The 49931-nt window shown below is 30.1% G+C and carries 46 protein-coding genes and 2 other annotated features (1 of these 48 only partly in view); of the genes, 8 read left to right on the top strand and 38 right to left on the bottom strand.

Annotated features, from left to right (window positions below):
* Nucleotides 1-290: 290 nt before the first annotated feature.
* The 8 genes from KQI38_RS18200 to KQI38_RS18165 form a co-directional block, all read right to left on the bottom strand.
* Entirely contained in the window at nucleotides 291-1340 is a 1050-nt protein-coding gene (locus KQI38_RS18200; RefSeq protein ID WP_216561937.1) for a CPBP family intramembrane glutamic endopeptidase, read from the bottom strand.
* A 154-nt stretch (nucleotides 1341-1494) separates the two neighbouring features.
* Nucleotides 1495-2847, bottom strand: a complete 1353-nt coding sequence (locus KQI38_RS18195) for an FtsW/RodA/SpoVE family cell cycle protein (RefSeq protein WP_216561935.1) — start codon at nucleotides 2845-2847, stop codon at nucleotides 1495-1497.
* Nucleotides 2834-3181 (bottom strand): PadR family transcriptional regulator, encoded by a 348-nt coding sequence (locus KQI38_RS18190; RefSeq protein WP_216561932.1) that lies wholly within the window; start codon nucleotides 3179-3181, stop codon nucleotides 2834-2836. Before KQI38_RS18190 ends, KQI38_RS18195 begins: the two co-directional genes overlap by 14 nt.
* 186 nt (nucleotides 3182-3367) lie before the next feature.
* Nucleotides 3368-3649 (bottom strand): hypothetical protein, encoded by a 282-nt coding sequence (locus KQI38_RS18185; RefSeq protein WP_216561930.1) that lies wholly within the window; start codon nucleotides 3647-3649, stop codon nucleotides 3368-3370.
* A gap of 222 nt (nucleotides 3650-3871) precedes the next feature.
* On the bottom strand, nucleotides 3872-4744 hold the full coding sequence (locus KQI38_RS18180) for a MerR family transcriptional regulator (RefSeq protein ID WP_216561928.1): 873 nt from the start codon (nucleotides 4742-4744) through the stop codon (nucleotides 3872-3874).
* A 96-nt stretch (nucleotides 4745-4840) separates the two neighbouring features.
* Nucleotides 4841-5428, bottom strand: coding sequence for a YdcF family protein (locus KQI38_RS18175; protein WP_216561925.1), 588 nt, complete (start codon nucleotides 5426-5428; stop codon nucleotides 4841-4843).
* 389 nt (nucleotides 5429-5817) lie between these two features.
* A complete protein-coding gene (locus KQI38_RS18170; protein ID WP_216561923.1) occupies nucleotides 5818-8295 on the bottom strand; it encodes an ATP-binding cassette domain-containing protein in 2478 nt (825 codons plus the stop codon).
* Nucleotides 8296-8436: 141 nt separating this feature from the next.
* Nucleotides 8437-8622: an alpha/beta-type small acid-soluble spore protein gene (locus KQI38_RS18165; protein WP_216561921.1), complete on the bottom strand. Its 186-nt coding sequence runs from the start codon at nucleotides 8620-8622 to the stop codon at nucleotides 8437-8439.
* A gap of 169 nt (nucleotides 8623-8791) precedes the next feature.
* On the opposite strand from KQI38_RS18165, the gene KQI38_RS18160 reads away from it, so the two are divergent.
* Nucleotides 8792-9514, top strand: a complete 723-nt coding sequence (locus tag KQI38_RS18160) for a DUF434 domain-containing protein (protein ID WP_216561919.1) — start codon at nucleotides 8792-8794, stop codon at nucleotides 9512-9514.
* 136 nt (nucleotides 9515-9650) lie between these two features.
* Here the strand turns inward: KQI38_RS18160 and KQI38_RS18155 are convergent, their stop codons facing one another.
* From KQI38_RS18155 to gloA, 5 genes are all read right to left on the bottom strand, one after another.
* Entirely contained in the window at nucleotides 9651-9923 is a 273-nt protein-coding gene (locus KQI38_RS18155; RefSeq protein ID WP_216561917.1) for a putative signal transducing protein, read from the bottom strand.
* Nucleotides 9924-10276: 353 nt separating this feature from the next.
* Nucleotides 10277-11944 carry a glycoside hydrolase family 10-like protein gene (locus tag KQI38_RS18150; RefSeq protein WP_216561915.1) on the bottom strand — a complete coding sequence of 556 codons (1668 nt, stop codon included), beginning with the start codon at nucleotides 11942-11944 and terminating at the stop codon, nucleotides 10277-10279.
* Between the two features lie 168 nt (nucleotides 11945-12112).
* The gene (locus KQI38_RS18145; RefSeq protein WP_216561913.1) at nucleotides 12113-12541 is read right to left on the bottom strand and encodes a universal stress protein; all 429 of its coding nucleotides are present in this window, start codon (nucleotides 12539-12541) and stop codon (nucleotides 12113-12115) included.
* A 132-nt stretch (nucleotides 12542-12673) separates the two neighbouring features.
* Nucleotides 12674-15019, bottom strand: coding sequence for a bifunctional diguanylate cyclase/phosphodiesterase (locus KQI38_RS18140; protein ID WP_216561911.1), 2346 nt, complete (start codon nucleotides 15017-15019; stop codon nucleotides 12674-12676).
* A 152-nt stretch (nucleotides 15020-15171) separates the two neighbouring features.
* A complete protein-coding gene (gene gloA, locus KQI38_RS18135) occupies nucleotides 15172-15555 on the bottom strand; it encodes a lactoylglutathione lyase (RefSeq protein WP_216561909.1) in 384 nt (127 codons plus the stop codon).
* Between the two features lie 140 nt (nucleotides 15556-15695).
* Between gloA and KQI38_RS18130 the strand changes: the two genes are divergently transcribed.
* Nucleotides 15696-15938 (top strand): DUF2249 domain-containing protein, encoded by a 243-nt coding sequence (locus KQI38_RS18130; protein ID WP_094904346.1) that lies wholly within the window; start codon nucleotides 15696-15698, stop codon nucleotides 15936-15938.
* A gap of 29 nt (nucleotides 15939-15967) precedes the next feature.
* Here the strand turns inward: KQI38_RS18130 and KQI38_RS18125 are convergent, their stop codons facing one another.
* Nucleotides 15968-16537, bottom strand: a complete 570-nt coding sequence (locus KQI38_RS18125; protein WP_216561907.1) for a hypothetical protein — start codon at nucleotides 16535-16537, stop codon at nucleotides 15968-15970.
* Between the two features lie 163 nt (nucleotides 16538-16700).
* On the opposite strand from KQI38_RS18125, the gene mnmH reads away from it, so the two are divergent.
* Nucleotides 16701-17744, top strand: coding sequence for a tRNA 2-selenouridine(34) synthase MnmH (mnmH, locus tag KQI38_RS18120; protein ID WP_216561905.1), 1044 nt, complete (start codon nucleotides 16701-16703; stop codon nucleotides 17742-17744).
* Nucleotides 17745-17785: 41 nt separating this feature from the next.
* On the opposite strand, the gene KQI38_RS18115 is transcribed toward mnmH, so the two are convergent.
* From KQI38_RS18115 to cysK, 5 genes are all read right to left on the bottom strand, one after another.
* The gene (locus KQI38_RS18115) at nucleotides 17786-18142 is read right to left on the bottom strand and encodes a hypothetical protein (RefSeq protein ID WP_216561903.1); all 357 of its coding nucleotides are present in this window, start codon (nucleotides 18140-18142) and stop codon (nucleotides 17786-17788) included.
* A 153-nt stretch (nucleotides 18143-18295) separates the two neighbouring features.
* The gene (locus KQI38_RS18110; protein ID WP_216561901.1) at nucleotides 18296-19060 is read right to left on the bottom strand and encodes a TMEM164-related integral membrane acyltransferase; all 765 of its coding nucleotides are present in this window, start codon (nucleotides 19058-19060) and stop codon (nucleotides 18296-18298) included.
* Between the two features lie 9 nt (nucleotides 19061-19069).
* Nucleotides 19070-20062: a tryptophan--tRNA ligase gene (trpS, locus tag KQI38_RS18105; protein ID WP_216561899.1), complete on the bottom strand. Its 993-nt coding sequence runs from the start codon at nucleotides 20060-20062 to the stop codon at nucleotides 19070-19072.
* A gap of 302 nt (nucleotides 20063-20364) precedes the next feature.
* Nucleotides 20365-20570: a binding site (T-box leader), on the bottom strand.
* A gap of 59 nt (nucleotides 20571-20629) precedes the next feature.
* Nucleotides 20630-21172, bottom strand: coding sequence for a serine O-acetyltransferase EpsC (epsC, locus tag KQI38_RS18100; protein WP_246565918.1), 543 nt, complete (start codon nucleotides 21170-21172; stop codon nucleotides 20630-20632).
* Between the two features lie 4 nt (nucleotides 21173-21176).
* Nucleotides 21177-22094: a cysteine synthase A gene (cysK, locus tag KQI38_RS18095; protein WP_216561897.1), complete on the bottom strand. Its 918-nt coding sequence runs from the start codon at nucleotides 22092-22094 to the stop codon at nucleotides 21177-21179.
* A gap of 195 nt (nucleotides 22095-22289) precedes the next feature.
* Nucleotides 22290-22523 (bottom strand) — a binding site (T-box leader).
* 117 nt (nucleotides 22524-22640) lie between these two features.
* Between cysK and KQI38_RS18090 the strand changes: the two genes are divergently transcribed.
* Nucleotides 22641-23342 (top strand): response regulator transcription factor, encoded by a 702-nt coding sequence (locus tag KQI38_RS18090; protein WP_216561895.1) that lies wholly within the window; start codon nucleotides 22641-22643, stop codon nucleotides 23340-23342.
* 35 nt (nucleotides 23343-23377) lie between these two features.
* Here the strand turns inward: KQI38_RS18090 and KQI38_RS22475 are convergent, their stop codons facing one another.
* Nucleotides 23378-23461, bottom strand: coding sequence for an LDCC motif putative metal-binding protein (locus KQI38_RS22475; protein ID WP_276515607.1), 84 nt, complete (start codon nucleotides 23459-23461; stop codon nucleotides 23378-23380).
* Nucleotides 23462-23503: 42 nt separating this feature from the next.
* Complete coding sequence (locus KQI38_RS18085) at nucleotides 23504-23863, bottom strand: DUF2680 domain-containing protein (protein WP_216561892.1); 360 nt, start codon at nucleotides 23861-23863, stop codon at nucleotides 23504-23506.
* Between the two features lie 193 nt (nucleotides 23864-24056).
* Between KQI38_RS18085 and KQI38_RS18080 the strand changes: the two genes are divergently transcribed.
* Nucleotides 24057-25430, top strand: a complete 1374-nt coding sequence (locus KQI38_RS18080; RefSeq protein ID WP_216561890.1) for a sensor histidine kinase — start codon at nucleotides 24057-24059, stop codon at nucleotides 25428-25430.
* On the opposite strand, the gene KQI38_RS18075 is transcribed toward KQI38_RS18080, so the two are convergent.
* The 7 genes from KQI38_RS18075 to KQI38_RS18045 form a co-directional block, all read right to left on the bottom strand.
* Nucleotides 25427-26542 (bottom strand): GerAB/ArcD/ProY family transporter, encoded by a 1116-nt coding sequence (locus KQI38_RS18075; protein WP_216561888.1) that lies wholly within the window; start codon nucleotides 26540-26542, stop codon nucleotides 25427-25429. The two genes, KQI38_RS18080 and KQI38_RS18075, sit on opposite strands and share 4 nt — an antisense overlap.
* 5 nt (nucleotides 26543-26547) lie before the next feature.
* Nucleotides 26548-27822 carry a Ger(x)C family spore germination protein gene (locus KQI38_RS18070; protein ID WP_216561886.1) on the bottom strand — a complete coding sequence of 425 codons (1275 nt, stop codon included), beginning with the start codon at nucleotides 27820-27822 and terminating at the stop codon, nucleotides 26548-26550.
* Nucleotides 27797-29242 (bottom strand): spore germination protein, encoded by a 1446-nt coding sequence (locus KQI38_RS18065; RefSeq protein ID WP_216561884.1) that lies wholly within the window; start codon nucleotides 29240-29242, stop codon nucleotides 27797-27799. Before KQI38_RS18065 ends, KQI38_RS18070 begins: the two co-directional genes overlap by 26 nt.
* Before the next feature lie 131 nt (nucleotides 29243-29373).
* On the bottom strand, nucleotides 29374-30660 hold the full coding sequence (locus tag KQI38_RS18060) for an amidohydrolase (RefSeq protein ID WP_216561882.1): 1287 nt from the start codon (nucleotides 30658-30660) through the stop codon (nucleotides 29374-29376).
* A 20-nt stretch (nucleotides 30661-30680) separates the two neighbouring features.
* Nucleotides 30681-31208, bottom strand: a complete 528-nt coding sequence (locus tag KQI38_RS18055; RefSeq protein ID WP_216561880.1) for an ECF transporter S component — start codon at nucleotides 31206-31208, stop codon at nucleotides 30681-30683.
* 66 nt (nucleotides 31209-31274) lie between these two features.
* Nucleotides 31275-31703 (bottom strand): DUF1893 domain-containing protein, encoded by a 429-nt coding sequence (locus KQI38_RS18050; protein WP_216561878.1) that lies wholly within the window; start codon nucleotides 31701-31703, stop codon nucleotides 31275-31277.
* Nucleotides 31704-31723: 20 nt separating this feature from the next.
* Nucleotides 31724-33091: an MATE family efflux transporter gene (locus KQI38_RS18045; protein ID WP_216561876.1), complete on the bottom strand. Its 1368-nt coding sequence runs from the start codon at nucleotides 33089-33091 to the stop codon at nucleotides 31724-31726.
* 200 nt (nucleotides 33092-33291) lie between these two features.
* Here KQI38_RS18045 and KQI38_RS18040 point away from each other — a divergent pair, with 200 nt between their 5' ends.
* Both KQI38_RS18040 and rpsD read left to right on the top strand, forming a co-directional pair.
* A complete protein-coding gene (locus KQI38_RS18040) occupies nucleotides 33292-33711 on the top strand; it encodes an acyl-CoA thioesterase (RefSeq protein WP_216561874.1) in 420 nt (139 codons plus the stop codon).
* A gap of 115 nt (nucleotides 33712-33826) precedes the next feature.
* Complete coding sequence (rpsD, locus tag KQI38_RS18035) at nucleotides 33827-34426, top strand: 30S ribosomal protein S4 (RefSeq protein ID WP_216561872.1); 600 nt, start codon at nucleotides 33827-33829, stop codon at nucleotides 34424-34426.
* A 37-nt stretch (nucleotides 34427-34463) separates the two neighbouring features.
* Here rpsD and KQI38_RS18030 read toward each other — a convergent pair whose 3' ends face one another.
* The 6 genes from KQI38_RS18030 to uvrB form a co-directional block, all read right to left on the bottom strand.
* On the bottom strand, nucleotides 34464-36137 hold the full coding sequence (locus KQI38_RS18030) for a putative ABC transporter permease subunit (RefSeq protein ID WP_216561870.1): 1674 nt from the start codon (nucleotides 36135-36137) through the stop codon (nucleotides 34464-34466).
* Nucleotides 36134-36856 carry an ABC transporter ATP-binding protein gene (locus KQI38_RS18025; RefSeq protein WP_094899154.1) on the bottom strand — a complete coding sequence of 241 codons (723 nt, stop codon included), beginning with the start codon at nucleotides 36854-36856 and terminating at the stop codon, nucleotides 36134-36136. The genes KQI38_RS18030 and KQI38_RS18025 overlap by 4 nt, the downstream gene beginning before the upstream one ends.
* Nucleotides 36857-37135: 279 nt before the next feature.
* A complete protein-coding gene (locus KQI38_RS18020) occupies nucleotides 37136-37285 on the bottom strand; it encodes a hypothetical protein (RefSeq protein ID WP_216561868.1) in 150 nt (49 codons plus the stop codon).
* Between the two features lie 4 nt (nucleotides 37286-37289).
* Nucleotides 37290-38603 (bottom strand): tetratricopeptide repeat protein, encoded by a 1314-nt coding sequence (locus KQI38_RS18015; protein ID WP_338114487.1) that lies wholly within the window; start codon nucleotides 38601-38603, stop codon nucleotides 37290-37292.
* A gap of 317 nt (nucleotides 38604-38920) precedes the next feature.
* Entirely contained in the window at nucleotides 38921-41746 is a 2826-nt protein-coding gene (gene uvrA, locus KQI38_RS18010; protein ID WP_216561864.1) for an excinuclease ABC subunit UvrA, read from the bottom strand.
* Between the two features lie 11 nt (nucleotides 41747-41757).
* Nucleotides 41758-43722, bottom strand: coding sequence for an excinuclease ABC subunit UvrB (uvrB, locus tag KQI38_RS18005; protein ID WP_216561862.1), 1965 nt, complete (start codon nucleotides 43720-43722; stop codon nucleotides 41758-41760).
* A gap of 174 nt (nucleotides 43723-43896) precedes the next feature.
* Here uvrB and KQI38_RS18000 point away from each other — a divergent pair, with 174 nt between their 5' ends.
* Nucleotides 43897-45474 carry a hypothetical protein gene (locus KQI38_RS18000; protein WP_216561860.1) on the top strand — a complete coding sequence of 526 codons (1578 nt, stop codon included), beginning with the start codon at nucleotides 43897-43899 and terminating at the stop codon, nucleotides 45472-45474.
* Here the strand turns inward: KQI38_RS18000 and KQI38_RS17995 are convergent.
* The 4 genes from KQI38_RS17995 to KQI38_RS17980 all read right to left on the bottom strand — a co-directional run.
* Entirely contained in the window at nucleotides 45471-46523 is a 1053-nt protein-coding gene (locus tag KQI38_RS17995) for a PDZ domain-containing protein (protein ID WP_216561858.1), read from the bottom strand. The two genes, KQI38_RS18000 and KQI38_RS17995, sit on opposite strands and share 4 nt — an antisense overlap.
* Nucleotides 46524-46546: 23 nt before the next feature.
* Nucleotides 46547-47770 (bottom strand): S41 family peptidase, encoded by a 1224-nt coding sequence (locus KQI38_RS17990; protein ID WP_216561856.1) that lies wholly within the window; start codon nucleotides 47768-47770, stop codon nucleotides 46547-46549.
* Nucleotides 47771-47960: 190 nt separating this feature from the next.
* A complete protein-coding gene (locus KQI38_RS17985) occupies nucleotides 47961-49004 on the bottom strand; it encodes a zinc-dependent alcohol dehydrogenase (RefSeq protein ID WP_094899142.1) in 1044 nt (347 codons plus the stop codon).
* Nucleotides 49005-49187: 183 nt separating this feature from the next.
* Nucleotides 49188-49931 carry the 3' portion of a murein hydrolase activator EnvC family protein gene (locus KQI38_RS17980; RefSeq protein WP_216561854.1) on the bottom strand. 390 nt of this gene lie beyond the right edge of the window, so 744 of the gene's 1134 nt are visible here — the last part of the coding sequence; its start codon lies beyond the right edge, outside the window; it ends in the stop codon at nucleotides 49188-49190.

The raw sequence follows: 49931 nt of genomic DNA, 5'->3' as shown, positions 1-49931 counted from the left end.
CCTTTCCAGCTAAATATTCTTGTACAACTTTCATCTTAAATTCATAACTATATTTTGCCATTTAAAAACCGACCTCCCATCAGTTAGATTCTTAGGTCTAACTTTTGGGGGTCGGTTCAAACCACTTATTTCCAAGTGCCTATCTATAGGTACCATTTAACTTTACCATATGCTGAACTTAATAGAAATCTCAATCACTTTGTTATTCTTTATTGACTAAATTTAAAAGATAAAATTTCATCTTTATTAAAAATGCACACAAAATCATTTACCTAATTTTTTCAAGTTAGTCATCTCTCTATGTCTTTTTCAGTAACTTCAATCTCTTCTCCAGTATATTCTACTGCTTCCACCATATCTATATCTGATTTTCTATACTCTTTAGCTAGTAAGAATGGCATATATAGTATTGAAAAGAACAATAGATTTATGAAGACTGACTTCCATGTAAATACTAAATTAGTTCCAGTGCCTCCATATAGTATCCCACCAAGACCATTATTAATAAAATGTATCATTGATATAGTCCATATGTTTTCAGTCTTCATATATACATATCCAAGGAAAACCGAGTAACCAATACAAATTATTAATTGATTTATTACAGAATGAAGAGGTGTTTCTGGACTATAATAAAACATATTTACTGGCAAATGCCAAATCCCCCAAATTAGACCTAAAACTATAACTCCCTTTCTCTTTCCTATTCGTTCTTGAAGAGCTGGTTGCAAAAAATATCTCCACCCGTATTCTTCTCCCAAAAATGAAATAAAACTAAATGCAAATAAAAGAGGCATTAGTAACAAAACACTCCATTTTTTCAGACTCTTAAATGGTTCTATAAAGCTATGGACTTCTCCAGCTAATATTGAAGAAATAAATATAGCAGTTAAATATAGAGCAACGAATAATAAAATATATATGATTGATGACTTTACATTCTTTTTAAACTTTAATCCAAATTTCTCTATTTTCTCCTTGCTATCGCTGTTATATGCAATAATTAGAGAAAAGCTACCTAACATAATCCAAATTTCTAAATGAATATCTGGATTTTGATGAAATACAAATACTTCTACTAGAAGATAAATAATTAAAGTAATAGTAATAAATAAATATGTCTTAAAAAAATTCTTAGGTAATTCATTTCGCCATTTTTTATTTAATAATAAAGCAGCCATGACACCAATAGCAGGATAATTCATCTGCACCAAAGGGAAAGAATCTACTGAATATGTAGGATATGCCAACCTCATAGCAATCCCCATTATCACCGTTAATCCAAAAGTAATCCCCAAAAACAAAATAAGATCTCGATTTGAAACATTATATTTTCCCAATTTATCACCCCTATAAATTTATTTTAGAAAATTATTTCTATATTGTGCCTTATACCCCAATTGATATTATATTATCAAGTAATACAGTAAACTTATCCAATCACAGCAAATTGTAATTATATTATAAATAGTTTATAGGAGTGATAAACTTTATTTATCTTCTATTAAAATCAATAATTATTTTTCCATCTATAAACTGAAAAATCTTATTTTTATTAGAACCTATATCTAACTTATTATCATTTTTATATAAGATGCCAGATTTATATACTGAGAGCATAATGCCTATTAAAAACATATTTATTATTGTGCCAATCCCACCATAAGAAATTAAAGGCAGTGTTAGTGGTGCAATTAATTGGAAACCTAGATTATTTGCAACGTATATTAAAACCTGCATAGTAAAATTTATTATAACGGAAAACGACACCAATCCTCCTAATACTCCTTTTTGAGTTAAGCTAAATCTAAGAGAGCGAATAATAAAAGCTAAGATAATAAGCATTATTATTATAAAAGATATCCAACCTATTTTACCGATTAGATGGATTAATAAATAGTCCGTATCTATATATTCCAGTTCAATTAAGTTACTTGTATCAATTCCATATCTATTATTTCCTATAAACTGCGCATTTTCGATTATCTTTTTTACTATATTTTTCATATATCCTCCTACCGTAGGATCAAATGCACCTTTTAGTCTATCTAATTGATAACCATTCATGGATACTAATATAACTATGGATAAAATGACTGTTAATATGCAAACAAGTAATAAGGCATTAATCTTTTTTACATTAAACCAACCTTTTATTATTGCAAATATAATCAATATGAAACAGGTTATGAAATATAATGCTAGACTTGATAATCCTGCCTTAAAACAAATAATCCCTGGTATAATGCAATATACTCCACTTAAGATTATTCCCCAATAACCCTTACTCCTCATAGTATATAATATTCCCGCAAGAGCTGTTGGAAACAACAACATAATAAACTTAACATAGAAATTCTGTCCCCGAATTGTAGGACCTAAAATCACAATTCCTATAGTTGTTATAATTAGCCCAAAATATATCGTCTTAGGATATTTACCTATAATACTGAAATCTAGGAAATATGCAATAGTCATAAAAGCTATACCTATCAAAGTATATACTATACCATTAATTAATTTCCATGACATCTGATAGTCATATGTAATAAAAGCTCTAATCACTATACCTAGAAGGAGCATTACACTAGTCAATATAATTATTCCCCACTCTGGCTTTGGTCTGTAAACGCCATCTAATCCTGTACCTATAGTAACAGGATCCCCCATTTCTAATATTGCCTTAGCAGTTGCTGTTTCATCATCTAATCCATCGTCTAAAAAAGCGTTTTTTTGATCAATAATGTGATTCTCTATTTCCTCTGAAATAATTCCATGAGCCTTTTTCCACCTTATTTGCTCACAAACTGTTTCTAAATATTCTTTGATTTTATTAGATTGTTCCAAAACTAGCACCTCCTTGTAAGACTTTGTTAATAGCTGAAGCATATGTCTTCCATTCATCTTTCTTTTCTTCAAGCATCTTTCTACCCTTCTTGGTGATGTTATAATATTTTCTTATTCTTCCACTATCCGCCTTTTCATCATATGAATTCACCATACCCTCTAGCTCCAAACTATGAAGTAATGGATAAAGTGTACCTGCCTTTAATGAAAATGTATTATCGGATTTCCTAGCTAATTCATCAATCATTAAATAGCCATACATGTCCTTTTCTTCAAGGAGCTTTAATATTAACATTGTTGTGCTCCCAGTAATTAGATTCTTATTAATAGCCATATCTTCCCTTCCTTTCCATATATAGATAATCTATATATAGTATATATAGGTTATCTATATATGTCAATAAAGAAAAAAGACCTTGAAACTGCTATTATAGCTTCTTAGTCCTTTCTCTATTACAAATATCATATTCCATTTCATTTCTCATTGTCTAATTCCTAAATTCACAATAAATTACTCTTATTAATTCTCATTTTTACTTTCATCATATATCTCTAGTATTCGATCATAATCTAAACTATCATCTTTTAATTTATAATTTTCTGTTTTACCATCCAGACAATATACACCATTTTTATCTACACCATATGATGCAATAGGCTCCCCTTCCTTTAGAAAAACAATATTAATCATTGATCTAATATCCATCTCTGTATCTGTAGGCTCAAGGGAAAGATTATTATAAGCATCTTGCAATTCTTCTAGTGTCTCTTCATCTGTACCGAACATTGCATAACTACTCACTCCATAATAAATAGACACACATCATCTGCAACAATATCAGTAGTGTGAACGGCTTTTGAACCGCAACTTGATACTATCATTGATATAATAATTAATAGTAACAATAATATCTTTTTCATAATATCCATCCCTATCTTTTAAAATTATATATTCACAAGCTAGCCTTTTCATATTTTAGTTTAATAATATGGCAAAAAGTGAGAAGTTTCCCTAAATCCTAATTTACCATTTCTCTATATCCGGAATCTTCTGGATTAATTTATCGTTGGCTTCTAGCATCTTTTCATAATATTTATCATATGCTGGACTTAATTTTCGCATTGCTGGAATAAATATATCATAGTATCCACTCGTTTCTCCAAACTTACGAAATAAATTCATTTGCTGAGCCATCATAGAATCTTGATACTCCTCTGATTTCTTAAACTCTGCATATTCAACTATACTATCTTTGTTGGTTTTCCAGTATGTTTCAAAGTCATCATATACAGCTTGCATATTTTGATTAAGTTTTTCCAGCACCTCATCTTCTATATCAAGATTAGCTTTATCTAATATAGGTTGGAGCTCTTCGGGTATTTGTATTGATTCAATATTGTCTAAGAAATCAACTATTATACCATACATTCTATTTTGTTCCTCTGTCTTTATAGGTTCATTGAGAAATTGCCCAAAATGAATACTAATATAACGACCATAATATCCAGGGAAAGCTATCATCAATTTTTCTTTTATTGTAGTTTGTTGCTCTAGTAAATTAATCCTATCTTGAACCTTATACATATCTTCCTCACGAATTAATTCCTCAATTAATTCTATTCGAGCTAGTTTTGCCTTTGCTTGAATTTGCTTTTCTTGCTTTATCATTATTAGAACAGATTTCTTATCCTTACTTTCAATTACTTCTCTAATGTCATCTGTACCTATATCAAGCCTTCTTAGCAAAGCAATCATCTTCAATTGTTCAAGGTTATCATCTGTAAATTCCCTATATCCATTTTCTTTTATTATTGGAGAAATCAATCCCTTGTTCTGATAATATTCAATTGCTTTCTTAGTTAATCCTGTTTGTTTGCAAACTTCATTAATTTGCATTATTACCACCTCCTAATTTAAGCTTAATGTATTCCCCAAGGTGGTAGTCAAGTACTTAAGCTAAAATAATTTTCTTATCCTAATTACTCATAAATTTTACATTTTATCTAAGAAAAAAGATTTTATTACAGCAAAATATTCTCTAATATAAGATTTGAAGATAATTATGGGCGGTGTTTTGGCAGGCAATCCATAAGGAATTAATCCTAATCTCTTTGCTAATAATTTTGACCTGAAAATATGATACTTATTAGATGCAATTAAAATCTTTATATTTTCTTTATCATCTACTTCCCTTATCTTATCTAAACTTAACCTCAGATTTTCAAAAGTAGATGTAGATTTATCTTCGATAATTATCCTGCTTTTTTCAATACCATTATCTACTAAGTACTTCTCCATAGCATGGGCTTCTGCAATATCTTCATTTAAACCTTGTCCACCTGATACCACTACTTTTACCTCTTTATTCTCAAGTAAATATACTTTAGCTATCTTAAGTCTTTCTAATAAGGCTGGAGAAGGTATATCTCCATAAAGTCTTGCTCCTAGTACGATAACATAATCCACTTTTTCCGTTGATATTCTTTTTCCCTCAATAATAATTAGACTTTCTAATACTAGAAAAGATATTAGAACTATTGTAATAAAAACAACCATTATTTTAAGCATTATTTTTTTCATAACTTTCTCCTATTTTACAACTTTTTTATCTTAATAAAATTTTATAATGGATATATATAAAACTTTATTTTATTATAAGTATTATATCATTAATAATGGTTTATTCCATCTATAGTTCTCTTTCAATTTTAATAATATGTAAAAGGTGATTAAAAGGAATACAAAATTTTAATAACTAGAAAATAAGATAAAAAAAGCATCTATCTATGCTCAAAGGTTTTGGCAATCTGCTTAAAACTCATTTAGATCATAGCAAGTTCTAAAATGAAAAAGATAAGAAGTAGAATTTTCCTATTCGTTACAAAAAATAAATTAAGTGAACCGTCAATATAATAGTCCACCTAATTTTACAGTATAAGTATATTTTGAAATAAATCCTTTACAAATCTTTATAAAAATTTCCCAGTTATAGAGTTTTGATTTATTATAATGTCATCGGGAGTCCCTATAGCAACTACCTTACCCCCATTAATTCCACCCTCTGGTCCAAGGTCTATTATCCAATCGGAAGCTCTTATAACTTGTTGATTATGCTCTACTACAATTATTGTACTTCCTGAATCTACAATTCGATTAAGAAGTACAAGAAAGTTTTCTACATCAATTGGATGAAGTCCACTTGTAGGTTCATCAATTAAATATAGGTTATTTTTCCCTTCACTATTAATTAACTCTTTAGCTAGCTTCAATCGCTGTCCTTCACCACCAGATAGAGTAGTCAAACTTTGACCAAGTTCCAGATATCCTAATCCTACATCTTTAAGTAATTTTAAAATCTTAATAACCTTAGGATACTTATTAAATATATAAATTCCATCTTCAACAGACATTTTTAAAACATCTTTTATATTATATCCATTATATTTTATAGATAAGACCACATCATTGAATTGATTTCCATTACAAACTGGGCAAGTAACTTCTAAGTCTTCAAAAAATAACATATTACTTGTAACATATCCAAGTCCTTCACAGTTCTCACAACGCCCACCTTTAGTATTAAATGAAAAATCTTTAATAGTTAGACCTCTATCTTTAGCATCCTTTAATCCACCAAAGATTTTCCTTATTTCAGAGTAAACCCCAGAGTAAGTTGCTAAATTGGAGCGCTTCATTTTAGTTAGAAAAGACTGTTCCACTGTTATAATCTGATCAAATAATTCAGTGCCTATTACTTTATTATGATTTGTCTGATTTCTTATATTTGATTTTGATAGTACTTCAAATACCAAGGATGATTTTCCAGAACCTGAAACTCCAGTAACACTAGTTAAGCAACCAACAGGAAAACTAACATTAATATTTTTCAAATTATAGAGATTGGCATTTTTTACTTCTATAGTATCTCCCGTTCCTTTTCGAAACTTTTTAGGATTTTGTATTTTCCTCTTTAAATAAGAGCCCGTTATAGACATATTCTGTTTTTTAAGTTCTTCTAAGGTTCCCTTTCCAATGATTTCACCACCATGTTTACCAGAACCAGGTCCCATATCTATAATATAGTCAGCTTCTCTTATTACATCTATATCGTGTTCAATAACTATAACTGTATTTCCCAGATCTCTTAATTCTTTAAGTATATTTATAATTCCAGCAGTATCTTTTGGATGAAGACCAATTGTTGGTTCATCCATTATATATACGATTCCCGTTAGATTAGAATCTAATGTTGCAGCTAATCTTATTCTTTGGGCTTCCCCACCGGACAAAGTCATAGTTTGTCTATCTAGTGAAAGATAATCTAGTCCCACATTAGCAATCCTTCGAATTTTAGTTTTCAAATCTAATAGATAAGACTCTATCATAAGTTTATTTGTACCCTTAGCATAATCCTCAATCTTTAGTAGCCATTGATATAGTTCCTCTAATGATAAAGAAACTAACTCTGGAAGATGTGTATCTAGTACAGTTACACTACGACTTAACTTATTAAGTCGTTCCCCCATACACTCGTGACAGATATCAGAACGAAAATATTCGTCTAGTTTTTTTGATTCACCACCTTTTTCTGATAGCCTCCTCCAAAGAACAGGAAATATACCTTCAAATCTCCCTTCTGCTACAGTTTTGGGAGGAATAATATCTGGAAAGTTTTTCTTTACTTCATCACTTTCAACTCCATAAAAAAGTATTAACTTTTGACCTTCTTTAAAATCATTAACTGGAGTATGCGGCTCAGCTGGAACACCATAATACTTGAATGCATTATATAATACAGAAATTTGATAATCCTTATATCTTTGTTCCCAAAAATCAATTGCCCCAGCTTCCAATGACAAATGTTCATGAATTACGTTTTCCTTACTTACCTTTAAGACCTTTCCTAATCCTTGGCATGTTTTACAAGCACCTTCTCTAGTGTTATAAGAAAAATGTGTTCTTGTAAGTTTCTCCATCTTATGATTACAATGATTGCAGTACATATAAACTTTGAAATTACTTTCAAACTTCTCAACCTCTTCTTTACATTCAGAAGAGATTATTTCTTTATTACAATTTGGACAAATTCTTTTGCTTAACTTTTCATAAATCATTCTAAGACCTGTATAGATATTAGTAACCGTCCCCACCGATGAACGTGGGTTCTTATTATATTCATTTTGTGTAATTCTAATGGCAGGTGATAAATTATGAACGAAATCAACTTTAGGCTTATTAATTCCCTGATATCCTATAGCCTCTAAATACTGTCTTTGACATTCTTGATAAATAGTATCAATAGCTAGAGTAGATTTTCCAGAGCCTGATAAACCAGTAAAAACAACTATTCTATTTCTAGGTATCTTAAGTGAAATATCCTTTAAATTACCTTCTTTAGCTCCTTTAATAATGATGCTATCCACTTCACCATTATGTAATTCATTCATATTATATTTTCCTCCTGATTGCAATATTTTCTCCTAACTATATTAACACTTCTTTATTTTTAACGCTACATAAAAGTTCCTTGGACAAAAGATGTTAAAATAAAATAAATAGACCATATGTCTATCTATGGTCTATATTTCTTACTCTATTTTCTTATTATCTATAAGTTCCTCTTCTCCCATTTTTATTAATTCTCGTACTATCAAACCAGTATGTTTTGATGCCAGATTTCTAGGATCATCTACTCCAAATTCATTTGCAATCTCCATTTTAAATTTTTCTAAAGCCTCTCTAGCTTCAGGAACAATTAATTTATTTTTTGACATTAAATTCATCTCCTATTAATTGAATTATCACTATATATAGTATTTGTAAGAACCGATAAATTATCCCCGTATAAATTATTCTAATATCTTTTTTATTAATCTCTTTCCAATAAGGAAATAATATATAAGGAAATCAAATATTTAACCTTAAACTTTAGGAGGAGTGACATTGTCTGTAAAAATAGTAAAAAGAGGATTCGATCCTAACGATCATAAATGGTTTTCAGAGCAATCTTTAATAAAACTTAGTATTGCACAAGAAGAGATTGAATGGTTGTTAGATAGAAATTATAAATTGTCTTCAATATTAGAATTTGTTGGAGGACATTATCAGCTTTCTGCAAGACAAAGAATTGCACTAAAGAGAGCAACTTCAACTCAATTACAATATAAAAAAAGAAAATCAACTATGCTTCCATTGGAAATAGCTAAAAACGGGTGTATGCATATAGATGGATTCAATTTAATTATAACTCTTGAGGTAGCATTATCAGGAAGCCCACTTATACTTGGAAACGACGGTGTTATAAGAGATTTAGCAGGTTTAAGGGGTACTTATAAACCTATAGATAAAACTGACATAGCATTACAACTTATTGGAAATAAATTAAATCAGCTTGAAGTTCCTGAGGTAATTTTTTTCCTAGACGCACCAGTTTCTAATTCTGGCGTATTAAAAAGTAAAATTACTAATCTTGAAGATACATGGAAAATACCATTAAAGGTAGAACTAGTATCAAATCCCGATATTATACTTTCTAAAATGGAAAGAGTGGTAACTTCAGATTCTATAATACTTGATGAATGCAAAAGTTGGTTTAATTTATCTAGAAAAATTATTGAAGAAAATATAAATAATCCTTGGATTATAAGCTTTAAGAATATGCACTAATCTTCTTAATGTATTTTTAGATTTTTACCTTGCTTATATTTCTTCAATAATTTCACAAGCCTATTTTTTCCATCCTTTAAAAACCATATAAAAATCTATATGGCTTTTAAATAAGTTTATTTTTAGTAGTTGAATTTTACTCTTCTAGGCCAAACTGCTCTAAAATAGCCTTTGCTTTTTCAAATGCTGATTTTTCTACTAATATATCAACCCTTTCATTAGATGTACCACTAATTATTCTCATATAGCCGCCAATTCCATGCTCCTTTACTATATACGGAATCTTATGTTCATCCAATATACCTTTTACCATGTTAAATTCATATTCATTATTAATACTCTTTAATAGAACTAGTTCAAAGTCATCTGATTTATTTCTCTTTTGAATTTTATTTTTTCTTTTAAACATAAGACTTTCCCCCTGTTCAATTTAGCTTAATAAAGCTTCATTTTATTCCCTAATTTAATTATACCCAATAAGTTTCTTTATATCTAATGATTTATCTTATTTAAAAGTATTATTATATCTTTTAAAACTTCTTACCTAGTATAATTTCATTAAGCTCATTTGTTCTATCTCCATCTATCTGAAATTCCTGAGATAGGTTGATTGTCAAATCTCTAAAGAGGGTACTAATATAGAAGGTATACACTAATCAACAAGGGAATCACTTATTAAAGAAGCGATTCCCTTGTCCTATTTATATATTAAAATTAAATTAGATCTTTCCTTATTACTTATTTCTTTATATTTTTAATGGTTTAATCCTGCTCACGAGGTCTACTCTCATTATCTAAAGCTGTTATTGCATATTTATATTTTATAGATAAATCAACATTTTTGTCTATAAAGACAAAAGCATTATAATTATCTCTATCTACTTTTCTAACAATACTTTTCCCTTCATTACTTCCATCTTCAATTGCTCCTCGATATACTAAATAAGATATAGCATCATTTGTTGGGGAATCTTCCCAAATCAATATATTTCCATAGTTAGTTCCTATTGACCTTAAACTCAATGGAGCTTGTACTTCACTATGACTTGTTCTAGATTTAGTGGGTAATGAAATCTTACTAGTAAAATGTTCTGTCTTGAGAATATTAATAAACTCGTTATTCACTGGATTATTTATATTTTCCAATAAAGATCTATAGCTAAAGAATATACTTCCCTTTATCTCATCATATAAACTATTAAACTTAAGCTGATTTGATATTTCCTGAGGATTTTTCCAACTTAAATTCTTATTATTTACATCGGCTTTTCTATAGCTAGCATGACCAATATATAAATTTACTTCTGTCCCATTTGCCACATCAGCCCACCAATCAACTAATTCTCCATAAGGTGCCGCCTTCTCATCAAAGGTCCAATAAATTTGTGGTGCTATATAATCAATCCAATTATTTTTAACCCATTTTCTTGTATCTGCAAATTGATCATCATAAGAAGCTCTAGATGTTCTAGGTGTTAAAGAACCTGTTCCTTCTATACTTCCTTCTGGATGCAGATCTTTATGCTCCCATATACCAAAAGGACTAATACCAAATTGTACACTCTTATTATTGTTATTATTATAAGTCTTAACGGAGTTATGAACAGTTTCTATTAGCTTGTCCACATTATTTCTTCTCCAATCGTCCCTGGTTTTGAATCCACTTCCATACTTATTAAATGCAGCTTCTTCCTCATTTGCGTACCAGCTATCTCCACTCTTAAAAGGATAAAAATAATCATCAAAATGAACTGCATCTATGTCATAGTTTTCTACTACTTCCATTACACTATCATTAATATATTTAATTACTTCAGGCTCTCCTGGATTTAATTGAAGCTTACCACCAAAATTAAAAACATATTGCGGATTTTGTCTTGCCCAGTTATTAGGAGCTAAATCAGACAACTGTTCACTTCCAGTAGTTACTCTATATGGATTAAACCAAGCATGAAATTCCATTCCACGATTATGAGCTTCTTCAATCATCCACTCTAATGGATCCCATCCAGGACTTAATCCCTGTGTACCAGTTAAATACTCTGACCAAGGATTTATATTTGATTCATAAAATGCATCTAATTTCGGTCTAACTTGAAATATAACTGCATTCATATTTAAGGCTTCTAAATTATCTAAAATCCTTATGTACTCATTCTTATACTCCCATTCAGCCAATCCCTTTTTAGATGGGAAATCTAAGTTATACACCGTGGACACCCATACCCCTCTTAACTGTTCTGTCTGTTCTTTGGCATATACAGGTATCTCTATTGGTTTATTTTTTAAGTAAATTATTTCATTTGAGTTATATTTCTTTAAAAGCTGCATTCCCATACTACTAGAGTTTGCATTAACAGAAATAGTATTTAAAGTCATAGTTAAAACAGTAGCACCTATTGTAATAAATTTAAATATTTTCTTTTTCATCTCCTATCCAACTCCAATCAAATAAATTATGCTATTTTATAGAATTATATTATAATTCTATGGAGATTTCAAATTACGATTCTGTGACAAATCAACAAAAAAATCTACAACCTAGATTAACTGGGCTGTAGATAAAAATTTTAATTTATTATTTATAAAAAAGTAATTCTATCTCACTATTAATACAGAAATCTTAATATGATTTAGCACCTTATTTGATACACTACCTAGCATCGCTCTTGATAAAGCATTTAATCCTCTGCTTCCCATAATTACTAAATCATATCCTCCCTTTTCCGCCATTTCTATAATTTCACGAGCGGCATCACCACATTTAATAGATGTGACAACCTTCCCTTCGTATCCTTCAAAAATTCTTAATGCTTCATCTAGTAATTTCTTACCATGTTCTAACAATACCTTATTTATTTCAGATTCATATACCCTGTCTATAACATATGGATGGTAATTTCTTAGATCACTAACAACATTTAATATCATTAATTCACTGTTGTTTAATAAAGCAAGCTCTTTTGCTTTCTCTAATGCCTTTGTTGAGTTTTCAGAGCCATCAATCGCCACTAAGATTTTTTTCATAATCATACCCTCCTTTTGTATTGTTTTATTAAAAGTTTATGCTCAAAATTATACAGTCTACAACTACTTTCATAATACATATACCCCATTCGTTATTATATTAACATAGAAATAAGAAAAAAAATCCTTACTTTAATTAGTAAGAATTTCTTCCTCAAACATTTCTACTATTATATGGGGGTCAACAGGCTTACTGATTAAATATCCTTGAATTTGATCGCAGCTCTTTTTCTTTAGATATTCTAACTGTTCCCAAGTTTCTACCCCTTCCGCAATAGTTTTTATTTTTATAGATTTAGCCATATTAATAATAGTCGTTACAATAGTCTTTGCATTTTCATCATTCAACATATCATTAATAAATGAGCGATCTATTTTTAATGTATCAATAGGAAAACGTGTAAAATAAGCTAATGAAGAGTAACCTGTACCAAAATCATCTATAGATATGCGAACTCCCATACTCTTTAATTCTTTCATTTTAAGAAGCTTCTCTTCTACTCTATCCATAGCAATTCTTTCTGTAATTTCCAACTCTAAATATTTAGGTTCTAATTCCGTTTCCTCTAATATTTCCTTCACCATTTCAACAAAATTCGTTTGTTCAAATTGAATAGCTGAAACATTTACTGATACTATAACTGGTGAGTAACCTTCTTTTTGCCATTGCTTATTTTGCCTACATGCTTCCTTTAAAACCCATCTGCCTATTTCTATTATTAAACCATTTTGTTCAGCTATTTGTATCAATACTAAAGGAGAAACTTTACTATATAACGGATTTGTCCATCTAATCAATGCCTCTGTGCCTACGTTTCTGCCTGTAGCCAATTCTCTAATAGGTTGATATACTAATTTAAATTCATTTTTTTCAATTGCATGATACAAGTCATTCTCTATTTTTTGCTCCTCTTTAATCAGTTCTTCCAACTCAAAATCGTAGAATCTATAATGATTTCCTCCCATCTTTTTAACTATGAGTTTTGCAATAGTTGCTTGATGTATGATTTCTTCTATAGCTATACTGTCGTCAGTAGAAACACTAGCCCCAATACTTACCCTCATAACAAATTGATTATCATTGATTTTTACCTCACCGCTACATAAATTCCATAATTTTCTTATACGTTCCTCTATAGTTAACATATCATCCTCGTATAAGAATAAGATAAATTCATCTCCTAGAAATCTAGCTACAATTTCTTCTCCTCTCAAAAAATTCTTAAGCTGTCTTGCAAAATCGCAGAGCACTCCATCTCCAAAATTAAAACCATGAATACTATTTATCCGCTTAAAATCATCAATGGATATTATTACTATGAATGTCACTATTTTTTTATCAGCTAACTTCTTCATCTTATAAGGAAGTTCCAGAAAAAAACCATTATAATTATAAAGTTCTGTTACCATATCTCTATAAGTTAAATCTTTAATCTTTTCTAACATTTTATTAAAACTCTTAGCCGCTAAACCTAATTCATTATATATTTTCTCATTTGCCCTTATATTAAGGTCACCATTAGCAGCTCTCTCGAATACTTTTTTTAATTCTAGAATTGGTTTTGATAAACTTCTTGAATAAAAAAAACAAAATGCAATCACTAATATTAGTCCTATAATAATAGCTGCTAAAATTGTATTTCTCACTCCATTTATTTCTTTGTAAATTGATTTTTCAGAAATAGAAATAAGAAAGGTCCAATCTGGAGATTCTCTAATCTTATTAAAAAACACTAATATATTTTCTCCATTCTCATCTATATATTCAATGATACCAGATTCCTCTTCTAGTATTTGATCTATTATATTACTATCATCTATTATATAATCTTTAATATTTTTCTTTAAAGATCCTTGAGAGTCTGGATGTGCTACTAATACACCATCCTTATTTATTATCCAACCATAAGCTTCTCCCTTCAAATTCATTCCTCTTACAACCTCGTTCAAAAACTCGTTATTTATTACTATATTTACTAGCCCAATAACTCGATTTTTTTCATCAGTAACACTATGGGAAATAATTATAATAGGCTTGTCTGATTCATGAACATATGGGCTATAAAATGGCTGAGAAATTATACATTCCTCTTCCTCTACAAAAATCTTTTGATATTGTTCTTGATGTGAAATATCAAATTCATCTAATATTGTTGACCAAGCCCTACCATCTGGATAAGCTATAGTCATATTTCTATATTTATTCTTTAGTACTAAATTAGGCAAATAAGATTTTATCTTTTCCAAGTCCATTGACCTTATTATTGGTGATTTTGATATTATGGTTATTTGCTCAATAAATCCTTTTAGCTCCTTAGCAACTTCATCTGATCTAGCATTTACTATTTCACTATATTGAGCTTTAATATGCTTTGGAAGTTCATTTAATTTCAAATCAGAAAAAACAAACAATAATCCAAATAGTATTATTGCTCCTACCATGAGATATATTAGTATTTGATTTCTAATAGATTGCATATCATTATCACCTTTGCTTTATTCAGTGTCAATTTAATATCATGAGTATATATTGGTAGAATATTTGAATCAATCTTCTTTAGACTTTTTTCGACAAAGTTTTATTTAAAAATTACCTCTATATTTCAGAGGTAATTCACTGTTTGTTTCTATTATTTAGTTCTTATAATTTCAACATCATATCCATCTGGATCTGTTACAAAATAATATCTTGGCTTTTCACCTGGAAGACCCATTAATTCTGTAACTTCATATCCCATTTCTTTATGTTTTTCTCTTGATGCCTCTAAATCTTCTACTCCAAATGCCATATGACTAAAGCCATCACCAATTACATATGGTTTTTCTGGATTATAGTTATATGTTAATTCTATTTCATGTTTTCCTGATTCATCAGATAAAAAAACTAAAGTAAATTCATCCTCTGGAAAATCCTTTCTTCTTGTCTCTACTAAGCCTAAAGCTTCTTTATAAAATTTTAAAGATTTTTCTAAATCCATTACTCTTATACAAGTATGAAGTATTTTATAGTTCATAAATCACCACTCCTTTTTTGTAAATTAATGATATATATCCTATTATACCCTATTTATCCTATGTATTGAAAGTATTTTACTAATAAAATAATATTCTAGTTGATGGGCATAATAATTTAAAACTATTAGGAGGAGATAATATGTCTATTTTGCAAATAGATACTTGTGGATATGAAATTAATGATATAAATGATGTAGTTTTACGAACTTTTGATTCCCTGCCAGTAGGTGAAAAAATGGTGTTAATAAACGATACGGACCCATCTCATGTATTCAATCAATTAGAAGAAAAAAGATTTGGAAAATTTGAATGGGAATATATTGAAGAAGGACCAGATGTATGGAAAGTATCTTTAGCAAAAAAATATCTTAACTATATATAATAGGGTAGATAGCAGTTTGCTATCTACCTTTAGTTAATAACTTTATCAATATTAAAACGTTCTGAGATATCCCAGAATAATTTCAAAATCTTAATATTTACAACTATAGCTATTATGATAACCACTATTAAATATATAAGACCTATTACAGGAATCAATGCTATAGGTATTCCTAGAAATACTGCCAATAAAACCTTCCAATAATAATTCCATAGCTCATCGGCCATATTAGATAAATCTATTATATTGTTTTTTCTGCACATCTCTTTAATTCCAACGAGCAAATTATACATGAGTAGTAAAGATAAAACAGCTGAAGCTATCCCAACTATAGTACCTATTAGACTAGATTGCGGCAATGTGAAATATCCATCTCTAATATTATTTTGATAAATTGAAAATAATGATAAAACTATTAATGGATAATTATATTTCATTGCCATAGTAAAATGTTCGCTATTAGGCAATAACATCTTTATTCCTTGTAAAATAATAATATAACCTATAGAGTCTGGTAATATATCAACTCCAGAAATTCTTAGATTAATAAATATGAAGATATATCCCCAAAACAACTTTTTAAAAGCCTTTTCATACATAAGTATCCCCCCTTCCCAATGCGACTTTATACTATAGTATTCTATAGTTATCATTAAAACCACTTATAAAATTAAATTTATTTATATTATTTTCTCTGCTATAGATAAAACTAATGGTATAATGTATAGGTATTTAAATTATTTAATAGAAGAAGGGAATTATATGTTTAAAATTATTAATTATGAAGATATAGATCAAAATAGACTAGATGAAAATTATGTATTAATTGATGTTAGATCCCCCCATGAATATACATTAGAAACAATACCAGGCTCTGTTAACATCCCTATTTTTGATGATAAGGAAAGAGAATTAATAGGTACAATCTATAAACAAGAAAGTATTGAAAAAGCAAAGAAAATTGGTATAGCAACTGCAGCAAAAAATCTTTCAAGTATTTATGATAGGGTATCTGAACTCGATAAGGAATATAATAATCTTATATTTTTCTGTGCTAGAGGTGGATTTAGAAGCAGCTCATTAGTTTCTCTTTTTAAAACCCTTGGAATAAATGCCACTAAGCTGGATTGCGGATATAAGGGGTATAGAAAATATGTCAATGACCACCTACCAACAGTAGTAGAAAACATAAAATTTATAGTCCTTTATGGGAATACTGGAACAGGTAAAACTAATATTTTAAAATCTCTGGGAAGTCAAGGCTTGGATACTCTTGATTTGGAAGGTTGCGCTAATCATAGAGGTTCTATCCTTGGTAGTGTTGGTCTTGGTGAACAAAACAGCCAAAAAATGTTTGAAAGTCTTGTATACGAATCCTTAAAAAATAGAAAAACAAATTTTGTTTTTGTAGAAGGTGAAAGTAAAAGAATAGGTAAAGATATAATACCTAATTATTTGTATAATGCTATAAACAATGGAATAAATGTAAAGATTGAAGCTAATATAGAAACAAGAGTCAATAATCTTTTGAAGGAATATGTTCATGATACAGATAATGAACTTATAACCTCACTCCATAATCTAAGAAAATACTTGGGAGATAGTAATATTGATAAATATATAAAACTAATTGGAGAACACGATTATAAGCCAGTAATAGAGGAACTAATAATAAAATATTATGACCCTCTTTATGAACATAGAAATAGAGTTTATGAGGCAGTATTTTATAATGATAATGAATTACAAACAACTAATAAAATTATTGAATGGGCTAAAAATCATAAATATGATAAAAGTCAATAAGACATAAGTGACTTAATTCTTTACTCTGTTTTTTCATTAAATTAGAAAATTAAACTAATAAGGTAAATAATGGTTCCTGAAATACCCATAAATATACAAAATCTATAACTATCAGGAATTAAACTCAAATCACTCTTTGTTGGATTAGTTCTCCCAGTAGAAAATTTTTGATAGTTATATTGGGTATTCATTACCATCTTACTGCCACCAAGTACTGATAATGCTCCTACACATATTATTGCAAGAGAAGCATATTCTAACAAGTTCTTAAAGCCTAGATTAGTAAACCTACTTAATATGAAAGTTATTACAATTGTAATCAATATCATAATTATTAACTTTTTTATGTATTTAATTAGTTTAGATTTAATTATGTTCCAATCTATACTTGTTTTCATAATTTCTCCTTTCTTTTAAATACATAGAATAACTTCTTTATTCTCATCTTTTAATATTTTTTACATTATATTCTATTTACCCCTTTTTATACATATAAAAACTTAAAGTATAAAAATCAAGCTATAATTATAGCTTGATTTTTATACTTTTCCTTATAAAGTAGATTCAACCAATTCTTCATCTATCTCTAATGCTTTATATATAGTCTTTGATATAAAATATACTAAAATCATAAATATGTTAAAGGCAAAAAATGCTGTTAAACTATATGTTCTAGGTGACATGTATTTTTCGAAAAACACATCGGCAAAAGGTGCTTTATTTAAATAACAATAATTAGAATTAGTTGCTTTATTAAATATATAAATTATTAAATTATAAGTATTAGTAAAATACAATATTGATTTTAAACTATTTCTATCTATCCTATATTGATCTACCACTAAAATATATACTGTAGACCATAACAACCCAATATGTCCTAAGAAATAGGAAATATTTGTATAATGAGGAAATGAGAAGGGATATAAATCAACAGGCATCATTAGAACTAATATAGATCCTATAAATCCCCAGTAGCATCCAACATTTTTAAATATTTTTTTATCTGTTATAAAAGCAAGTATTATAAAAATGATAGCAATTCTACAATTATATAGTGGTAAACTTTCTTTTATAGTACCATATCCCGAAAAACTGTACCAAAGATATAATATTATTTGCTGCAAAAATAAAATAATAATCATTAAAAGCTTAAATTTTCTTCCTATCAGAGGATTTCTGAGTTTTCTTTGGTTCAATAATATAAATTGAATTCCTAGAAATGCAACTAAAATAATTACCAAATGAGTCAAACTCCAGATAGGAAATACATATCCATCTGGAGTACCTCTAAAAAAATGTTTTATCAGTTCCATAAGTTCTCCCTACCTTGCTATAAATCCTATCTTTTTATAAACCTTTCTAAGGGTTTTCATGGCTTGATACTCAGCTTTTTCTGCCCCATCTTTATATATCTTTTCTAGATAATCTTTATTTTTTATCAGATATTCAAACTTATCATGAATAGGTGAAAGTCCATTAACTACTACCTCTGCTAAATCTTCTTTAAATTTTCCATAGCCTTGCCCTTCATAACGATTTACTATTTGTGGTATTTCCTCATTTGAAAATATGCTATAAATTGTTAATAGGTTCTTTAGCCCCAGCTGTTCATCATTATATGCCATTGCTCCTAAAGAATCTGTAACAGCTCTTTTTACTTTTCTTCTTATGACATCTTTATTATCTAGAATCAATATATATCCATTTTCATCTGAATCAGATTTACTCATCTTTGCCTCTGGATTTTGAAGACTCATTATTCTAGCCCCGAATTCCTTTATTAGTGGCTCTGGCACCTTGAAAGTATCACTATATTTATTATTAAATCTTATTGCCAAATCTCTAGCTAATTCTAAATGTTGTTTTTGGTCCTCTCCTACAGGCACTAAATCAGTTTGATATAAAAGTATATCTGAAGCCATTAAAACTGGATAAGTAAATAATGCTGCATTTAGATTCTCCTCAGATTTCTTAGATTTCTCTTTATATTGAGTCATTCTATTTAATTGTCCCATATAAGATATACTATTTAATACCCAAGTTAATTCTGCATGGGCTGGTACATGAGATTGGACAAATAAAGTACTTTTATCTGGATCTATTCCACAAGCCAGATATAAAGCTAAGACATCTAATGTGTTTTTTCTAAGGTCTTTAGGTACTTGAGGTACTGTAATAGCATGCATGTCAACTATACAGTAGTAGCAATCATATTCATCTTGTAGCTCTACCCAGTTTTTTATAGCTCCTATATAATTCCCTATAGTTAGTGCTCCTGAAGGCTGCACTCCACTAAATACAATTTTCTTTTCCATAATAGTCCCTCCTATAATTCAATTCATAATTCATAGACATAGGCCGCTTGCACAATTCACATTTCTTAATGTACTGACTCTACATCAACTCACAACCTTTATCTACCCCGTAGGGCATAATTCAGTGGTGTCCGATAGGACCTGTCGTTCATTGTGTTAGGTCATTTGCCGCAGTCTCACTGCACAAATTCATTTGCTCGTTATCACTCGCATGAATTTGGCGTTCGTTGCGTTTGACCTACCATCGATTTGCAAAAAACGCAAATCGGGTTAGGTCATAAAAAAGCCCTTCCATCTCTAATTAAAGAGACGAAAGGGTAATTTCCGCGGTACCACTCTTTTTGCTAAAAGCCAACTTTAATCCTTTAAGGGTGATTAACCCTATATCCTACTTATTTCAGATATATACTCCCAAGTCCATTCATCATAATAGTATCGCTAAGTTCTCACCATCCCTAGCTCTCTTTAGATCTTTATTATGGTTACTATTCTTGTTCATTGTTAGTCCTATATTATATATATTATACTCTAGAATATTATATTGTAAACAATAAAATTTAATATTATTTACACAACATAAATATATCCATAATTTCTTTTTCTAATCACTCTAGCTGGAGCTCCAACTGCTGTAGAATACGGTGGAACATCTTCTAATACTACAGAATTTGCTCCTATTTTAGCTCCCTTTCCAATGGTTATAGGTCCAAGTATTTTAGCACCTGCACCAATGATAACATCATCTTCTATGGTAGGATGCCTTTTAGAGCCCTTTTCTCCGCCTATTCCTCCCAAAGTTACACCATGATACATTAGTACATTATTTCCTATTTCAGCAGTTTCACCTATTACTACACCCATTCCATGGTCTATAAACAATTTCTCTCCAATTTTAGCTCCAGGATGTATCTCAATGCCAGTTATCCTCCTAGCTCGCTGAGATATTATCCAAGAGAGCACAAATCTCTTCTTCTTATATAGTTTATATGCAATTTTATGATAAAATATTGCCTTTAGACTTGGGTAGAAAAACATAGCTGTAAAAAGACTTTTAGCTGCAGGATCTTTTTCCAATATGTTTTTTCCTTCTTCTATGAGAAATTTAAACATAGAATCACTCTCCATTAAATAAGTCTGTAGATAAATACCTTTCACCAGTATCAGGAAGGACTGTTAATACTCTTTTACCTTCACCTAGTCTTTTAGCTATTATATTTGCAGCAGCCAGATTTGCTCCTGATGAAATTCCACATAGAATACCTTCTTCTGCTGCCAATTTCCTTGCATATGAGTATGCAGTTTCTTCATCAATACTTAGTATTTCATCTACTATATCATTATCAAATATATCAGGTATAAAGTTTGCACCTATACCTTGTATCTTATGACCACTTGGTTGCCCTCCTGTCAGAACTGGAGATTTAGCTGGCTGAACTGCTACCAGCAATATATCTTTATTATATTCTTTTAGTCTTTTTCCTGCTCCTGATATAGTTCCACCTGTTCCAACTCCTGCCACAAAGGCATCTATATTCCCATCAGTGGCCTTAAGTATTTCTATACCAGTTGTTTCATAATGAGCCACTAAATTATTTTTATTTGCAAATTGATTTGGCATAAAATAATTATTTTCTCTAGCTAATCCTTCTGCTAATTCTACAGACCCTGCCATTCCATATTTTCCTTCAGTTAAAATAATTTTTGCACCATAGGCTTGCATTAGTTTTCTTCTCTCAATACTCATAGTATCAGGCATAACTAAAATCACATTGTAGCCTTTTGCTGCTCCCATCATAGCCAAACCAACACCTGTATTTCCACTTGTAGGTTCAATTATTGTTCCACCTTTGCTTAAAAGTCCCTCTCTTTCAGCAGCTTCTATCATATATAAAGCCGCCCTATCCTTTACACTACCAGAAGGATTAAAGGACTCAACTTTTACAAGTATCTCTGCCATTCCTTCTTCTTTCATATTATTTAGTCTTACAATTGGTGTATTTCCCACCAATTCTCCAATATTATTTAATATCATTTTGCTACCTCCCTTTATTCAATTCGCGGTTTACAATTTAAAATAATAAGTCACTAGAAATTCTATTTCTTATAAATAAAACATACTTTTAGTTTATCCTCATCTATAGGTAAAATTCCTCCGAAATTTTTATCACCTTCTTTGTATCCTTTTAAGTTAAATTAAAAAAACCTTTTACCCATGTATAAATAAATATACAGAGGCAAAAGGTAAGTTTCGCGGTTCCACTCTGCTTGAGGTAATCCCCAGCTCAATTCAAGTACTTTCATACTCTAGTTCTATAACGGGAACAACCGTATAAGTCTACTATAATTTTCGACTCCATGCTCCTTAGTGCACTTCAAATATATATTGTATAGATTCCTTTCACCTATGGAATCCTCTCTGAGATACTCTATATAATTTACTTTACCAATTCATAGCATTTTAGTATGTTTTAAATATTATATTCAAGTATAACATAATAGTTCTTAAAAATAAAGTATTTTTTTATTTTTTTGTCTTTATATTATTTTTTTGGGTAATATGAGTATGAGGTGATTAAATTTGAATTACACAAATATTTTATTAGTAGAAGATGAAAAAAATATTTCAGATGTTATTAAAGCGTACTTAATCAAAGAAGAATTTAATGTGTTTTTGGCTAATGATGGAGAAATTGCCTTGAACTCGTTTAATAATAATGATATTCACTTAATTATACTAGACTTGATGATACCCAAAATTCCAGGTGAGGAAGTATGTAAGAAAATAAGATCTGTGTCTAATGTGCCAATTATAATGCTGACTGCAAAAACTCATGAAGACGATAGAATCGAAGGTTTATCCATAGGGGCTGATGATTATGTATTAAAACCTTTTAGTCCTAGAGAATTGATTGGTCGGGTGAAAGCATTACTTAGAAGATCTTATCCTAATTCTAGACCTTCAGCTGAAAAACTTAGTTTCAATAATGGCGATTTGGAGATTGAAGTAGATAAAATGATAGTCAGAAAAAACAATGAAACCATTAGCCTTACAACAAATGAGTTCAAAATTTTATTAGCCCTTGTATCTAATCCAAATCATGTGCTTTCAAGAGACCAATTGATTGAATTTTCCCTGGGTCATGAATACGAAGGATTTGATAGAACCATAGATACTCATATAAAAAATATTAGACAAAAAATTGAGACTAATCCAAAGTCTCCCGAATACATCCATACTATTTATGGAGCTGGATATAAATTTGGGATAGGAAAACAATAACTACACTTTTTGATATTAAAAAGTGTAGTTATCCTTTATTTGTTTTTGCTTAATTGACAACAATCCAATGGTTGTTCTCCAAAAGATTCTTTATTAGCCTTTGCAAGTTTATCTAGCATTTTTTAATCCATTTTAACAAATTGCCTCACCTGCCTCCAAATTTATCTTGCCCAACTATTACCTCTCATCATGCCCATTCCTCTTCCCATTCCAAAGCCTTTTCCACCACAGCCACCTGGCATGAATCCATTTTCATTATGAAATTCTTCCATTTCTTCAAAATGCTCTTCCCACGCCTTTGCTTCTTCTTCTGTTATTAATCCACTTTCAAGAGCCTTTTTTATTTGTTCCTTCTTAAATTCAGTTCTTTCCTTAAACCATGCTTCTCTATCTTCTATATTGAAGTTTGTATTTCTATTTCCAGGAATTATACTTGGTGTTTTCGTTGTATCAGCATATGCAACTAAAGAACCAATTCCTAGACTTAACACTAAAGCTCCTACTACTAATGATTTTTTCACAATAACCTCTCCTTTCATTTTATAGCTTCATTATAGCTATAAAATGTGAAGAAAATATGGAGAAAATTAAAATTATCTTTAAATTCTTCATAATGACTTCAAGATTAACTGTTATAATATAATTATACTATAACGAAAAAATTACCTGTACACATAATTTTAATGTGTTCTTTACATTATTGGAGGAATATATATGAAACTTTCTAAAAAACTTACTCTTAACTTTATATTTTCAATTCTTGTTTCTATTATAATCATTAGCTTTATATCAAATCTAATGATAAATAATAAATTTGAAAATTATCTTGCTGAAGAGCAACAAAGCAAACTTCAAAAAATATGTGATGAAATTAATGATTTATATAATAAGAATGGATATGTCTTATATCAAAGAGAAATTAACTCCTATGCATCCTTAGAAAACGTATATATTGAAATAAGAGATTTAAATGATAACATTTTGTATACTTCTAATAATGGAAATGGTATGGGAGGAATGAGTGGAATGCATAGAAGAATGATGAGGATGCACAACATTCCTGAGGGAAATTATATAGAAAAATCCTGTCCATTACTTGAAGGAAATGATGAGGTGGGAAAATTAATTATAGGATATATTGATAATGCTTATTTAACTGAATCTGCAATTATTTTTAAAGATACCTTAACTAAATCATTCTTTATTTCAGCTATATTCACAATTTTTCTTGGACTCGGAACCAGTACTATGCTGTCTAAATCTCTAACTAATCCTTTATTGGAAATTAGAAATACAGCTGTTGAAATGCGCAAAGGTAATCTTAACAGAAAATCTAATGTAAATACTAGTACAGTAGAAATTCTAGAATTATCAGATTCAATTAATTATCTTGGTGAAACTTTGGCCAAACAAGAAAATATAAGAAAAAAATATGCTTCTGATATTTCCCATGAACTTAGAACTCCTTTAGCTACCCTCAAAAGTCATCTAGAAGCTATTATTGATGGAATATGGGAGCCTAATGAAGATCATTTAAATATTCTAATGAAAGAAATCGATAGATTATCTACTTTAGTTGATGATCTTAAAAATTCCTTTAGGTCGGAAGAACTAGATCTAGTTCTAAATAAGACTAGATTTGATATGTCTAAAGAACTTCGAGATACTATTACAACATTTATTCCTCTATATACAAAGGAAGGCTTTTGCATTGAAACTAGCATAGAGGATAATATTGAAATCACCATGGATAGAGATAAACTTAAACAAATAATGTATAATCTACTTTCAAACTCCATTAAATATCTTAATGAAGGAGGTAAAGTTTTTATAACTCTTATAGGAAATAAGGATAATAGCATTATTAAAGTAGCTGACAATGGCATAGGAATAGAAGAAAAAAATCTGCCATTTATATTCGACAGATTTTATAGGTCTGATAATTCAAGAAATAAAAATACTGGCGGAACTGGACTTGGTTTATCTATTGTAAAATCTATAGTTGAAGCCCACAATGGAACAATAGATATAAAAAGCAAATATGGAGAAGGGACAGAAATTATAATAATTCTTCCTTTAAACAACTAATTTCCAAGTCTCTCCTGTTTCTCAAAGGAACTTCTTCTAAAGAAGTATACTATAATAGCTATTGTAGGAATCCCAATCTTGAATACAAAATAATAGATATATTCTAGAAGTTTTGGAACAGCTATCTCTTCTATCATAGGATTAATATCAGCTAAATAGTAGGTTATTACAGCAGAAATAATAGTTATAATGTATACAAATATATTTACTTCTTTCTTCTTAAAAATTTCTTTAAATGCATAACTAGAAATGTAAAGATATGTAATAATTCTAATCATTATGGATAATGTCCATATTACTAAAAAAGCAGATTCTATTCTTTCAAATACGGAATAGGTCCTAACCATTCTAACATAAGTTAAAAATGGATAATTAGAATGTCTGGCCTGCTCTATTCCTAAGGAAGTTTGCGTTACTACTATCATCATTAGAATAAGTGATAGAGAATAGGAAGTGGCTTTTATTATAATTTTATATAGATCTTTTTTATTTTCAAGTTGTGGTATATTCATAGCCAATATATATATATCTGTAAATATGAGAGTCATCTGTATTGCTCCTAGATTGATATCTAAAAAACCAGAATCTCTATATATAGGCAATAACACAGAAAAATCTATATTGTTATATCCAAGCAACATAAAAATAATAAGAGAAATTATAATAATAGGACCGAATAATTCTGCTGCCCTTGCTATAACTTCTAGTCCCTTAGAAGTTATATATATGCAAACTATCATTAAAATAAGTATAATTATAATTGGAGCCAATTCCGTCATAAATGCTGTTCTTATCATTTGAGTTGCAATATAAAAAAATAATATTGATGTTCTAATAAAAAATATTCCATAAAATATTCCTATAATCTTTCCTATAACTTTCCCAAATATCTTTTCTATATATCCAATAATTGTTAAGTTACTAAATTTAGTAGATAAAAATAATATGGGAATAATAGATAAAATAGTATAAAAAGAAGATACTAAAATCATTACCCATATGTCCTGATTAGCTGACCCCATGTGAATTATAGGCATAACAGTTAAAACAGTAGCCACTCTGCTAATAATAATAACAAATATAATTTGTCTTGTTGATATTTTCTCTATCATTATAACTATCTCCCTTTCCTTACATTAGCAGGAGTGTTAATAAGACCTATCTTAACTATTGTAGTTTCTACATTTACATCATAGCTTATTTCTGGAAATATATCTTGCCAATTTTTTGCTATTTCTTTCCACAGTTCTGGATACTGCTGATGAACTGATACTCCAATACTGAAGTTATCTTGTTTAAATTCTTTTTGACCCTTATCCAATGTTATCGATATAAGTTCTTTTATTCTTTCTGAGCAAGCTTTTTCAATTTTATATATAGTTTCAGAATTACCTGCATCAATTGCTTGATTTATCTCATTTAAAGCCCCTCTTAACTTTACATTTATAGTTAAATGTATCTTCCCATTATTTATACTAATATTATTTTTTGACTTTGACTTTAAAATATTTACTGTAGCAAATTTTCCATTTTCACCAATGATTGGACTATCTTTAATTGACTCCTCAGGGACTCTAAATACAATTGAGCCTCCTTTAATCTCGTTTACAATGAAGTTAAATCCTATCATTTCGTCTGCTGTAAAATATCCTATAATATAATCTTTTCTTAGCACTGCTCCACCTGATACATCTAGAACTATTTTTTTAGGCTCTTTTTCTCGTTTTTCTATATCTAATTCTTTCACCTCTTTAAGCTGTACAACACCAATAACTGGATTATTGCCTATATCATAAAAATACCTGTACTTCTCTGCAAAGCTGATATTAATACTTTTTGCGTTATAGGGAAAATTATTTAGAATATCATATAAATAGTTCCCTGAAGCTCTGCTTAATCCTGCCCTAACTCCAATAATATCATAGGCTTTAGCACCCTTGGCAACTACTATATACATATCTTCCCTTGGCTCATTATCTCTTAGAAAAAAATCCATTAAATCAGTTATACCTCTTTGGGCAAACTCTTCTCCTATGATAAGTAAGTTGCTATGAGCTAGAAATATTTTTTTATCAAAATGTATATTTATATCATCAATTGCCTCCCTTACCGTATCTCCCATACCTTGAGGATATGCAAATCCTTGAGGGTTAGGGTTATCTGATGCAGCATCACTGGCATTACTAACAGCTATCGGATTTACTACTTCACATGTAATTACTACTTTTTCATCTTCATAATCAACACCTATTGATGTAACAATAGCTATCCTATTTATTTCCTTTCCTCCAACCTCTGCGATACAAGATGATAGGAATATAGAAGCTAATACTAGATATATAGTTATAATCATAATCTTTATAATTTTATTTATCCTTTTCATTTCTTTCATTCCTTTTTCTTTGATTCTTATTTCCTATATTTCTTGGCCTATAATTCATTTCACCTAGAGGAGTTCTAATAATGAAATCTTTCATACCTTGTTTATCATAGGGGGCTATAGGATACATGAATGGAACTCCAAATGATCTTAGAGAAATAAGATGAACTATCATTACAGCTAACCCACATACAATGCCAAATAATCCTAAGGTACCACTTAAAAAAAGAATTATAAATCTATAAAGTACTATCATTTCTTTTTGGTCTGGAAAAATAAACTCTGCTATACCTGTAGATGCAACAGTAATAACCATAATTGGTCCAACAAGCCCTGCCTGAACAGCAGCCTGCCCTAATACTAAACCACTAATCGTAGTCACCGCTGGTCCTATATTACCAGGTATACGAATAGATGATTCCTTCATTAACTCAAAGAATAAGATCATAAGTATTGCCTCTATCAGTGTTGTAAATGGTACCCCCTCTCTACCACTTGCTATAGACATTAAAAGTCTAGTAGGAATCATTTCATGATGAAAACTTTTCAGGGCTACAACAAACCCTGGTAAAATTATGGCTATAAATAGGGCTAATAGTCTTATGATCCTAAGATAAATTGCGTATTGAGGTTTAAGATAATAATCTTCTGGTGTCTGTAAACTTTCTATAAATAGTCTTGGTACAGTTAATACTATTGGTGATCCGTCACATATAATTGCGATCCTACCTTCTAATATCTTTGCAGCTACTACATCAGGTCTTTCGGTATATGCAACTGTGGAAACTATCGACTTTGGAGAATCTTCTATTTGATGTTCTATATATCCTGAATCTAATATAGAGCTTAAACTAATATTTTTTATCCTTCTTCTTAGTTCCTCTAGTATATCTGGATTTACTATACTATTTATATAGACTAAGCAAATATTTGTATTAGTTTGTACACCTAAAGTATAACCCTCGAATATTAGATGGGTATTCTTTATCTTACGTCTTATTAGTGATTTATTTATATTAATATCTTCAACAAATCCTTCCCTAGGGCCTTTTATTACACGTTCATTATGTGGTTCATCCACAGATCTTCTTTCCCATTTCCCAAGTTCAAATAAATACCCTACTTCGATATCTTCTACAAATAAAGCTACATTTCCATCTAAAATTTTATGTGAAATCTTTTCTATATCATATACTTCTTGAGCACCTGCAATAGGAACTGTTGATAATATATCATAATGAGAAGTTAAGTCTTGGATCAAAGGCTTTATTAAGCTTCCATATAATCCATTCCTATCTATAAGTTCCTCAATATATACAACCATTGCTGTTTTTTGACACAAGGTATCAAACTCATATATAATTAAGTCACCAGAATTTTTAAATATTCTTTTTAATTCTTCTCGATTCTTTTCTAGATTCTTTGAAATCATAATTCTCACCCTTAGGATTTTTTGCTATCATAAATTATTGCCAATTAATAAAAAAATATAATAATCATTAGGAAAATCCTAATGATTATTATATTCACAAAACAATATGGAGCCTGTTCTCCACGATTTTATTATCTTCTAATTAAATCCTTAGCATGTTCTTCTGCTATAGATTTTATCTTTTCTACATCTAATGTCTTTATCTGTCGATTTTCCATTATTATCTTTCCATCTACTATAACTGTATCAACATCTGAAGCTTGAACTGAATAAGCTAAAGAGGATATTATATTGTGATGCGGATAAAGATGAGGTTTATCTATATCAATTAATATTAAATCTGCTTTCTTGCCTAATTCTATTGACCCTATTTCTTTATCCCAATTTAGAGCCTTTGCTCCATTTATAGTTGCCATCTCAAGGGCTGATATGGCTGGAACCGATACTGCATCTAAATTAACTGCCTTGTTTATAATAGCTGCTAAATTAATTTCTTCAAACATATTTAAGTTATTGTTAGATGAAGAACCATCTGTACCTAATGCAACTGAAATTCCCCTCTTTAACATCTTATCCACTGGTGCAAATCCACTGGCTAATTTCAAGTTACTACCTGGATTATTTACTGGATACACATTCTTCTCCCTCATAATTTCTATATCATTATCATCTACATGAACACAGTGAGCTGCAATAGTATGTGTATCTAATAATCCTAAATCATATACATGTTTAATTGGGGATTTACCATATAGTTTAAAACTATCATCCACTTCTTTCTTTGTCTCGGAAAGATGTATATGGATACCTGTGTTTAATTCCTTTGCCAGTTTAAAACTCTCTTTTAAAAAATCTGGGCTACAAGTATATGGCGCATGAGGTGCTACCATAACCTTAATTCTTCCATTTCCCCTACTATGCCAATTTTTAAATAATTCTCTAGTCTCATTAAGTTTTATTTGTGCCTGATCATCTTCAATCAAACCTCTAGTAAGTACCCCTCTCATGCCTGATTCTTCTAGCCCTTTACCCACTTCATCCATAAAGAAGTACATATCACAAAAAGCTGTAGTGCCGCCTTGAATCATTTCAACCATACTCAGAAGTGAACCCCAGTATATATCATCAGCATTTAATTTCGCTTCCGTAGGCCATATCTTTTTAGTCAACCAATCATGCAATGGCAAATCATCGGCAAAATTTCTAAGTAAGGACATGCCTATATGTGTATGGGCATTAATTAACCCAGGCATGGCTATCTTATTGTTTCCATCAATAATTTTTTCAACATGTAAATCTTCTCTTATTTCACCAATATGCATTATCTTATTATCAACAATATAAATATTTGTACTTTCTATTAATTCATTCTTCCCATCCATAGGTACTAATTTAATATTTTTAATTAGTATACTCATTTTTACCCCTCCCTAGTCTATTAATCTAAATCTATGGTAGTATATCGTACTATACTATATACTAAGCTAGGTACCAAAACTAATTGAATTATAATACCTGGTATTCCAGTTGTAACTCCTCCTATGACAAATGTCATAGGGTCCATTTCAATTGCAAAAAATGCCGCTAATATAAACACTACTAATCCTGCCATTATCCTTCCAGCTATCATAGATATTATCAATGCAACTACAGAAGGTAATTCTAACTTTCTATATAGTATTGAGGCTACAAGTCCATAAATACCTAATTCAAAAACCATAATCACTGTCATTGGAAACAATGGTGGCATTCCAGTAATCAAAGAATTAAGTATAGGGGTTAACATACCTAATAATAATGCTAAATACGGCGGTAATAAAAAGCCTCCTATTAAAACTGGAACATGCATAGGTAAAAATATATTTCCTGGAATTCCTGTTGTATGAAATATCGTTGGAATAATAACTCCTATTGCTAATAATAATCCTGCTATAATTAATCTTTTAGTATTATTTTTTTCGTACATTAAATATCTCCTTTCTACAGGATAGCAAAGCTATTACCTGCCTATCTATTGATGCAATTAGCTAAATCATTGCTTACTTATTGATGCGAAAAATTCTTTTATACCTTGTAACAGTAATATAGGGTCTTCTATAGCTAGTGAAAGCTTCTCTATAGGACAATAGTCAGTTTTATCTCTGTTTTTGATATATGGACAAGATTCATTTCCAGTATATGGAATCTCATATTTCTCTAAGGTAGTAATACCTCCTTCTGATATCAAATCAGTATATACTTCCTTGATTCCAATATAACCACATAGAATAGCTGCTCCTTTACCAATTACCCTATCAGCCAATGAAGCGTCATGAACCTTTGCCTTCATTTCAGTAGCTAGAATATACATAGGTTTAATACCTTTGTCTTTAGATTTGAAAATTACTTCACCATTTTTTATTGCTACTAGTGCTAAATCTTCTTCTATCAAAAGCTTCTTTGCTATTTCTATATCTTTCATATACTCATCCTTCCTATTTTTTATTCAATAATCAATGCATCACTTTCAAAAATATCCTTTCTTTTAAAATACCAGTATGAGAATACTAATCTAAAGCACATATCTATTCCAATACCTATCCAAATCCAAAGTATATCTGCCTTAAATATATAAGCCATTATCATAACAAAAGGAACTCTAATAATCCAAAGCCCTATTCCTGCATTAATCATAGGCACCTTTGCATAACCTGCTCCTCTTAATGCTCCATTTAATACTCCAGATATATTTTGAGGTAATTGGACTATACCCATCACAAATAAGTACATAGCACCTATTCTAATAACTTCTGGCTCCTTTACTAAAAGTCCCATTATCTGTTTAGGAAATATGAGAAGTACACCTGCAGCAAATATAGTTACAATAACAGTATATCTTATTAATTGTTTAAGATATTTTTTACCTAACTCTTTGTCTCTACTACCTAATGCATAACCAACAAATGTCGTTGCTGCTACACCAAATCCTGTTGCAGGCATATAGGATATGGATTCTGCCTGTAGACCTAATTGATAGGCCGAATAAGCCAGCTCTCCATAAGTAAGAATAGCTCTTGTAAGAAATATCGATGCTGCTTGCCAAAATGATGTTTCAAAGGATGTTGGAAGTCCAAGTTTTAGTATCATTAAAGCTTCATCTGATTTAAACTTAAATTCCAATTTTTCTCCCATACTAGTTATAATCCCATTTTTACCAAATAGCATAATTATTCCAAATATAGCAGAAGTAATATAGGCTATATTATAAGCATATCCTGCACCTATTAATCCTAGTGACTTAATACCTGCTTTTCCAGTTACTAAAATGAATCCAGCAGCAATATTAACTATATTCAATATGCCAACAGCTACCATAGGTGTCCTTGCATTACCCATTCCTTGAAGTATACCAGCGACTAAAAGTATTACTGCCGCAAAAGGTAATGACCAAGATATTGTCTTTAAATACAGTGCTCCATTTGCAAGTAAATCTGGATTTGGGTTAAATACTGTTAATAATGGTTTGGCAAACCAAAAGAGTAATTGCTGAAATATAATAGCTGTACCTATGGAAATAATAAATGATTGCTCCGAAATGGATTTTAGCTTTTTATAGTTATTTGCTCCATGAGATTGGGCCACTAAAACCGAGGTGCCTGTGGCTATACCTTTAAATATCCCCCATAATATCCTATAAAGAACTGTTGCTATACCTATAGCACCAACTGCATAGGCATCAATCCTACCAATCATTGCCATAAGTACAATTCCAGCAGTCATTTGCAAAACATTTTCACCAGTAATAGGTAAAATCATAGACAATATTCTATTTCTAATAAGCTTATTTTCTTGTAAAAGTCTTTGCTCCATTCCATATCCCCTTATATTTAATTTTTATAATATATAACCTAATTATTATAATATATTTCGATACTCTAAACAAGCCATAACCTTTATTTAAAACCATACTAATACTATATCATGTAGATTGTAAATAATAAATATAATTTGCTTTTAATCTATGATTTGTTATAATGTTTGTGACAATCTAAATCTAAGGAGGAAAGACAATGGAAATAGTTAAAATATCTAGGTTAGTTAAATCAGAGGATTTAAATCATCATGGTACTTTATTTGCAGGAAGAGGAGCAGAATGGTTTGTAGAAGCCTGCTTTATATGCGGTGCTAAGGCTACGCAAAGGCCCGAAAATGTAGTTTGTGTAAATATTCATGGCTTGACTTTTAAAACTCCTGGTAATAAGGGAGATATTATTAATTTAGAAACTAGAATAGCAAAAGCTGGAAGAACTAGCTTTGTTGTATATGGCAAAATGACTAAAAATAACAGTAAAGATATACTGTCAGATGGCTTCATCACTTTTGTATTTATTGATGAAAATAACAAAGCAATTCCTCATGGCATTGTTTTAGGTGATCCTATAGATGAGGAAGATATTAAAATAAGAGAAATGGCAGAAAAATTAAGATAAATTAGAAGCACAGAAGTAAATGATAATTATTATCATTTACTTCTGTGCTTTTTTATGTTATACTATTTTTGGCTCAAAATTATCGCGGCAAATAATTTTGATGGAGTGATAAATATTGGCAAAAATGATGGGGCCTAGATTTAAACAGTCTAGGAGATTAGGATTAAATGTTTGTGGTCATCCTAAAGCAATGGATAGAGCCACTAGAGGAACATCTAGAGCAGACAAAAAGCTTACTGAGTACGGAAGACAATTATTAGAGAAGCAAAGACTTAGAGCATACTATGGTGTAATGGAAAAACAATTTTCAAAATATGTTAGAATTGCTAAAAAATCTGAGGAACAAACAGGTCATGCCCTTATAAAAATTTTGGAAACAAGGTTAGATAATCTTGTATATAGGCTAGGCTTTGCCTCATCAATTAGACAAGCTAGACAGATGGTAGTTCACGGACATATTCTTGTGAATGATAGAAAGGTAGATATACCTTCATATATAGTTGAACTAGGAGATACTATTGAGCTGAAGGGAAAATCTAAAGATATTGAGATTTTTAAAGAGAATTTTAATAACTTCTTTTTAAATCAATATCCATACCTAGAAAAAGACGAAAATAAAATGTCTGGTACTCTAGTTAGATATCCAGAAAGAAATGAGATTCCTATAGAAATAGAAGATCAATTAGTTGTTGAATATTATTCAAGACTTATGTAATATCAAAAGGCACAGAAATTTCTGTGCCTTTTTTATTCTACTCAATAACTTCAAACTGTTTGGTTATTAGCTTTTTTAACACCCCAAATAATATCATTGATGAGATACCAAATACTAAAGTTAATAATCCATATATAAAATTTATATTTACCCTATCTATTATTTTAATTACTAAAAATACTAGTCCTCCTACATATAAAGTACCTACACCCATACCAATTAATACATTTAAATTTTGCTTCATGGCTTTCTGTGGATTATTCCAGTCCAACATTGGTCGTAGAATATCTATTATCATACCAATTTGAGTCATTGGTATACTACCTAGGAGTCCTAAGAATATTACCAATAGAATAATTAGAATATCTAATTTCACTACAAAAATTAAACTTACTAATAAAGCAATTATACCTAATACTTGAACAGCTAAAGATGATAATACTCTGCCTATTATCTGGTCTTCTACTTTTATAGGTAAAGTCCTTTGTATCCAGAAACATTTACCTTCTCTAGAAAAAGTAGTGGCTCCTATACTATTTAGCATACCTAGAGCTACAACAAGACCTATACCTGCTAAAGCAATTAATCCTGAATCAACTCCTAGCATATCTATCATTGCTGATAGAGACTCATCTCCACCTGTCATATTTGACATTGCTAATATTATTGGAAATATAATTACTCCTCCAACTGCATTCAATAGATACACTGGAGTTTTAAACAGCATTATAATTTCCTTTTTGGCTAGAGCTAAATATGGTTTAGTTTCTCTAGCAGAATCTCTTATAGATAATTTTTTTCCTCTTCCCTTAGATGCTGATACTTCTATGTTTCCTATTAGTCCATCAAAGAATAAACTCTCAGATAAAAATATCATTATAAAGAAAGATATGATACCTACTCCTATAAAAGATAATAGATTAATTAATCCTAAGATATTAGAATTATTTACTAAAGCCAATGTTCCCCATTGAGAGGGTGGAAATCCTAATCCTAATTTCTTCACTAAGAGATTAGAATCCGCTACTAGATTCATAAGAAAATTATCTCCTTGCATTATGGCCTTTTGTGCTATGGTTTGAATTTTAAGTTGAAGATACACAATAGCTATAAGGAAAAGCACTGCACTAATTGTCCTAATTAAATCCTTTTTCCTTCCGATATTTGTATACTTCATAAATATCATTATAAGAATAGAAGCTAATACTAAAGGTACGATAGGAAGTGTGGCAGCTAATAGTAGTGAATATATCCAATAAATAGGACCTTCTCCGCCCTTGGTTCCATAAATAATGATAAATGGTAGTATTATAGGTAATGAAGTTAAGTATTCACTTATCATAAGAGTTACAAATTTTGATCCTAAAATATAAGATGGTTTAATAGGTAATGGTACTAAGTGAGCTAAATCATTAGAAAAATAATATTTGCTCATTACATAGAGAAGTCCAAATAGAAATATCATTATCTGTGAAGCTAGAAATCCTGAGAGTAAAAACATAGATCTCTGTCCTATTTGACTATAAATATCGTACATCCCATTTAAGCCCTTTACCATCATAAAATAGGTTGGTAAAAGAGATAACATAGCTAAACCAAAGACTATTATCTGCCATCTATTTTTCTTATTTTTAAAACTATAGGCTATGGAGGACAAACCAAAGGTAGTATTAAAGTCAGTTTTGATTAATGAAATTATCTTTTTCATCATTCAGTCAACTCCAAGAATATATTTTCTAGGGATTCTCTTTCTTCAGCATGAGTCCTCAATTCTTCCATAGTTCCCATAGCTACAATCCTACCTTTATTTATTATTGCTATTCTATCACAAAGTTTCTCTGCTACTTCCAATACATGGGTAGAAAAAAATACGGTTTTACCTTCATCACACATTTTTCTCATTATCTCTTTAAGATTAAAAGCTGATTTTGGATCTAGACCTACCATAGGTTCGTCAAGGATAAATAACTTTGGGTCACTTAGTAGAGCAGATGTAAGAACTAACTTTTGCTTCATACCATGGGAATAACTAGCTATTATATCACCTATAGCATCTTTTATATTGAATAATTCTAGATAATAATTCATCTTCTTTTCTCTTTCCTCTTTAGGGATTCCATACATATCAGCTATAAAGTTTAGATACTCTATCCCCTTTAATCTATCATATATTTCAGGATTATCTGGAACATAAGAGATCATTGACTTAGCTTCTAGTGGTTCCTTCCAGGCATCTACTGTTCCTACAGTCACCTTTCCGTTATCCGGTTTAAGTAATCCTACTATCATCTTTATAGTTGTAGTCTTGCCAGCTCCATTTGGTCCTAGAAAACCAAATATCTCCCCTGGCTTTATATCTAGATTAATATTATCTACTGCCTTTATTGCACCTTTATTATAAGATTTAGAAATGCCTTCAAGTTTTAACAAGTTCATTACCCCCTTGCTTTATTTGTTATATTGATTATATAACAAATATTTTGCGATAGCAATCTTTATTTAATAAATTAATTATTTTCAACTATTGAAATGTAAATATATACAAGTCAATGAAAGATTATTTTAAGACAATTCACATGAAATAATGCACTGAACTATTATATTAAAATTTAAAAAGCCAAGATTTTGGCACTTTTACCAAAACCTTGGCTTTCTTCTTCATTGATTAATTTTAACGTCTATAAAACTATTCTTGCTTATTTAGTTTCACTACTGCTTAGTTGTTTCCACCTTTAAAACATAGGGTCCCTTCTCTGGTATAATTGGACCTCCATCGCCTCCAGCAATTACTCCTGTAGATAGATTAAGTAATAAAAGCATCAATACAACTAAACTTACCAATATTCTTTTTCCTTTCATTTGGCTATTCCCCCTTGATTTTTATTATACTATCTATCAACCTTTCCAGCTTAAGATATTCCTGACTGTCAGTATAGGTCTTTAAATATTTAAAAATTATCAATAAACTGTTATTAATCTTAATGTCTGATACAATACTTTCATAGTATTCTTCCATTATTTTAAAAATATCCTCTACCTCTATTTTTGTATTTAATTCCATAAGAGCCGTAAGATTTTTCAAAATATAGTCCTGCTGAATATTTTCTTTTGCATATTTTAAGGACTCTTTATAGTATTTTTCAGCTTTCTTAAATTCTCCTAGATTTTCATAGGAAATGGCTAATTGATTACAAATTTGTGAATAACTATATGAACTCTTATCTAGTTTGTCAATATCTTCTAAAACTGCTTCTACATACTTATACGCTCGATTTTCATCATTTACCTTTGTATAAGTCTCAGCTATATTTCCATATATTAAATATTTAAGATCACTGTATCCAGTAAATGTTAAAACCTGAAGAGCATTATTATAGCTGCTCAATGCTGATTCATATTCCCCTTTTTCAAGATAGCATAGTCCTTGTAAATTATATGTTCTTCTCCATAAATCATAATCTTTCCTTTCAATATATCTCAATAAATCCGAAATTACCTTTAAGGAAGATGAATACATCTTTAATCTGAAATAAGCTAAAGCATAATTATAATATATATATATTAGGTATTTTTCAGGTATATTATCTATATTTATTAAAGTATTTTGAAATATTGAAACAGCATCCTGATATTTTCCTCTATAGATGTAGTTGGTTCCTAATTTAATAGTCAACAGATAGTTTGATTTCCTATTAGGGTATCTATAAATTAATTCATGCCCCCTAAGATAGTAAATATAAGAGTTTTCATAGTCCTTCTTTTCACGATATATATCTCCTATCAGCTCATATACCTTAAGCTTCTTATCCATAAGATTATATTCACTTAGAATAAACTCCAAATCATCTAAATCATCTTCATCTATTATATAATCCCCATCTTTTCTATGCTTGTCCCACTGGCTAATATAAGTTTCCACTCTTTCTTTTGCATAATATCTTCTTGGATCAAATAAATCCTCTGGTTCAATTATTAAATCCATCTCCCTCTGTTCTAAGACACTATTTATATTTTTACATATTATTTCTGCATTCTCTGTTTCCAAGGAAATTTTATCACTTTCTATTAACTTAATTAAATCGATATCAAGGTCATTCCCTGCAATATCTGATAGACTAATATTTAATTTCTCTCTTATTTCCTTTAAAATTCCCCCGGAAGTAGTCTCTAAGATCACACCCTCCAAACATATCACCCCAAATTTAATATTTAACTTTCAGCGTTTGATACAGAAACTTAAGATTCTATAATGGAATGAATCCTCATTGAAAAGAAATCATCTTATATATACATCTGACTATAAAACTTTAAAGTTAGTATACGCCCTAAGTTATTTATTGAAATAATACCTTAATTATTAAATTCATTAAATCATATTTTAATATTTAACGTCAATATATTTGTTCATACAATTTTCGATATTTAATGTCGCATTTTGTCAAAAAATAAAGGAAAGTCCTAATCTATTTTAATTAGAATTTTCCTTTAATAAACTTATTCCAAAACTTTTTTTAAAAACTTCCCCGTATACGATTTCTTAACTTTTGCTACTTCCTCTGGAGTCCCTATTGTTACAATAGTGCCTCCCTTATCTCCACCTTCAGGGCCTAAATCTATTATATAATCAGCTGTTTTTATAACATCTAGGTTATGTTCTATAACTACTACTGTATTTCCGCCCTCTACAAGTTGATCTAATACTTTTATTAGCTTGTGAATGTCTGCCACATGAAGTCCTGTAGTTGGTTCATCTAATATATATATTGTCTTTCCTGTAGATCTTTTGGATAACTCTGTGGCTAACTTAACCCTTTGAGCTTCTCCACCAGATAATTCTGTTGATGATTGACCAATTTTTATATATCCTAATCCTACATCAAATAAGGTTTCCAGTTTCCTAGATATTTTAGGTATATTCTTGAAAAATTCTACTCCTTCTTCTACTGTCATATCTAATACATCTGATATACTTTTTCCTTTATATTTTACTTGAAGAGTTTCCCTATTATACCTCTTTCCTTTACATACTTCACAGGGTACATATACATCTGGTAAGAAGTGCATTTCAACCTTAAGTATTCCATCACCATTACAAGCTTCACATCGTCCGCCCTTTACATTGAAGCTAAACCTGCCTTTTTGATATCCTCTCATCTTTGCCTCTGGTGTCATCGCAAAGACATCTCTTATATGGTCAAACATTCCAGTATAAGTAGCAGGATTTGATCTTGGCGTTCTACCTATTGGGGATTGGTCTATATCTATTACCTTGTCCAAATATTCTAATCCTCTTATGTCCTTATGCTTTCCTGGTTTTACCTTTGATCCATTTAGTTTTTGAGCTAAGGATTTGTGTAATATTTGATTTACTAAAGAAGATTTTCCTGAACCTGATACTCCAGTGACACAGGTTAATACTCCTAAAGGAATCTTTACATCTATGTTTTTCAGATTATTCTCCTCTGCTCCAATTATTTCTACCCATTTCCCATTAGGTTGTCTTCTTTTTTCTGGAACTTCAATCTTTTTCTTACCCGAAAGGTATAGACCTGTCATGGACTCTGGACTATTCTTTATCTCATCGACTGTTCCTTCAGCTATTATATATCCTCCGTGAATACCTGCACCTGGGCCTATATCTACAATATGATCTGCTGCATACATGGTGTCTTCATCATGTTCTACCACTATCAATGTATTCCCTAAATCAGTTAAATTTCTCAGAGTCTTTAATAACTTTTCATTATCTCTTTGATGCAACCCTATACTAGGCTCATCTAGTACATAAACTACTCCTACAAGACTAGACCCTATTTGAGTTGCTAGCCTAATTCTTTGAGATTCTCCCCCAGACAATGTTCCTGCTGTACGAGAAAGAGTTAAATAATTCAAACCAACATCCTTTAAAAAATTTAATCTCTCTTTAATTTCTTTAAATACTTGTTGTCCTATTATTTGTTGCTTTTCTGTAAGAACTAAGTTATCAAAGAATTCTATTGCCTTAGTGATAGAAAGGTCTGTTAATTCTGCAATATTTAATTTATTTATTCTTACTGCCAGTACTTCATCTTTTAACCTCTTTCCACGACAAGTTGGGCAAGGATTTTCTGTCATATATTCATCTATTTTATTTCTCATATAATCAGAGTTAGTTGCAGTATATCTTCTTTCTAGATTTGGAATTATTCCTTCAAATTTCCCCTTAAAATCTCTAAGCCCTTCTTCATCAAAATGACTAGCAAATTTAAAGGAAATTACCCTATCCGTACCATATAGCAGTTCTTCTATAAACTTCTCAGGTGCATCTTTCAATGGCTTATCTATACTAAAACCATTTTCCTCTGCTAGGGTTTTAAAAATTTGATAATAATATGTGGATTCATTTGAGCTAGAAAATGGTGCAATCCCACCTTCATCTATGCTTAAATCTAGATTAGGTATAACTAAATCTCTATCTATTTCTTTGTAAAATCCCAAACCATTACAGGTAGGACACATACCAAAGGGGCTATTGAAAGAGAACATCCTAGGAGATAGCTCTTCAATAGCTATATTACAATCTGGGCATGATAGCTTCTCACTAAACATTACTTTTTCCTTTCCAATAAAATCCACTACAACTAGTCCATCTGCAAGTTTAAGTGCTGTTTCTAAGGAATCTGATAATCTGCCCTCTATACCTTCCTTAACTACTATTCTATCTACTACTACCTCTATAGTATGTTTTTTATTTTTTTCTAGCTTTATCTCGTCTCCAATATCATACATTTCTTCATCAACTATTACTCTAACAAAACCTTCTTTTTTAATACCCTCTAGAATTTTTACATGTTCACCCTTTTTTCCTCTAACAATAGGTGCTAGAATTTGAAGTTTCGTTCTTTCTTCAGATTCCATTATTTTATCTACCATTTGCTCTACGGTTTGGCTGGAGATCTCCTTTCCGCATTTGTAACAATAGGGAGTACCTATTCTAGCATATAATAATCTTAAATAATCATATATCTCTGTAACAGTTCCTACAGTTGATCTTGGGTTTTTAGACGTGGTCTTTTGGTCTATGGAAATGGATGGGGATAACCCCTCTATATACTCAACATCTGGCTTATCCATTTGACCTAAAAATTGTCTAGCATAGCTAGATAAAGATTCTACATATCTTCTTTGACCTTCTGCATATATGGTATCAAAGGCTAGAGAAGACTTTCCTGAACCTGATAAACCTGTAAAAACTATGAATTTATTTCTAGGGAGAGTTAAGGATACATCTTTTAGATTATTCTCCTTAGCTCCCCTTATTATTATTTCGTCCTTTGCCATTTACTTCACCTCTACTTTAGCTTCTTCTTTAATTCAATTATCTTATCTCTGAGTTCTGCTGCTTTTTCAAAGTTTAATTCTTCGGCTGCTTTTAGCATAGCAGATTCTAACCCTTCTATCATGCCTTCTATTTCTTCCTTGGAGAATGATTCCTCATATTTTGCTTCATCTTCTGCTACTATTGTAGCTTCTATTATTTCCCTTACACCTTTCTTTATAGATTGTGGTATAATATTATGTTCTTTATTGTATTCATCTTGAATATTTCTTCTTCTATTTGTCTCAGATATGGCTCTTTCCATGGAATTAGTTATTCTATCTGCATACATAATTACTTTTCCTAAGACATTTCTTGCAGCTCTACCTGTAGTCTGGATCAATGATGTTTCTGATCTCAAAAATCCTTCTTTATCTGCATCTAATATGGCCACTAAGGATACCTCTGGCAAATCTAATCCTTCTCTAAGTAAGTTGATACCTACTAAAACATCATATTTACCTAATCTTAAGTCTCTGATTATCTCCATTCTTTCTATTGTTTCAACATCAGAATGAAGATAAGTAACTTTTATTCCAATGTCTTTGAAATAATTAGTTAGATCTTCTGCCATCTTTTTAGTCAGAGTTGTTACTAATACTCTTTCTTCTCTATCTACTACTCTTCTAATTTCATTTACTAAATCATCTATCTGATGATCTGTAGGCTTTACTTCTATAATTGGGTCCAATAAACCTGTAGGTCTAATGATTTGCTCTACTGTATTTTCTGTATGTGTAAATTCATAAGGGCCTGGAGTCGCAGACACATATAAAATTTGATTTATAATAGATTCAAATTCATTAAATTTAAGAGGTCTATTGTCTAATGCTGATGGTAGCCTAAATCCATATTCAACTAAGTTTGTCTTTCTAGATTTATCCCCTTCGTACATACCTCTTATTTGTGGTATGGTAACATGAGATTCATCCACTATTATTAAAAAATCATCTGGAAAATAGTCTATTAAAGTAAAAGGTCTAGAACCAGAAGGTCTATTGCTTAAATGTCTTGAATAGTTTTCTATTCCTTGACAAAATCCCATTTCTTCTAACATTTCTAAATCATATCTAGTCCTTTGTTCTAGCCTTTGGGCTTCAAGGAGTTTCTCTTTACCTCTTAATTCTTTTAATCTTTCACCTAATTCTTCTTCTATAGTTTCTATTGCTCTTTTAACTTTCTCTTCAGTTGTAGCATAGTGAGAGGCTGGAAATATAGAAATATGAGATCTAAGCCCAATTACTTCACCAGTCAGATGATTTACTTCTACTATCCTATCGATTTCGTCTCCAAAAAATTCAATTCGAATTGTATTTTCACTGGATGAGGCTGGAAATATCTCTAATATATCTCCTCTGACTCTGAAGGTCCCTCTAATAAAATTAATATCATTCCTTATATATTGAATATCTATTAATTTTCTCATTATCTCATCTCTGTCCTTTATCATACCCGGCCTTAGGGAAACTACAAGATTTTCGTAATCTATAGGATCTCCCAAACCATAGATACAGGATACAGATGCTACTATAATTACATCTCTTCTCTCAAATAAAGCAGCTGTAGCAGAATGTCGTAGTTTATCTATCTCATCATTAATTGATGCATCTTTTTCTATATAGGTATCTGATTGTGGTACATATGCCTCAGGTTGGTAATAATCATAATAGCTAACAAAATATTCTACAGCATTATTAGGAAAAAACTCTTTAAATTCAGAAGCTAATTGATAGGCTAACGTTTTATTATGTGCTATGACTAATGTTGGTTTTTGAACTTTCTCAATTATGTTAGCCATAGTAAAGGTCTTTCCAGAACCAGTAACTCCAAGTAACACCTGATGTTTAAGGTCCTTATTAATACCTCTTACTAAATTATTTATGGCTTCTGGTTGGTCACCAGTTGGTTTAAAGCTTGATTCTATTTTAAATTCATTCATATTTACACCTCATTGTTTGAACATTTGTTCCTACATATAATATATTATATTATATAATATCCTTTTGTCAAAGCATATTATATAAATAATATTATAGAATAAAGATTTATTATGAAAAAGCATATTGAAGAAATGAGATTAATATAGTAAACTATCAGTAAGGAGGCGACTTTCATGAAGCGAATTTTATTAATAATCATCACAATATTTATAGCACTAGTCTTTTCCGGTTGTAATCCTAATGAAAAAGATTCTGTAGCTCTTGACGATGCAAGATTTGAAGAAGAAGAAATTAAATATGAAATCGAACAAATACTTTTCTCTAAAAGTTTCCAATCTATTGAACCTTCTGTTGAGATCATCACTAACAACAATAAGCTAAAAATATTAGCATCCTTAGGACTAAGTGAATATTCAGGTATCAATGTCAATAGTATAGTAAAAAAGGGCAGTGAAATTAATATTCATGTTAGTGGGATTTCCAATAAGAATGATCTTCGTTTAGCAGTACCTCAAGTAGTTATGGAACTTAAAAAAACAAAACTTAAAAAAATTGAGGATTTAAGGTTTAACATAATCTATGATGATTATACTCCACTTAAGATCAAATATGGTATTAATGATGTACTAAATAAAATACAATCTCATTTTAAAGTGTCAACAAAAGGAACTCCAATATTCGATCTAATTAGAATAAATGACGCTATAGTATGGGATATATCCTACAATAGTATTTTTGACAAGGAAAATCCAGATATACCTTTAGTAAATTTATCTGCACAGGTTGATGCAAATACAGGAAATATTATAGATTCAGAAAAACTATCTATCTCAACCTCCTTAGATAGTGGTCATATTTTAGGTTACATAAATAATGATTATATCTTATATAAAAAAACAGTATTAGACAAGGATACCAATAAATCCATGGAACAATTATGGGATTATAGTGCTTTAAATAATGAAAAATCTATGCTTTATTCTTCGAGTTTCAAAATATCATCTGCACAATTTAGTTCTGACTTACACTATGTTTCTGTTATAGAGGTAAATGATAATGGGTCAGAACTATATATAATTCCATTGGATGATAAAAGAGCATATAAAATATCTTTTGAAAATAAATTCAATCCTAAGACAATGAGATGGGATAATGATAATGTTTTATATCTAATAGAAAATAATGACGATAATTCCACAGTATACTCTTACAATGTAAAAAATAATGACATAAAGGCCGTAGGTACTTTCAATAAAAATATAGAAAATTTAATAATCAACAATGATAATTTTCTAATAGTTGAAAAAGCTGATAATGAACTAAATAAGAAAATATCTATTACCTCTGATTGGGATAAATTCAAACCAATAGGCAATGGAGCTAATCCAAAATTCTTAAATAAAAATATGATTTCTTATTTAAGAAAAAATGAAGATAATGACTATAATTCATTATTTGTTTATGATATGAAAGCGAAAGATATCATCAGTGAGATTGAAGGAAATATTTTAAATTATGAAATACTTCCAGATAATAATATAGTTTACGTAGATAAAAATATTAATAAAAATGACTTTACATTAAAGAAATATTCACTAAATGATCAAGTAACTAATGAAATAGCTCATTTTATTAGTGATAAGATTTATTATGATGAAAATAGAAATCTAGTTTATTTGAATATAACACTACCTTTTGATAACGAAAAAACAGAAATGATTTACTCTTTAGATTTGAGTAAGCTCAATTAAAAATCCCTAGGGACTATTATTAGTCCTAGGGATTTTCTTTTTCCATAATATCTCTTTATAGATAATCCAGATTTCATATTAAAAAATTCAATTCTTAGCTTATTTATCTTTATATTCATAAGGTCTTCTAAGTCCTTATTGCTATTTATTTCAGCACCATTTATTTTAAGTACTATATCTCCTGTCTTTATTCCTAATTTATGTGCTACTGTATTAGGAAGAACCTCTAGAACTTTCACTCCCTTATCAAAAGAAGTAAATATAGGGATTTTATTATTTTCAATCATTTTATTTTGCAGGATAATATATTCATGACCTAATAAGGCAAATAACGGTGGTATAAAAGGATTTTCTATAGTTTTTGATAGATATAGTAGAATAATGCTATATAAAAATAATACTACAGATGTCTTTACAACTTTTTGCCTAGGATATGATGATATAGAATAATCACCATAACTAAGGATTGCCATAAGAGTAATAGGATGAATCAAGCCGTCACCAATAAATATTACAAATGGAATGGGCCAAAATCTATTCATATTAAATCCACCAACTATCTCACTCTTTGTTTCAAAAAAAACTGGAAGCCTGCTTCTCCATCCATCTAGAAGAATCAATATACTCTCCACTATATGTAGCACAGCAACCACAGACATTACTTGAGAAATTTGGATCTTCGGATATCCTATTATTAAACTGCATAGAGCTACTATAGAACCACCATAGGAAAAACACATATACCTAGGATTAATAAGAGATAAGATAATTGCAACAATTAATATATACATAAAATCCTTAGGTATGACGACAACACCTAGGTATAGAAACACCACAGTCGTTATTATTCCTCCAAACATGCCAAATATAGTAGATATAAATAATTTTAGCAATGCAGATCTTTTATAACCTAAATTCTCCTTTTCTATTTTGCCTATCTTTAAATATTGAAAATATATGATACATAGGACTGCAATAAAAAAAGGAGACTTTAAAGTATTTATAATATCTATTATTGTAAAATACACAATCTGATATAAACCGTACATACTTTAATTCTCCTTATTTGAGCTTATTTAATTTTTGATTTTATTTCATCTATAGCTGTTCTTAACTGAATGTCTTCTTTTAAGTTATCTACACCTATTTCTTCAACACCTTCTGGTAACTCTACTATAATATCTGGTGCTATTCCAACTCCATGGATGTTAATACCATTCGGTGTGAAATACTCTGAAATAGTTAATTTCAATCCAGATCCATCGTCTAAATCGTGTATTCTTTGTACAACTCCTTTTCCAAATGTTGTTGTTCCAATTAATGTCCCTCTCTTATGGTCTTTAATTGCACCTGCTAGTATCTCTGATGCTGATGCAGATCCGCCATTAACAAGTAAGACTAATGGATAATCAACCATTGATTGGTTAGATTTTAAATATTCTCTTTTACCGCTCTTAGTTTGAGTATATACAATGTCACCTTCTCCTAATAATTCGTCAGCTATTTGAGCACATCTATCTAATAATCCACCAGGATTATTTCTCAAATCTATAATCAAACCTTTAATATTACGTCTTCCAAGTTTATCTAATTCCGTCTTAAAATCTTTATATGTTAAATCATCAAAGGATGTAATCTTTATATATCCAATATTATCATCTATTAGGCTAGATTTCACAGTAATTAATCTAATTACTTCCCTAGTTATTTCAAGATCAAAAATATCATTTTTTCCAGCTTTATCTTTTCTCATAATGGTTAGAACCACTTTAGTATTCGGGTCACCTTTCATTACCTTTACAGCCTGATCCATGTTTTCTCCAAGATATTCTACTCCATTTACCTTTATTATCTTATCTCCACTCTTTATACCTGATTTTTCTCCAGGGGTACCTTCTATTGGAGATACTACGGTTATTAGATTATCCTCTCCTGGAGTAACTACAACTCCAATTCCAGCATATGTTCCGCTAGTTTGTTGTAAAAATGATGCAAATTCATCTTGAGTCATATAATTAGAATATGGATCTTCAAGGGATTGGAGCATACCCTTTAATTGTCCATCAACTAATTTCTTTTCATCCACATCTCGCAAGTAATTTTCCTTAACATAATTTTCTACTGCCATTACCTTTGAAAATTCATTATAAATAGATTTAAGTTTATTATATTCTGCCAAAGGCACATATGCCTTATTATTAAATGTTATGCTCATCAAATTAGTTAGACCGAAAGTAATTGCATTTGTAATCAATAATAAAACTACCATTAAAGTTATGACTTTCTTCTTGGACATTTTCTCACCTCTATAATTTTTGGGTTATACAACTATTGTATTTATTTTACATTAAGATTATACCATTAATTAAATACATTAAAAAGCCTAAAGATTAGTGTATATAACTTATTAAAATATTTATAAATCCTCTACTACCATTTAAGATGGAAATAGAGGATTTATAATAGTACCGTATTAGTTATAAGTTTTATGGTGTTACTACAACTTTTACAACTTCATTTTGATTATTTTCAAATATATCATAGGCTTTAACTATATCATCTAATTTCATGCGATGGGTTATTAGTGATGTCATATCTATTTGACCCGATTCAACCATATTAAGTAAACGCTGCATATGACCTAAGTATCCTAACCCCATTTCAATTGATATATTTTTCATAAATATTTCTGGTAATGGCAACTCAATATTTTTTGAATAAAGTCCAACCAGAGAAACTCTGCCACTGATTCCTACACACTTAACTGCTTGTTGAAGTGCAATTTCTGATCCAGAAGCTTCAATAGCTGCATCTGCACCTTTTCCTTTAGTTATTTCAGATATACTCTTAAATAAATCATCTTTATCAGTTCTTATAATATGTGTTGCTCCTAGTTTTTTTCCTATATCAAGTCTTAATTGATTTTTTCTTCCTACAAGAATTATATTTTTAGGACTAAATAATTTTGCTGCTTGTACAGCACATAATCCAACAGGACCAGCACCAAATATAACTACATCATCTCCAGGCTGAATCCTACATTTTTCTGCACCAAAGTATCCCGTAGACAATACATCACCTACGAATAATACTTGTTCGTCTTTAAGGTTTTCAGGAACTTTTATTAAGTTATTATCAGCAAATGGTACTCGTGAAAATTCTGCATGAGTACCTGGAATATTTCCAAACTCCTTTCCACTACCATGTACTCCCCCATTTTTACATTGAGCTATATGACCATTTTTGCAATTTTCACAATATCCGCAGAAAGGAGCAGCTGGTCCAATTACTCTATCACCTTTTTTTAGGCTTTTTACTGCTTCCCCAACTTCTTCAACAATTCCTACATATTCATGTCCTAATGTATACCCTGGAGTGGTTTGCATATGTCCGTGGTATAAATGAATATCACTTCCACAAATAGTTGTCATAGTGATTCTAATTATCGCATCAGTTTCTTTTTCAATCATAGGCTTTTCTATTTCTTGTAATTCAATTTGATTAATATCTTTAAAAACAAGACCTTTCATGATGCTCTTCCTCCTTTTATTTTACCGTGATATCATATAAGATTGTTAAATTTTTATCCTATAGATATAGTATCACTTTATTTTACAACTGTCAAAGTTATTTCTACACTAATAGGGAGGTATCTAAATAATATATTTAACCAATTTTTATATTAAAAAAAGGGGATCTTTTCCCCTTTTCTCTTACTTACTCTTTAACCACGGTATTGGGTCTTGATATGCTCCATTTTTCCTTACTTCAAAGTGACAATGTGGTCCAGTAGACACTCCTGTACTTCCGACCTTTGCTATAGTATCTCCCTTCTTTACCTCTTTACCTTCTGATACTACTAAAGATGAATTATGACCATAAAGTGTAACTATCCCTCCACCATGGTCTATCATTATAGTTTTACCATAGCCACCTAATGTACCAGAATATATTACTGTTCCTGGATTAGCTGCAATAACCTTTGTCCCAGTCGATGCAGGTATATCTATACCTGTATGCAGTTTCTTAGTCTTGAATACGGGGTGAATTCTATATCCATAAGGAGAACTAATTCTTGTATTTCCAGGTACAGGCCATGACATTATACCACCTGAATACGCCCCAGTATTTCTTTGCAATTTAACTATCTTTGATTCAATTTCCTTAGCAAAATCATTTAATTTATCATATTCTTTTTCATATGCTACTTTATCTTTTTCTAATCTACCCATTAAGTCCTTTTTTTCTCTAGTAGCCTTTTCTAAATCTCTCCTTCGAGATTCCAACTTAGTTTTAGATGTTTCCACTGCATTTTTTTGCATTTCCAGCTCTGTTTTCTTTGTATCTATTATATCTCTTTGTTCCTTCATATACTCTATTAATTCAGTATCATGCTTTGCTATAGCTTTTATCATATCTTGTCTAGATAAAAAATCCTTAATATCAGAAGATGCTAA

The sequence above is a fragment of the Tissierella carlieri genome, assembly GCF_018917285.1.
Taxonomy (GTDB): Bacteria; Bacillota; Clostridia; order Tissierellales; family Tissierellaceae; genus Tissierella; species Tissierella carlieri.
Note: the sequence above shows the minus strand (reverse complement) of the source record. Positions and strands in the feature narration are given on the sequence as shown.

Bases quoted from the DNA above. Each gene is read 5' to 3' on its own strand.
- KQI38_RS18190 (WP_216561932.1), bottom strand. From the start codon at position 3,181: ATGGCTATTAATAAGAATCTAATTACTGGGAGCACAACAATGTTAATA.
- KQI38_RS18180 (WP_216561928.1), bottom strand. From the start codon at position 4,744: ATGCAAATTAATGAAGTTTGCAAACAAACAGGATTAACTAAGAAAGCA.
- KQI38_RS18175 (WP_216561925.1), bottom strand. From the start codon at position 5,428: ATGAAAAAAATAATGCTTAAAATAATGGTTGTTTTTATTACAATAGTT.
- KQI38_RS18170 (WP_216561923.1), bottom strand. From the start codon at position 8,295: ATGAATGAATTACATAATGGTGAAGTGGATAGCATCATTATTAAAGGA.
- KQI38_RS18165 (WP_216561921.1), bottom strand. From the start codon at position 8,622: ATGTCAAAAAATAAATTAATTGTTCCTGAAGCTAGAGAGGCTTTAGAA.
- KQI38_RS18155 (WP_216561917.1), bottom strand. From the start codon at position 9,923: ATGTTTAAAAGAAAAAATAAAATTCAAAAGAGAAATAAATCAGATGAC.
- KQI38_RS18150 (WP_216561915.1), bottom strand. From the start codon at position 11,944: ATGAAAAAGAAAATATTTAAATTTATTACAATAGGTGCTACTGTTTTA.
- KQI38_RS18145 (WP_216561913.1), bottom strand. From the start codon at position 12,541: ATGAAAAAAATCTTAGTGGCGATTGATGGCTCTGAAAACTCAACAAAG.
- KQI38_RS18140 (WP_216561911.1), bottom strand. From the start codon at position 15,019: ATGCAATCTATTAGAAATCAAATACTAATATATCTCATGGTAGGAGCA.
- gloA (WP_216561909.1), bottom strand. From the start codon at position 15,555: ATGAACTATAAAATACTTCATACTTGTATAAGAGTAATGGATTTAGAA.
- KQI38_RS18130 (WP_094904346.1), top strand. From the start codon at position 15,696: ATGTCTATTTTGCAAATAGATACTTGTGGATATGAAATTAATGATATA.
- KQI38_RS18125 (WP_216561907.1), bottom strand. From the start codon at position 16,537: ATGTATGAAAAGGCTTTTAAAAAGTTGTTTTGGGGATATATCTTCATA.
- mnmH (WP_216561905.1), top strand. From the start codon at position 16,701: ATGTTTAAAATTATTAATTATGAAGATATAGATCAAAATAGACTAGAT.
- KQI38_RS18115 (WP_216561903.1), bottom strand. From the start codon at position 18,142: ATGAAAACAAGTATAGATTGGAACATAATTAAATCTAAACTAATTAAA.
- KQI38_RS18110 (WP_216561901.1), bottom strand. From the start codon at position 19,060: ATGGAACTGATAAAACATTTTTTTAGAGGTACTCCAGATGGATATGTA.
- trpS (WP_216561899.1), bottom strand. From the start codon at position 20,062: ATGGAAAAGAAAATTGTATTTAGTGGAGTGCAGCCTTCAGGAGCACTA.
- epsC (WP_246565918.1), bottom strand. From the start codon at position 21,172: ATGTTTAAATTTCTCATAGAAGAAGGAAAAAACATATTGGAAAAAGAT.
- cysK (WP_216561897.1), bottom strand. From the start codon at position 22,094: ATGATATTAAATAATATTGGAGAATTGGTGGGAAATACACCAATTGTA.
- KQI38_RS22475 (WP_276515607.1), bottom strand. From the start codon at position 23,461: ATGCTAGATAAACTTGCAAAGGCTAATAAAGAATCTTTTGGAGAACAA.
- KQI38_RS18080 (WP_216561890.1), top strand. From the start codon at position 24,057: ATGAAACTTTCTAAAAAACTTACTCTTAACTTTATATTTTCAATTCTT.
- KQI38_RS18075 (WP_216561888.1), bottom strand. From the start codon at position 26,542: ATGATAGAGAAAATATCAACAAGACAAATTATATTTGTTATTATTATT.
- KQI38_RS18070 (WP_216561886.1), bottom strand. From the start codon at position 27,822: ATGAAAGAAATGAAAAGGATAAATAAAATTATAAAGATTATGATTATA.
- KQI38_RS18065 (WP_216561884.1), bottom strand. From the start codon at position 29,242: ATGATTTCAAAGAATCTAGAAAAGAATCGAGAAGAATTAAAAAGAATA.
- KQI38_RS18060 (WP_216561882.1), bottom strand. From the start codon at position 30,660: ATGAGTATACTAATTAAAAATATTAAATTAGTACCTATGGATGGGAAG.
- KQI38_RS18055 (WP_216561880.1), bottom strand. From the start codon at position 31,208: ATGTACGAAAAAAATAATACTAAAAGATTAATTATAGCAGGATTATTA.
- KQI38_RS18050 (WP_216561878.1), bottom strand. From the start codon at position 31,703: ATGAAAGATATAGAAATAGCAAAGAAGCTTTTGATAGAAGAAGATTTA.
- KQI38_RS18045 (WP_216561876.1), bottom strand. From the start codon at position 33,091: ATGGAGCAAAGACTTTTACAAGAAAATAAGCTTATTAGAAATAGAATA.
- KQI38_RS18040 (WP_216561874.1), top strand. From the start codon at position 33,292: ATGGAAATAGTTAAAATATCTAGGTTAGTTAAATCAGAGGATTTAAAT.
- KQI38_RS18030 (WP_216561870.1), bottom strand. From the start codon at position 36,137: ATGATGAAAAAGATAATTTCATTAATCAAAACTGACTTTAATACTACC.
- KQI38_RS18020 (WP_216561868.1), bottom strand. From the start codon at position 37,285: ATGAAAGGAAAAAGAATATTGGTAAGTTTAGTTGTATTGATGCTTTTA.
- uvrA (WP_216561864.1), bottom strand. From the start codon at position 41,746: ATGGCAAAGGACGAAATAATAATAAGGGGAGCTAAGGAGAATAATCTA.
- uvrB (WP_216561862.1), bottom strand. From the start codon at position 43,722: ATGAATGAATTTAAAATAGAATCAAGCTTTAAACCAACTGGTGACCAA.
- KQI38_RS18000 (WP_216561860.1), top strand. From the start codon at position 43,897: ATGAAGCGAATTTTATTAATAATCATCACAATATTTATAGCACTAGTC.
- KQI38_RS17995 (WP_216561858.1), bottom strand. From the start codon at position 46,523: ATGTACGGTTTATATCAGATTGTGTATTTTACAATAATAGATATTATA.
- KQI38_RS17990 (WP_216561856.1), bottom strand. From the start codon at position 47,770: ATGTCCAAGAAGAAAGTCATAACTTTAATGGTAGTTTTATTATTGATT.
- KQI38_RS17985 (WP_094899142.1), bottom strand. From the start codon at position 49,004: ATGAAAGGTCTTGTTTTTAAAGATATTAATCAAATTGAATTACAAGAA.